Consider the following 55619-nt stretch of genomic DNA (forward strand, 5'->3'; position numbering starts at 1 on the left):
GGCCCGTCTGGGTCATCCTGATACAGGGGCCTCGCGCCTCCAGGTTAACGCAAGGCCAGTATCCCGTACGGGACCTTTTTAGGCCTGAACCGCCGCATCCCCATCGGAAAGTTCCCGTACGGGATACAAGTCATCCCGGATCATCCGAAGGGCGACGGTCAGCCCATCCCGCGGGGCCTCGTCGAACGTCTCATATGATCATCTGTACGCGCTTCGCCTACTAGTACTCCACCACCGAACGCTTTCTGTCCCAAACGCTAGCCCGTCTTATTCATCACGACGGTGGATCTGGGGTGGCGAGCGTAGCGTAAGGCATTGATGTGGCTTAGGGATTGGGTGCTGACGCCAAGCCTTCAACGCGCACCGAGCCTGCCACGCCCGCCATGACCGATCCTACGTGTCTGCCGTTCGCGTTTCCATCCATTAGGGGCAAGAAGCTCACAGCCGCCTTCGATGGCGGACGCTTGACCTCGGACGGTGGCGTCATGCTGCTCGCCCAGGCCGCCCGTCGATTGGGTATCGCCGAGAAGCTTGCTGCGGTGATCCCGGATCGACGCGATCCGAGCCGGATCGTGCACCCGCTGCCCGAGATCCTGCTGGCTCGCATCCTGGCGATTGCCTGCGGGTATGAGGATGCCGACGACCTCGACCATCTGCGCGCCGATCCCGCCTTCAAGCTCGCCTGCGGGCGGCTGCCCGAGAGCGGCGCGGACCTGATGAGCCAGCCCACCGTCTCGCGGATGGAGAACACCCCCGGCCTGCGCGACCTGATCCGGCTCGGGCGGGTGCTGGTCGACGTGTACTGCGCCAGCTACGTCGTACCGCCCGCCGCGGTCACCCTGGACATCGACGACACCTGCGACGTGGTGCACGGCCAGCAGCAGCTGTCGCTGTTCAACGCCCACCACGACGCGCGCTGCTTTCTGCCGATCCACGTCTACGATACCGCCACCAGCCGTCCCGTCGCGATGATCCTCCGGCCGGGCAAGACGCCCTCGGGTCGCGAGGTCCGCGGCCATCTGCGCCGGCTCGTCCGGGCGATCCGCCGTCACTGGCCGACGACCGCGATTACCATCCGCGGCGACGGCCACTACGGGCGGCACGAAGCGATGGACTGGTGCGAGGACAACGGCGTCACCTACGTCTTCGGCTTGACCGGCGCAAAGGCGCTCGCGGCCAAGGTCGAGCCGACCGCCGACCACATCCGGGTGGTGCGGGCCCTCGGCGACAAGGATGCGGTGCGCGGCTTTGCCGAGACCACCCACGCCGCCAAGTCCTGGCGGCAGCAGCGCCGCGTCGCCGCCCGCATCGAGGCCACCCGCCTCGGCCTCGACATCCGCTACGTGGTCACGAACATCGCCACTGGTACGCCGGAATGGCTCTACACCGAACTCTACTGCGCCCGCGGCCAGGCTGAGAACCTAATTAAGCTGCACAAGGGCCAGCTCGCTTCCGACCGCACCTCCTGCCGGCACCCGGCCGCCAACCAGATACGGCTCGTCCTGCACACCGCAGCCTACTGGCTGATGCTCACCGTGCGAGACGCCATCCCGGCGGCCCATCGCCTCGCCAGGGCCGAGTTCGCGACGATCCGCCTCCGGCTGCTCAAGCTCGGCGCTCGGATCCGCGAGACCGCTGCCCGCGTCCGCCTCGCCTTCGCCGCGGCGTGTCCGGAAGCCGACCTACTACGCCACCTTGCGACCGCGCTCGTCACAGCCCCGGCTTGAACGGCGGGGCCGAGACGCCCCGACGAACCCGCTCCTATCCCTCAAGCACCGACGCAACGTTCCGAATCCATACGCGTCACGGTGGACGCGCAATCCCGCGCGCCGTCAGCCCAAAACACGGCGTCAGCCAAGCCCCGGTGAATAAGACGGGCTAGGAACCCGTCCGAGTGATGACTTTACTTTGCTGACTACGGCTCACCCGCGACCGGAATGCGAGATGTGCGCGGGCACCGGGGTCTGGAGTCTCGCCGACGTCGATCCTTTCCCGCATCGCTTCGGGTGACGGCCATGCGCATGATCTTAGCGAGGCTACTGAAAGCGGTCGGCATCGTTCGGTACGACTTGCATGTGCGGCGGGTTACCACCTATCCGCGCAAGGACCACGTGGCGATGGGCGAGATGGTCCACGTCGTGGACGCTTGCATTGAAAAGTGGGCCTGCTTCCGTTGCCCTGGTGGCTGAGGAGCGATGATCCCGCTGAGCCTCTACCCAAACGACGGCCTTGATCATTGGTACGTACGGGCTGGCTGCGCAGACCTTCTCTGAGCCCATCCGTGCATCAACAGAACGACTGCGCTTGCCAATTCTGGGTGAGGCGCCGCCGCGTTGATTGGCGTGCAGGCGGTTGACCAAAGCCTCCCCCTCGGTACCGCCCCTGCATACCGACCTGGATCCCATCCCCGCCGGTGTCGCGACCCTGATGGACAAGCGGGCGGAAAGCGCGAAACCAGAGGACATGCTCGCGGACCTCAGCCTCGTGATCCACGAACTACTAAGAGCGCCTAACAGAACTACCTGATTTGGTTGAGGGTGATGAGGCTGGCGGCGAGGTTGGTGAAGGCTTCGTAGATGTCGGCGCGGCGCTCGTAGCGTACGGGCAAGCGTCGGAAACGGTTGAACCAGGCATGGGTGCGCTCGACGACCCAACGGTGACGCCCAAGCTTCTCGCTGCTGTCGATCCCGCGCCGAGCGATGCGTGGCACGATCCCACGGGCGCGGCACTCCTGGCGACGGGCACGGGCGTCGTAGGCCTTGTCGGCATGAAGCTTGTGGGGACGGTGGCGTGGGCGACCGCGCCGGCCGCTGCCCACGGGCGGGATCGCATCGAGGGTCGGGGCCATCATCACGCTGTCGTGGCGGTTGGCCCCCGTGAAGGTCAGGCCGAGGGGCGTGCCGCGGGCATCGACGACGAGGTGGCGCTTGGTGCCCGGTTTGCCGCGATCCGTCGGGTTCGGGCCTATGGCAGAGCCCCTTTTTTCGCCGGGACAGACGCGCTGTCCAGGCTGGCCCGGCTCCAGTCGAGCTGGCCGGCTTCGTAAAGTCGCCCCAGCAGCACCTGATGCAGGCGGGTCCAGACGCCCGCCGCCTGCCAGTCCCGCAGGCGGCGCCAGCACGTCATGCCCGAGCCACAGCCCATCTCGGCCGGCAGCATCTCCCAGGGTAATCCAGAGCGCAGCACGAACAGGATGCCTGTCAGGGCCGCCCGGTTCTCGATAGGCCGTCGACCGCCCTTCGGACGGGGTCGGGGAGGCGGAAGCAGCGGGGCGATCTCGCTCCAGAGATCGTCGGGAAGAAGTGCGCGGGCCATGAAACACCAACGCACATCAACGCTCAGGGTGCCGTTCTGTTAGGCGCTCTAAGGGACAAAGGCGCACTGGGGGCCGCCGAGATCTACTACCATCTGCTGGAAGCCATCCGGCAACGCGCGGACGAGCTCGAAATGCCGTTGGCCGCGGGATGGCTCCGGCGTTGGCTGCGAGAGTTCACCGGCCCCGCCGGTAGCCTTGTCGAGCACAAGAGCAAGTTCGAACTGGCCTCCCGCACCGCCGACGCAGGCGCCGCATTTCAGGCCCGGGTCATGGCCGATGTCCACGCCCTCTTGCTCGACTACGGCTTCCCGCTGGCCCCGGCGGCCCTCGCCAAGCGGTTGGCCCCGAAGCTAGGGCAGGAGCTACGTCTCTCCGGTAGCCAGATCAGTGACTGGATGGAATCGCGACGTGACAAGTTCAGGAAATAAGGCAAGGGTTGGCTCGCAATTCAATCATGATTAATTACAAAGTTAAACTTCAATATCCCGCTGCGGGGTCGGACTTTAACTTGGCCTAGTCGCGCAGAGGTTATCCCATTGCATCCGAAAGCGGACGTATCGTACAACGTTCACAACGGTCCGAGACCGGAAGCACGGATGCGCGCTTCCGGCTTCGCGTCAAGCAGGTATGGGTCGGTTCTGCAAGGTAGCGCTTGCCAGTCCTTCGGTTCTTGACTCGACGATCGCAAACAGCTCCTCCACCCTCAGTTGCTCCTCGACGGAATGCGGGAGGAGATAGGCGCACACAACGTACACGACGAGATTGATCGCCAGGCCGAAGCATCCCGAGGTCAGTCCGTAGCCGAACGGGAGTTGGCCTCCGAAGGTGAGTTCCAGGCCCACGGCCGTCACGAATCCCACGACCATGCCCGCAATCGCGCCCTGACGATTTCCCCGTCTCCAGAAGATGCCGAGGAACTGCGGAATGCTCAGTTGGATGATCCCTTGGTAGGCCAGAACCGCCAGCGAGAAGAGCGCCGGGAGGGTCAAGGTGGCAAGCCATGAGGCCAGGAGTGTCAGCAGCAGCATGCCGATCTTGGCGATCACAATCATCCGCTTCTGGTCAAGCTCAACGTAATTGCCAACCAGATCGTTGGCGAGCTGCGCCCCGTAGGCCTGGATGTTACCGTCCGTATGGCCCATCGAGGCGGCCAGAAGGACAACGCCCGCAAGCCCTAGGAGGACGAGACCGCCGGCCTGCTCGGAGACGATGAACCATACGTCGTCGGGCTTGGCGACCGCCTCGGGGATCTTAGAGGCGAGCATGCCGAAGAGCAGCAGGGCCACGCCGAAGAAAAGCGTCAGTGGCACGGCGAGCGCCGCTGACTTCTTGAGGCTGTGGACCCCATCGGCGGTGAACAATCGGACGAAGATGTAGGGCCAGCACCACCCTCCCAGAGCGCCAGTGAACATCAGCGCGAACAGGTAGAGTGGACCTTCCCTGGACCCGAAGCTCGGGATCGCGAACATCTTCGGATCGAGGGTGGCGAGCGTGCTCCCCTTCACCACTACCAGCCAGACGATCAGCCCGACGAGCATCAAACCACCACCGATGTAGGCGACGATGCCCTGCAGGTAGTCTGAGATCACCACGCCGCGCATGCCCATGCGGACGGTCCAGATCTGACGGATCGCGATAACGACGACGCCCACGACAACGGAGCTTGAGAAAGACAAGGCTCCAAGCGACATCGCCTGGAACAGGTTGCCGAGGGCCTGCATGCCGAGCACGAGCCAGGGCAGGCCCGAGACAATGCCGATGAGGGCCGCGATCGTTCGGATGTGGCGAGAGTCGTAGCGGAGCGCGAATAGATCGCCCTGGGTACGCAGATCGTAGGTCTTGCCCCAGATCCAGACCGGTCGGGCCAGGACGAAGAGCAGCACGACGGTCAGGAGTGAGTAGGACAGGACGTAGAACGACATCACGCCGGCCGTCACCGAGAGGGCGCCGAAGGCGGTGAACATCGAGCCGGGATACCAGGTGTTGAGGAACGACATTGCCTGGTAGCGCGCTCCGAACGAGCGTCCGCCCACAGCGTAATCAGTGAAGGATTGGTCTACGGTACGGTTGCGGTGAAGCACCCAGACGACGGCGGCGAAGAAGAGGGCCAGTAAACCGAAGGTAACGATCATGCTCCGCTCCCCGCCATGGCATCGTCGAGGAAATAGGCGGCGATGAGGCTCGCCGTGATGCAGAGACTGACGGCCAGGAAGTAGAAGAGCGCTGCAGGGACGCCGGCAATCGGGTTCGTGCGTCCGTCGGCGGCCCAGTAGAGCGGTGGTGCCAGAGCGACGATGGCGTCAAGTAGGAACCACAGCTTGACGATCCGACGCCGGAACGGCGCAGGTGATCCTTTGGTCGGCATGGCGTATCCTCGGGTTCTTGTTTTAGTGAAGAATGGAATCGAGTTTGTCGAAACAGCTCGGCCAGTCCTGCGTGTAGGCCTCTCGAACATCCGCCCGCGTAATCCGCCTGTGCGTCAGGCGCATCTCGGTCGAGCCGGTGTCGAGAGGCGTGAGATCGATCTGGAGGAGGGTCTTCTCGCCTCGCAGCAGATCGAGGGGGCCGTCGTAAATCCAGGTCTGAAGGATGTGTCGGCCTGCCTGAAGGGCTCGATAACGGCCCGTGATGCGATGCTGGGCACCGTCAGGGCCACGGGTTCGCAGCAGGAAGCATCCTCCTACCTGCAGGTCGGTCTCCGCGTGCTCGACTATGTTTGCTCCCGGAACCAGCCAACGCTGAAGCATCGTCGGATCGGTCCAGGCGCGATAGACCTCGGCGCAAGGCGCGTGGAACACTCGCACAAGGACGACGGCAGGCTCAATCTCGTTCATTTAGGTCCTTCCGCGCGGCGCGGGTACTCAAAAGCTCGTCGAGGACGTCGAGGCGCTCGTCCCAGAAATCCGAGTAGGAGCGGAGCCAGGCGAGGGCCTGTGCCAAGGGACGCGGGTCGAGCGAGCAGCGATGGCTTCGCCCCTGGACGATGCGGGTCATGAGGCCCGCGCCTTCAAGCACCTTGAGGTGCTTGGATGCGGCCGCGAGGGACATTTCGTAGGGTCGCGCCAACTCGGTGACGGTCTGCTGGCCGGACGCAAGCTGCCGCACCATCGCCCGGCGGGTGGGGTCCGCCAAGGCGTGAAACACCTGATCCAGATCCTGTTTCTGATATTCAACCATCTGGTTGTTTAAAGCACCGGTGAGGGCGGAGCGCAAGTGGAGATTTCTGTCCGCGACACCGGTCCTGGCCGGGGTGACGCTGTCATACCCGACGGGGGGCCAGCCAAAGGCAGCAAGTCCGCCCCTCAGAGTCCCTTGGTCCGCCAAAGCTCGGTCACACCGCATCTGATCGACTACGGACGGGTTGCTGCGTTTGATTTGCCGAAGGCTTGTGGGTGAATGGATGGCCAGGAACCAACGCGGCCTGGCTCTGAAGCGGACCGACCGCCTTCGCCCTGAACATGCCGGATCAACCCGGTTCGCAGTCAAAGCCTAACGTTGCCGTTTTTTGAGAGCGATGGCTCCGGCGGCTTTCACGGACAGGCCGATGACAATCGAGAGATTACCTACTAATTGATAGGAGGCTACCTTTTTTACGGTGCTGCGCTTCGGTTAGGGCGTTGGGCTGATACGGATGGGAGAGATGACGACAAAGACAGTGCGCCAGCTACGCTTGGCTTTCACCCACACGCTTCTCCTCTCGGGGCGACAGTGGCGGCGGCTCGCCAATGGGTCGACCGAAACGCATGGCATCTCGGAAGCCAAGGCACTGCCGCTCGTGTTGATCGCGCGCATGGGCGGCGAGCCGCGTCAGACTACATTGGCCGAGGCAGTTGGCATCGAAGGGCCGTCGTTGGTCCGCCTTCTGGACCAATTGGAATCGTCGGGTCTCGTTTCACGGAAGGAGGACCCAACCGATCGCCGCGCGAAGGTGCTAGCGCTTACGCCCGCGGGTCAAGAAATTGTCACCCGGATTGAGGCAGACCTAGAACGGCTGCGGGATGCGACCTTCGCAAAGGTAAGCGCTGCCGACCTGGAGGCTAGCCTTCGAGTGTTTCGGGCGATGCAAGACCATATCCGTGGTGTTTCGGAACCGGAGGATGCTCAAGCTAGAGCTCAGCGCGGAGAGGCTGCGGAATGACCCTTCCGGGCTGGCGCGACTGGGTCTTCTCGCTGAAGACCTTCGGGGCCGGCATGCTGGCCCTGTTCCTGGCGTTCTGGATCGACCTGCCGAACCCGTACTGGGCGCTCGGCACCGTCTACATCACCAGCCAAGTGCTCGCCGGCGCGACCCGCTCGAAAGCGCTTTATCGGGTCATCGGCACCCTGCTGGGGGCCGTCGTGACGGTCGTCCTCGTGCCGAATCTCGTGAACTCGCCGGAACTCCTGACCCTGGCCATCGCACTGTGGGTCGCGACCTGCCTGTACTTCTCTCTCCTCGACCGGACCCCGCGCAGCTACCTCATGATGCTCGGCGGCTACACGGCGGCCCTGATCGGCTTTCCGGCCGTCGGCGACCCCGGGACGATGTTCGACACAGCCGTGGCGCGGGCCGAAGAGATCACCCTCGGCATCCTTTGCGCCAGCCTCGTCAACACGGTGGTGCTGCCGCAATCCGTGGTGCCCGTGATCACTGGCCGGCTTGACCTTTGGCTGCGTGATGCGCGCGGCTGGGTCATCGACGTCCTCGGCCGCGCCCGCACCACGAAGGACACCCAGGCGACTCGGTTGAAGCTCGCCTCGGACGCGGTCGCCTTCGACGCCCTGGCGACACCGCTGCGATACGACATGACTGGGGCCGAGCGCTCGGCCGGTGCGATGGCGACGCTGCGCCAACACATGCTGATGTTCCTGCCCATCGCCTCGGCAATCTCGGACCGCATCGAAACGCTGGAGCGCGCGCGGGCTCTGCCGCAGCGTCTGCGCACCCTGCTCGACGAAATGGCTCTTTGGCTCGCCTCGGGCACGACCGAGCGCACCGAGGCCGACCGGCTGAAGGCGGCTGCTGATGCACTCGAACCCGGCCTAGGCACACAACCGTCCTGGGACGGCCTTGTGCTCGCGAGCCTATTAGCGCGCCTGCGGGACTTCATCGACCTGCGCCAGGATGCCCGCATCCTGCAGCGGCATATCGCCGACGGCACCCCGGTCACGGAGAACCTGACATTCCGGTACACTGCCGCCGCCCGTACCATCCGCCACCGCGATCACGGCATGGCGCTGCTGTCGGCCGTGGGCGTGTTCCTGACCATTATGATCACCTGCGCGATCTGGATTGCCACCGGCTGGCCGCACGGTTCGGCCGCCCCGATGATGGCGGCGGTGGGCTGCAGCTTCTTCGCCGCCCAGGACGATCCCGCGCCGTTCATCGTCAGCTTCGCCAACTCGGCGATCCTCGGCGCCCTCGGAGCGGGGACCTATCTGTTCGCGGTCCTGCCGCTCGCCACCACGTTCGAGATGCTTGTCCTAGCTTTGGCTCCTGCCCTGCTGATCTGCGGGGTCTTCATGGCCCAGCCAAAGACCGCGCCCCTGGCGATGGGCGCGGCGGTCAACGGCTCGGCGATGATCGCCATCCAGGGCAGCTACAGCGCCGACTTCGCCGCCTTCGCGAACTCGTCCATCGCCGTCATCGTCGGGATGTGGGTGGCCGCCATCGTCACGCGTCTTGTGCGCTCGGTGGGTGCCGGGTGGTCGGCGCGGCGCCTACGGGCCGTCAACCGCCGCAGCCTGGCCCGGGCAGCCGAGCGCCAGGGGGCGCAGAACGGCCTCGAACTCGCGGCCCTGATGCTGGACCGGGTCGGGCTGATCGCGCCGCGCCTCGCCTCCCTGCCGCCCGACGATGCCGAGTGGACCACCGACCTCCTCGCCGAGGTCCGGGTCGGCATTAACGTGGTCGAGTTGCGGCGTGATCGGCGGGAACTCCCGAAGGAAGGCCGAGAAGCGGTCGAGCTCCTGCTCGGCGCGCTGTCACGGCACTTCGGAGCCAAGCGTGAGGAGCCGCCGTCGGACCTGCTCGACACCATCGATGGTGCGCTTGACGCGGTCTCGGCCGATCCGGCTCGCCAAGCCTCGGGCCGCGTCGCGCTCATGGCCCTCGTCGGCATCCGGCGTGGCCTGTTTCCCGACGCGGTCCCCTACCGTTCGACCCGGAACTCGACCACGCAACCGGAGCTCGCGGCATGACGGGTGAACTCGACCTCTACGGCGTCTTCGTTCCGAGCTTAGCGGCCTGGATGCTGATCGCCTTCGCCGTCAGCCTACCCCTGCGGTGGGTCCTGGCCCGGACCGGGTTCTATCGCCTCGTCTGGCACCGGCCGCTGTTCGACCTCGCCCTCTACGTCGTGCTCCTCGGTCTCGTCGTCTCGGTGGCGGTTCCACTCACCTCTTAAGCGGCCAACACCCTTCGACCGCTCCATCCATGTCCAGACCTTCCGGAATCCCCGATGCCTCGATTCCTCGCCCTTTCGTTCCGCATCCTCATCACCCTCGGGATGGCCGCCGCCGCCGTCGTCGTCGGTTTGGCGCTGTGGGACTACTACATGGAGGCGCCGTGGACCCGGGACGGGCGCGTGCGCGCCGACGTGGTGCAGGTTGCGCCGGACGTCTCTGGCCTCATCACTGAGGTACTCATCGCCGATAACCAGGTGGTGAAGCGGGGCGACGTGCTGTTCCGGATCGACCCCGACCGCTTCGCCCTGTCGCTCCGTCAGGCGGAGGCGATGGTCGAGGGCAAGAAGGCAACCGCCGCACAGGCCGCAGCCGACTACTCCCGCTACCTGAAGTTGAGCGACGCTGCGGCGTCCCAGCAGCGAGTCGAGGCCGCCCAGGCCGCCGACCTGGAGGCCAAGGCCGCCTATGAGCAGGCCATGGCGGACCGAGACACCGCCAAGCTCAACCTCGAACGTTCCGAGGTGAAGGCCTCGGTGAACGGACGCATCACCAACATGGGCCTGCGCCCCGGCACCTACGTCTCCACCGGGCGCGGGGTGATGGCGCTCATCGACAGCGACACCCTGCGGGTCGAGGGCTACTTCGAGGAGACCAAGCTGCCGCGCATCCATGTCGGCGACAGAGCCAGCATCCGCCTTATGGGCGAGGCGGGGACCCTGACGGGCCATGTCGAAAGTTTCGCCGGGGGCATCGAGGATCGCGAGCGCACCGCCGGGTCTAGCCTACTCGCCAGCGTCAACCCGACCTTCGCCTGGGTAAGGCTGGCGCAACGCATCCCGGTGCGGATCAAGCTCGATCGCGTTCCCGACGAGACCCGGCTGGTCTCGGGCCGCACCGCGACGGTCGCGGTCGAACCGAAGGGCGAGACTTCGCACTTCAGCCTGTTCGGCTCCTGGCGGGGGGCCCCGCCCCCGGTCGCCGGGGAGACCACCGCACGCTGAAGCCCCGTGGGCAATCCCACTCCTCTCAAGCTGTTATCCAGACACGGAGATACACCATGACTGATCCGGCATTGAGCCTAGCGAATGACGGGGCGGATGGCGTTCTAGCCAACGCACCCTACCATGTTGGTGCGGTGACCCTTGTCGTGCGCGACCTCGACGCCGTCAGGACCTTTTACCGGGACGTGATCGGCCTTGGCGTCGAGGCGGAGGCCGGCGACACCGTACGGCTCGGGACGGGCGGCACGACGCTCGTCGTCCTACGGGCGGACCCGGATGCCCGGCCGTGGACACAGCAGGAAGCGGGGCTTTTCCACACCGCTTTCCTGTTGCCGACCCGCGGCGATCTTGGCGCTTGGCTCCTGCACGCGGACCGGAACGGCGTCACGCTCACGGGCGCGGCGGATCACCTTGTCAGCGAGGCGGTCTACCTCTCCGACCCGGAGGGCAACGGCATCGAGATCTACGTCGACCGCCCCAGCCAGCAATGGCAACGGGCGCAGGACGGCTCCGTTGTGATGCGCAATGAGCGTCTGGATCGCGCCGGCATCGTCGGTGCCGCCATTCGGCCCTGGGCCGGCATGCCGGCCGGCAGTTGCGTCGGACATGTCCACCTGCAAGTCGGCGATCTCGACGCGACGGAGCGCTTCCATGCGGACCTGCTCGGCTTCGATGTCATGTGCCGCTATCCAGGCGCCCTGTTCCTCGGCTCTGGCGGCTATCATCACCAGCTTGCCGGTAACATCTGGAACAGCCGTGGCGCTCCGGTACGCTTCGAGGGGACGACCGGCCTCGCGGAGGTATCCTTGATCGCGAACGGTGAGACGCTGGCATCGGTACGAAGGCGCTGCAATGTTGCCGGTGCGTCCCTCGTCGAGGACGGGGAAACGCTCGTATTGCGCGATCCGTGGGGAACACACCTACGGCTCACGTCGGAGCATTGAAGCTTCGGAATGGCGCCGGTTTTCTACCCGGCGCCATTCGGTTCAGCGTGCTTGCGATTCCGCGGCGCCAGGGGCCAGCCAATGACCAGCGGCCGCGAGCATCGTCTCCACGCCGGTGCGAAGGGTCGGTGTCAGGACAGGCGCGTACTCAGGGGAGTGGTTCGAGGGAAGCTCGTTCAGGGTCCCGGCCTTCTCCGCCTCGGCGTAGAGCTTCGGGTCAGTCCCTCCGACGAACCAGAACACCGACGGCACGTCCCAGGCGCGGGCGAAGACAGTGAAGTCCTCGCTGGCGTTCGCGCTGCTGGCGGGCCGCACCGTGTCGGCCCCCAGGCGGTGCTTGAGGGCCTCGGTCACCTTGGCGGTCGCTTCCTCGTCGTTCACAGTCAGGGGGAACTGCCCCAGCATCGTCAGAAGAGGCGGCTTCGGAGCACCGGATATGGCGGCCTCCCCGTCGATGACCCGCTTGATTGAGGCCAGCACCTTATCACGCACTCCATCGTCGTAGGTGCGGACGTTGAGCTGCAGCTGCGCCTCGTCCGGGATGATGTTGGCGCTCGACCCAGCCAGCATCGACCCGACCGAGATTACGGCGCTGTCCGACATCGAGACCTCGCGCGAGACGATGGTCTGCAGGCGCATCACCGTTGCGGCGGCCATGACCACCGGATCGATGGTTGATTCCGGCCCGGAGCCGTGCCCGCCGCGTCCGTACAACGTTACCTTCATGCTGTCGCTGCGGGAGAGGACGGGGCCACTGGCGAGGCGAACCTGCCCGGCCGGGAACGGCAGCACGTGCTGCCCCAAGGTGACGACCGGCTTCGGAAAGCGCTTCACCATGCCATCGTCGACCATGGCCTTGGCGCCCTCGCCGATCTCCTCGCCAGGCTGGAACACGGCCATCACGGTCCCGTGCCATTTTTCTTTGTTGGCGGCCAGGATCTGGGTCGCGCCCATCAGCCAGGTCACGTGCAGGTCGTGCCCGCAGGAATGCGCGATGGCCGTCTCACGGCCGGACGCCGGATCCGTCCCTTTTTTCGTGCTGGCATAGGGAAGGCCGGTGTTCTCCTTCATCGGCAGGCCGTCCATGTCGGCGCGCAGAAGCACGGTCGGGCCGTCGCCGTTGCGCAGGAGGCCGACCACGCCCGTGCCGCCCACGCCCTCGGTGACCTCGAAGCCCTGGTCCTTGAGCCATTTCGCGGCGATGCCGGCCGTGCGCTTCTCCTGCATCGAGAGCTCCGGGTTGGCGTGGAGGTCCTCGTAGATGCCCTTCAGCTTCGCGAGTTGCGCCTCCGTCGGTCCGGGCAGAGCCCTCGGGCCGCCTTGAGCGAAAGCCGGATTAGGAATGGTCGAGAGCGATATGAAGGCTGCCAGCGCGAGCCGGCTGCAGCGTTTGCCGATAACCATCTTGGTGTTTCCCTTTGGTCGGACCGCGGCAGCGATGCTGCGACGATGTCCGTCGTTGCGAGGCGTCTCGACGTCGGCGAGCCGCGATGGATCGGCCCTGTCAATTATAGGGGATGCCGGCGCGGGGGCGATATCGCGGAAGCGTCCAACCAAAGCGGAGCGAAGCGGCCCGCACCAGCAGGGCGACGAGGAAGCCGGCGCCCAACGCAAGCTCGCGCGGGACGCCGAGGATGGACAGGGCGACGAAGGCCGCGGCACCGGCCGCGGCTGCCGAAGCGTAGATTTCCCTGCTGAGGATACCCGGACTGTCCCCCCCGAGAAGGTCGCGCAGGAGGCCTCCGAAGGTGGCCGTCACCACTCCCATGACGATGGCTACCGTGGCGCTCGCACCAGCCTGCAAGGCCTTCTCCGCCCCCGCCACGGTGAAAAGCGCCAGCCCGAGGGCATCGAGGCGCACGAGGTATCGGTACCGGGATTGCGGGATGTGCGCGACGAAGAACACGGCGCAGGAAACGAGGACGCAGGCCAGGAGGTAGGCCGGTTGCTGCGTCCAGAACACCGGCTGGCCGAGCAGCAGGTCCCGGAGCGTCCCGCCCCCGACACCCGTCACGGTGCCCAACACGGCGAACCCGACGAAATCCATCTCCTTACGCGATGCAACGAGGGCCCCGGCGACCGTGAAGACGATCACGCCGAGCCAATCCAGGGTGGCGGTCGCAGTCTCGAACATCGGGTTTCATCCTGGCGGTCGGAGGCGGTCTCGTCGCGGTGCCTTCGCACCACGGCATTCATCGGAAGAGCAGTACCTGGTTGTCGGAACGGGGGTGATCATCCCACTCACGCTGCACCATCGCCTCCGGCATCGACGTCTTCACGACGACGGTCGTACCGGTCGGGACGCGACCGTAGAGATCGTAGATGTCCTCGTTCAGCAGGCGGATGCAGCCGGAGGAATCCGTGCCGCCCACCGTCCAAGGCTCGTTGGTGCCGTGGATGCGGTAGAGAGTGTCCTTGTCGCCTTGGTAGAGGTAGAGGGCGCGGCACCCGAGCGGGTTCTCGACGCCAGGCTCGACGTAGCGTGGGATGCCGGGCCGACGCTTCAGCATGGCCTCCGTCGGGCGCCAGCCCGGCCACTTGGCCTTGCGCTTGATCACGGCGGTGCCGGACCAAGTGAAGCCAGCCCGGCCCACCCCGATGCCGTAGCGGATCGCGGTCCGACCCTCGCGCACGAGGTAGAGGAAGCGGGCGTGCGTATCGATGACCAGCGTGCCTGCGCGCTCCGGCTCGTCGTAATTCACCAGCTGCTTGCGAAATTCCGGGGGTACGAGCGTCAGATCGACCGTAGGGACGTCGAAGGGATCGTCTGGGATCGCGCCGGTGAACCAGGCGTCGCGGTTCGACGCGGGATCGATGGGTACTGGTGCCTTCGGCGGTTCGGGCTCCGTGTCCCAGAAGAAGGCTTGCGCCCGACCGGGTGCGAGGACGGCTGCGGCGAGGAGCAGGGATCGGCGGGTAGCCAACATCGTCGTGTATCCTGATTGGACGTTCGAAAGTGGCGCGGCTCTAGGCAGGTTCGAGGGCGCCGCGCGGTCGATGCCGGGCGTGCGTCGTCGTTGCGGCTCGCGGGATGAGCCGGCCGGTCGCGGAGGGTGAGGCGGCAAGCTCATGGGCTCGCGGCGTGTCAGGCTATGGGGACGTCATTGCGCAGGCCTCCAAAGGTTGCTCCGCATGCGTCATGCATGCGGCCCCCTCTGTCATTGGCCTGAGAGTTTCACCCGGGCCTTCGCGAAGGCATGGGCTTACACCGTCGGCGGGAGCTGACGCTCCGCTTTCCAGAGTGTTGAACGACGGGCGGTCCGGGTGCCTGAGAGTTTCCGGGGCGGTTGCTCCTTCGGCGGCCGGTTCACACCGGCTCTCTCCCGCTCGTCGATAGATGACTTGACCACTGATGTATCGCCTAAACGAGCGGCACGCCAGGTAATTCGTTAGCTTGCAATCAATGTGGGTGCGTTGAGGCACATAGGCTGTTCCTGATACGTCGTGGGAATGGGTCGGACGGGCTTCGCTCGGATGGGCGCGGTGTCATTTCCTATCAAGGAAGCAATTCATCAGACCCTCGCCGCACAAGCTTGGCTCGAACTGATAGGGCTGGAAGATGACGTGCAGGATCGTTACGCCCCGAATGCCGCCCGTGGGTGTACGCCACTGTATGGATTGACCTTCGGACAAGCCCAACACAGCTGCGCCGAGAGGTGACAGGACCGAGACACAAGTCTCGTCCCATTGCTCCTCATCGGGATAGACCAGCGTCAGGCGCTCGACATGATCGGTGACGTCGTCCCGATACTCGACGCGCGCATGCATCGTCACAACGTTCCAAGGCAACGCCTCCGGCCTGACGATTTCAGCGCGATCCAACTCGGCAGCGAGAAGATCAGGTGCGGTGGCCTTCGCATCCATTTGAGGATGACCGGATGCGACCCGGCGCAGGTCGAGGAAATCCGTGTCCGGGATCATCAAGTGGGGCGATCCTCCGAGGACGATGTGACCCGTCATTGCGTAAAAGCTCCCTTCTCTGAGGTATGAGGTAAGTTAAGATCGAATGGTTCGGTCCAGTATCGGAGTAAGTCGACCGGCAGGACGCCCCCTACACCGTCTCCGGCACTTTCACGTCGAGGACCGTAAGTCGTTTCACGATGCCCGTGCGGGTTCGCCAATTTATCGACTGGCCGAGACTAAGCCCGATCAAGGCCGCCCCGATGGGCGTCATGACGGACACTCTTCCCTGCTCGATGTCCGCCTCGCCCGGGTAGACCAGAGTCACGGCCTGAACCTTTCCCGTTGCGTCGTCCCTGAATTCGACCATGCACCCCATCTGGACGAGGTCTGCCACGCATGCCCTTTGACCGACGATTCTGGCACGATCCACTTCATCGGCGAGAACGTCGGCAACCTCGGGCGAACGGTCGGTGGCAAATGAAGCCAGCTGCGACAGGCGCTCATGATCGTCCTTCGTCATCTTGATTTGTGGCTTCGTCATCTTTTGCGACATAGTCGTCGATCCTTGCTGTATTTCGACCCCGGACGATCAAGCGGCGCTTGGTCCGGGATCGTCGTCCTTGTCTGAATTGGCCGCGGCGGACCGGTCGTTGCCCTGCCCGGATTGCGGCCTTGGGTAATTCCCACGCGAGAAGGGGATCACGGTGCGCGCCAGCGGAACCACATCATGCGCAGGTGCCGCCCCGCTCCCCCCAGCTTTGTCATCGCGGATCTCGGTCGCGGAAGGCGATGTCGGGGCGGACTTGGAATTTTCCATAGCTGTTACTCCGCAAGTACGGGCCCATCGCCAATAGAAAAGCGAGGACGCGACGCAGGTCAGCCGAGGGGTAAGCCATATAGGCTCCTCCCGCCGGTCAAATATTTGATTATATTGGGTAGCTCTGGCTTGAGCCAGCACGCAATCCCCGAGCGGTCAGTGCACGCTGGCACCTCCGGCTCGGGGCTACTCGCCCGCGATAAGTCTACCTGCCCGGAGCAGGTCCCGATGGGGAGGCCAAGATTTGCGCATGATCTTTCGATCCTCCCGGAAGTCCACCCGCTTGTCAATTCCCGTTTCGCCGCACCTTCCGTCTCGGGAAATCCGGCCTGCTGACAGCGTCGATTGACACCCGTACGGCTTAGCCTATGCTCCGCGCCATCATGTCAAACCTTTCACAAAGCATTCGCCTCCTGGGGCGTGCGGGCAGTCTGCAAGCAGGCTCCTAAGCCCTGGCGCTTGGCCAGCCTTTCCAGGCGGGGCCCGTTCCAGGGGTGGATTTCCAATAGATCTCAGTCCTACCCAAACGCCGTTTTCGGACAGGCATGGCGGAAACGCGTAGCGTAGCCCCAGCTTGCGACGAGATATCGGCGTGGGCGCAAGCCGGTCGATTCCGCCGGTTGCCGCTACCCGTCGACATTATGGTCATCCGGTAGGTCGGAAAACCTCACGCGAGGTGCTTCTCAGCCAGCCTCATCGGACTTCGGCCTCGGGAAAAGCAGCTGGTTTCATTCCGGCTGCTCAGCCTCGACGCCGGAATGGAATGGCGGACTGCCGAGCCATTCAAACAATGATCCAGGAAGGGTCACGGTGATCGGCCTGCTTGGTCCGATCCAGTCACAGATCATCCTGAACTCTTCCGTTCCTTCAGGCGGACGACCTAGCGGTTACTGCTGAAGCCCCACCGAACCTTCCCTGCGTAAAGGAATAAGAACAATGACCGAACCCATTTGGCCACTCCACGGTCGCATCACCGGCCCCATCGTCATGATCGGCTTCGGGTCCATCGGACGCGGCGTCCTTCCGCTGATCGAGCGCCATTTCGAGTACGACAAGGGCCGTTTCACGGTCGTCGAGCCTTCGGATGCGCACCGGCCCCTAGCCGACAGGCATGGCCTGCGCTTCGAGCAGGTCGCGTTGACGAAGGAGAACTTTCGCGACGTCCTCACCCCACTCCTCACCGAGGGCGGCGGTCAGGGCTTCTGCGTGAACGTATCCGTCGATACGTCCTCCCGCGCCATCATGGAGCTCTGCCGCGAACTGGGCGCCTTCTACATCGACACGGTCGCAGAGCCGTGGCCGGGGTTCTACTTCGACAAGGACCGGAGCCAGGGCGACCGCACCAACTACGCGCTGCGCCAGGAAATCCTCGACGCGCGCGCCGCCAACCCCGGCGGCACCACCGCCGTGTCGTGCTGCGGCGCCAATCCCGGCATGGTCTCGTGGTTCGTCAAGCAGGGGCTCCTGAATGTCGCCTGCGATCTCGGCCTTGAGATCCCCGAGCCGAAGGACCGCGCCGGCTGGGCCAGCCTCATGCGCGAGGTCGGCGTCAAGGGCATCCACATCGCCGAGCGCGACACCCAACGCGCCAATACCCCGAAACCGCAGGGGGTGTTCGTCAACACCTGGTCGGTGGAAGGCTTCGTCTCGGAGGGCAACCAGCCGGCCGAGCTCGGATGGGGAACCCACGAGACCTGGCGTCCGGATAACGCCCGCGACCAGGAGAAGGGCTCGCGCTGCGCCATCTACCTGCTCCAGCCCGGCGCCGACACCCGCGTGCGCTCGTGGACACCGACGTCCCAGGCACAGTTCGGCTTCCTCGTGACCCACAGCGAGGCCGTGTCGATCTCCGATTATTACACCGTGCTGGAGGGCGAGCGCGCCGCCTACCGCCCAACCTGCCACTACGCGTACCATCCCTGCAACGACGCGGTGCTCTCGCTCCACGAGATGTTCGGCAAGGCGTCCAAGGTGCAGGAGACGCACCACATCCTCGACGAGACCGAGATCCTCGACGGAATCGACGAACTCGGCGTGCTCCTCTACGGCCACGCCAAGAACGCCTACTGGTTCGGCTCGCAGCTCTCCATCGAGGAGACCCGGCGCATCGCCCCATACCAGAACGCCACCGGCCTTCAGGTGACCTCGGCGGTGCTCGCCGGTATGGTCTGGGCCTTGGAGAACCCGAAGGCCGGCATCGTCGAGGCCGACGAGATGGATTTCCGCCGCTGCCTCGAAGTGCAGAGCCCGTATCTCGGCCCCGTCGTTGGCGTTTACACCGACTGGACCCCACTCGCCGGCCGCCCCGGCCTGTTCCCGGAAGATATCGACGAAACTGATCCCTGGCAGTTCCGCAACGTCCTCGTCCGTTAACGGAAGGGCACGCGATGACGGGCGTCGTTCACGTCGTGGGCGCGGGGCTCTCGGGGCTCTCAGCGGCCGTGCGCCTCGCGGAAGCTGGGCGTACGGTGATCGTCCACGAGGCCGCTGGTCATGCCGGTGGCCGCTGCAGGTCCTATCACGATCCGCAGCTCGGGATGACAATCGACAATGGCAACCACCTTGTCCTGTCGGGCAATAGGGCGACATTCGCTTTCCTTGACCGCATCGGAGGCCGCAACGCGGTCTCCGTGCATGCGCGGGCGGAGTTTCCCTTCGTTGACCTCGCCACGGGTGAGCGCTGGACACTGCGCCTGAACCAGGGCCGCGTGCCGTGGTGGATCCTCGATCCTACCCGGCGCGTCCCGGGCACCCAGGCGATCGATTACGCGGCGATCCTTCGCCTCCTTTCGGCAAGGCCAGGCACGAAGGTATCGGACGTCCTCCCGTGCGAGGGGACACTCTACGAGCGGCTGTGGCGACCCGTTCTCCTGGCTGCGCTGAACATCGACCCGAGGGATGCGGATGCGAACCTTGCAGCACAGGTCCTGCGCGAAACCTTCGGCGAGGGCGGGCACGCCTGCCGGCCCGTCGTCGCCCAGGGCGGGCTCTCGGAGGCCTTCGTCGACCCGGCACTGCGCTTCCTGGAGGAGCGTGGGGCGGTGGTCCGCCATAACAGCCGTCTGCACCGCCTCGCGTATGAAGGGGGGCGCGTCGCCGGCCTCGTCCTCGGCGACGGTCCTGTGCGGCTGCGGCCTCGGGATCAGGTTATCCTCGCGCTTCCCCCAAAGGCGACGGCCGACGCCGTCCCGGGGTTGAAGGTCCCGACGGATCACCGGGGGATCGCGAACGTCCACTTTGGCGTGAATTGCCCTTCCGACATGCCGCGGCTGACGGGTGTGGTGAACGGGTTGTCGGACTGGATCTTTGCCTATCCGGGCCGAATCTCGGTGACTGTCAGCGAAACGGATCTGGACGTCATGAGCCGACAGGAAATCGCCCACCAGATCTGGACCGAGGTCTCCTACGTCACCGGCCGGTACATGACAGGCCTGTCGGACATGCCGCCGCCCTGGCAGGTCATCCGCGAGAAGCGAGCGACCTTTGCGCCGACACCTGAGGCGGCCCGGCTCCGGCCCAGGACGCGAACGGAATTCCGCAACCTCTTCATCGCCGGCGACTGGACGGACACAGGTCTGCCCGCTTGCATCGAGGGAGCCATTCGGTCGGGGGATAAAGCAGCTCAGATGGTGATGGAAGCGACTGGCTGACCCGTTCTTGCATAACGAGCCAAGATCCTTGAAGAAAACTTGCATATTTTTCGATATTGATTATCTAGTAGTTGCTATGTTTATTTCGGATCATCCTCTGAACAAAAGAGCCAGCCGCCTCGTCGCAGGCCGCTAAGCCCCGAAGCTGGAGAGCGGCGAACGCTCTCTGCTCGGGGTCGATGACCATTCATACAGACCAGCCCGATAATCCCTGATGGCTTCTTGGCTGCTTGAAACAGCGGCCGGAGTTCGCTCGATCTCGCGCGAGCGTGGAAACGCACGTCAGGTTGCCGACCAATACAGCTTTTCGTCATCGTCAGCGCTCTCAGGAGAAGGATCCATGCGTATTCTCGTTGCCACCGACTTCTCGCCCCGCTCGCAACGGGCGGTGCGTCGCGCAGGCATCCTCGCCGCACAGAGCCGCGGGACGGTCATTCTGATGCACGTCGTGGACGGCCCGGGTGGACGGGAAACCTCGCGGGATATTCAAGAGGCCCAACGCATGACCGTTGAGCAGGTGGCCGTGGTCCCCGAACTCTACCGTGTCCCATGCGAGCCGCTTGTCGTCCTGGGCTGCCCCTCCGATGAGATCCGGAATGCCGCGGGGGCTCACGATGTCGACCTGATCGTGGTCGGCTCCTCGCATCGGGCGGGCAGTCGCACCGCGGGACGAACCGTCGGAAACCTGGTCCGGAGCGCTCCATGCCCCGTCCTCGTCGCAAGACGCTTCGCCGCGTCCCCCTACGCGAGGATCCTCATCCCGGTCGACCTTTCGCAGGCGTCGGCGCGGGCTCTGCGATACGCGGATTCACTCACGCTCGTGGACCGCGCTCACGTCACCGTCCTGCATGCCTTCCAGGCACCGGGGAAGTCCAAGCTGTCCGGGTTTGGGGTCGAGCGTGATCAGATCGATAGCTACGTCGAGGCTTGCCGTTCGAGGTCCGCGGAGGATGTCGAGACGCTTCTTACTAATGGCGGTCTTGCCAATCGTGAATGGTCCAGACGGATACAGGAGGGCTCCCCCACCGAGGCCATCACCGGCCTTGCCGAACGGATCCCCTCGGATCTGGTGGTGATCGGCACGCATGCTCGAACGGGTCTCAGGAAGGCATTTCTCGGAAGTGTCACAGAGGACGTGCTTTTGACCGCAGGTCCGGACGTCCTGGTTGTCCCCCCGCCTCGTCCCCCTCTTGAGCGACGGTCGCGGCTGCCAACCCGTGCCGGATGGCCCGGGGGCAGGCCACTCACCTCAAGCCTTGCGAATGGGTGGGTATTCGCGACAGGCAGGCCGACAAGTGCGAAGCCGTACCATGCCGCCGGCGCGTCGCCGGACTTACGGTCGGTCACCGCCCATCATCGCGCCCAGCCATGACCGCATCGAAGGATTGCCGCCTCGGTTCTCAGAGAGGGAGGCAGGTGGTCTACGGGGGCGGTGGCGCTGTTCAAGGGGCGGCGGCAAGAGCCGGTGATGCGATCTTGCTAGGAGAGGCTCGATGAGGATCATCGCTGCACGAGCCCTGGCCATTGCGGTCATGCTGCTTGTGCTGGGTGTGGAACGCTGGCTGGATCGCCTGGGTATGCCACTCCTCATCGAAGGTTGCCTTGTCGCGGCGTTCGCGGCGACCGCGGTCGTCGTATTCGCTCGTTGGTGAACTCAATCGCCGTACCATACTCACCCCCGGAACGTCTGGCATCCACGGGTGAATGCATGTCGTAACCCGTCCGAGACTGGGCGCAGAAGCGCGGGCGTGCCCTTCCGGCCGCGGCCACAGAGTCACCGTCTGAAGATCACGATTTGACCGACGACGGTGCGAATTCATCGGAGGCCGCCTCGGCGGCGCGCTCCGTCATGAGACCGTCCTCACTCGACCGGAGGCGGGGATGAGCTCCGGGTGGGCGCCGTCGTCCCTTTCCCCTCCACCTTCGTGATGGATCGCTTGCCATTGCTGTAGTCCCCGGTAGAGACCCACCACATCCTCGACCTTTGCAGCGAAGGCCGGGTCGTGCGAACGCTTGAACGTGCGCACCCGGTGCGGCTGCAGGCGGTGCGCTTCCCAGATCCGTTGCACGGCGCGCAAGGAGATCCCGACGCGCTTGGCCAGGGCGCGCCCGGTCCAGTGGGTGACCTCGTCCGGCGGCTCCGAACAGGTCAGTGCGAGCACCTCCGCCACCGTCCGCGTGGAATGCGGCGGCGTGCCGGGTGGGCGGGTCTTGTCGCGTAGCAGGCCCTCGACGCCCTCCTCGGCAAAGCGCTGCTGCCAGCGCCAGACCGCGGGCCGACTGACGCCGGCTTGCCGAGCCACCTCTTGCACGGTCAGGCGCTTGCCTGAAAGCAGGACGATCCGGGCGCGCAGGATGTGCTTGAGGGGACGGGAGCGGTCACCCGCGATCCCGGCCAACTGGGACATCGTTGCGTCATCGAGGAGTACACAGACAGTCTGAGCCATGGCCCAGACTCGCACGCTTCACGACCCGCGTGAATCATCAGTCCGCGTCACTGCACTAGAGGGACCCGGACCTCGATGCGAAGGCCATCTGGCTCGAAGTCAACGTAGCCGCCCTTGAACTGGATGCCGCGCATCTTGATCACGCGAAGCCGACGGCGCTCCGCCCCGAAGTCGACCGCGTTTTGCTCCAGCAGCACGACGCCGTGCGCGAGGCTGTGCAGGGGAACGTCGCCGCTCTGCGAAGAGAGATCGTCAAGGAGCAACACCGTGCATTTCTGGGCAGAGAAGAAGTGCTTCAGCGCCATGATCTGGCGGCGATAGCGCAGGGGCTCTGTGCGAAGATCCGCATCTCGGAGAGACTGTCGAAGACCACGCGGGACGGCTTGAGGGCCTTGATCCGCTCGATGATCCCCGTCGTGGTCTCGCTGAGTTCGACCGCGGACGGCTGGAAGACCGTAAGCTCATCGTCCGGGTCGAGGCTGGCCTCCGAGGAGGACAGGTCGAACAAATCGATGCCGTCCAGTGACCAGCCGTGGCGCTCGGCGATCAATTGCAGTTCCGGACCGCTTTCCGACAGGGAGATATGTAGCGTCTTCTCGCCCGAGCGCGCGCCCTCAAGCAGGAACTGAAGGGCCAGGGTGGTCTTGCCGCTGCCCGGCTGCCCTTCGACAAGATAGACGCGGTTGGCGTCGAGGCCGCCACCGAGGATCTCGTCAAGTCCCTCAATGCCGGAGGACAGCCGTGGTGGTCCTCCGGTGTTCGGGGCTGATGAGGTCATGTGCGATGTCTCAATGCTGAATCAGCTGTTTTTGGTACGCAAGCTGGGCGGCTTAGGCGGCTTCGAGGCGAATGTCCAAGGTGCAAACCGATGCGGGCCTCTCGTGGTGGATTCGCACTTCGCAGCCGAGTTCGTTGGCCAATCCGCGCACTCATCCCCTGCCGAACCGACGGCGGGTCGGCGACCTGAGCGAAGACTGTCCCGCCCCTGTCTCAGCGCGGTTTGAATGCCCCTTAAAGGACGGCTTCCAGGTCCGAGACGCCGAAAGGCTTCTCCAGGGAAATGGCTGTCTTGACCGCGGCATTCTCTATGGACGCGGTCTCAGAATAACCGGTGGCGAAGGGGCAGAATGCGATGTCCGTCCGGCAAGCGCTCATAGCCTCCGAATTTCGACGAAGGTGAAATCAAAATTAGGATCCCCAAACGCTCCAGCGTTTGTCAAGCTACGCTCCGCAACGCAGGATCTTGGACTGCTGTTCAGCCAGCCAGTCACAATGACTTCGTCCCCGTCATTGTACGATCCGAGATCCTGTCTGGATGTTGGATGGTGATTGGAAAAGGACCCTTTCAAGAATACCTGACGCTCGATCTCGACCCTGAAACCGCGCTTGTCGATCCGCGCCAGGCCAGACCGTGCCATGGGCTCGCGGGCTTGGGACAGCTTGCAAAGTCTGTCGTCTCTTGCCTTGAACAACGCATCCCCATCGGAATAGGGTGCCTTATGGCGCTTTCGAAATTCGTCTACGATCTGTACGAACTCTTTCTGCGTCGGGTTCATAACCAGACCTAGTTTTCGTTCGGCCGTTAAATACCAAACAGCAAGCCCAATTAACAATAACCATATGGCTGAGTTAAGGCATAGTATTACATTGAAGGCTTTGCGTTCGACCGGACCCTGCCCAAAATTAGATTTCGCTACGTGCCAAGCTGCATTCGCGGTTTCATGTTTTAGGAGTGCGCCAAAGACGGTTGCATAAACAATCGCAAACCATCCCAAAAACGGCATAATCCGGCCGGTTAGCGTTATCGCCACCAAGCCAGCCATCGAACCAATGATCGTCGCCGTGACCATCGCCCGTTCCGTTGGCGCAAGGGAATGCCAGCCGCTGGACAGCCCACCGCCCGGTTTTGCTTCAGCGCCACGCAACTCAGGCCCCGTATCCTTCGACATCATGCCGGTGCCCACTCCAAACGAACCCATTCCTCGATAGAATACCGATTCGTGAACACGGATGCCCGGCGAGGCGAATATCGGCGGACCGAAATCCGTGTCTGTGCGTGCACATCGATTTCCGACCTGCGACGCCAGGGGCTCAAGCGTTGGCCAGCACGTAGCAAGTAGGACGTAACGCTACGCGCTACACGCTACCCACCGAGTCGTCCTCCCGCTCCGCATTCGGCGATCCTGGGAAAGCGTTTAAGCCCACCTCGATAATCTTCCCCGGACGGAACCCGGTTCGCTCCTCCATATGTCCCCGCGCGTTACAGACCACCCGTGTCCGGCCCACCCGATAGTCAGAGGCATGGTGGACGTGTCCGTGGACCCAGACGTCCGGGCCCGGGCCAGGATGAGATCGGACAGGTCGGAGGCATCGCACCACCGAAGGTACGCGTCGGCCCTGGGTAGGCTCGCAGGGTGCGGGGCGTGATGGGTCACCACCACCGTGGGACTGGGATGGCTTACGGCCAGGGTGTCCTCGATGAAGGCACGAGTGACCCGGTGCATCGCGAGCACATCCTCGGGCTCGATGCGGTTGCGTGACCTCGGACCCGTGCGGATCCGGCGGTAATCGACCATCCCGCCACGCCCCTGGGCGGTCCGGATACCGTGGTTCAGGCTGAACGACCCCAGGCGGAAGTCCGTCCATAGGATACCACCGGCGAACCGCACGCTGTCGATGATGACCACGTCGTCGAGCAGGAGGTGGATGCCGAATGCACCCGCCCGCTCACGCCCCCGGTCGAGCTGGTCGAAGATCGTGTACCGCTCCTCGCCCCTGTCCCACCAGAAATCGTGGTTGCCGGGCACGTAGACCACCGGCACGCCAGGGAGGCGCTCGCCCAGCCAGTCCAGTGCGCGAACCAGGGGCATATGCACGTCACCCGCCACGACGGCCACGTCGAAACCGCCCGCCGGCACGTGCGCGGCAGGATCCCAGGCATTCTCTCCCCAGTCCTGATGCAGGTCGGAGAAAACCCAAAGGCGAAGGCGATTATACCGTTCACACATACGCGATAGGCATGGCCTGATTTCGATTGCGCGCTAGTTTGTTCATGGTCCCACGAGGGGCGAACAAGAACCTGTTTTGAGGAAGCGCCAAATGTTGAAGATCGTTGCCCCCGTCCTGGCTCTCGCGGTAGTCGCCACGACCCCCGCTTTGGCACTTGAAGTCACCAAGACGGCGACTATTGCAGCGGCGCCGGACGCAGTGTGGAAGACAATCGGCGGCTTCTGCGGCATCGGCGATTGGCACCCCGTCATTGAGAAGTGTGCACTGTCCAAAAACGGCAGCAAGGAGGAGCGTACGCTATCGTTGAAAGGCGGCGGCACCATCGTCGAGCAGGAGCAGGCCCGCGACGACAAGAAGATGAGCTACACCTACACGATCCTCTCGGGACCTCTTCCGGTGGAGGACTACAAGTCCACGATCATGGTCGAGAAGGATGGTGGCGGCTCCAAGGTCACTTGGACTGGCAGCTTCAAGGCCAAGGGCGCGCCCGACGATAAGGCCAAGGAAGCTATTGCCGGCGTCTACGATGGCGGCCTGAAGGGCATCGCCGACAAGTCCAAGTAGGACATCTCATCGGAGCGGGGGCGCTACGATTGCCCCTGCTTCGGCTTCAATATCTGCTTCAACGCACTATCAAAGTCCGCTTCATCCTCACTGCACCCGGCTTCACGGGCGGCTTCGATGAAGCGGCGCTTCTGCTCCTCAGGCGTCAGCTTCTCAGCGCCGAGCTTGCCTTTGGGCATCGAGTGCGTCGCGTCCGGATCATCCAACTTCTTTTTTGAAGAGCGGTCCATCTGTCGTCTCGTCTGGATAGCATATTACAAGGGCATCACCATTTCGACAAAACAAATTGCCGTTTAAAGGCAAGATGTCATCGTTGTCGTAGGTATGCATTAGCGAGATATTCCATTTTTGCGCCGATGCGATATGTACGGCGTCTTGAAACTTGCCTAATCCCACCGTTAATCGCCACAAGGCCCGCGCTTTGTTCGCTACATCGAGATCAAGAGGAGTTGTCATAACAAATTCTTGCTTAAATATTCTAGCGATCTTCTCTTCGTTTTCTGCACTTAACGGTTTTGGATCGTTTTTCTCAACGTTAAGGCGCCGTGCTTCAACGATAGCGAGGGCGGATGTCCATAACTGGTACCTACCCTTGCGGGCGGCATCATAGACAATCTCAAGTTCGCGCTTCTTATCCGGCTCTCCATTTAGGAGCCCAAGCCAAGCGCACGTATCCCAGTAAATTTTGAGCGGCTTTCCCAAGCTACTCCTCCCTGAGTAGCTGAAGGTGCTCGCTTACGGAGCGACCCTGCAAAATATCTAAGGATTGCAGTTCATGCAGATCCACGATTGTGAACGGGAGATCATCTGCGTCTTCCGCGTCAATCCTTTTGAGAGAGCCATCTTGACCGTAGTGTAAGGCGCCAGTCGCAAGTAGACGTCTACCTTGCCAAACTTCTTCCCACTTACGTGAGTTTCCGAGCTTTTCGGCAACATCTTCATTAAGAACGCAGGTTAGCTTATCGCCGGAAAGCCGTTCCAGAACCGAGAGGGCAGGTTTGTTATTCCATCTTGTAATACCAAAAACAATGCACTCTACTGAGCCGTACTCAGTGTGCCTAAGGTCTAGCGCCTCAGCTTCTAAAACAATTTCTGATTTAGCTATGGCTAGCGACGCTAGTTTAGCCGTTGAGGGAACTATTGAAATAATTTCATCATCAATTGTTATTTCTGTTCGCCCGACTGCATTTTGGTTGCGTCTCAAAAAACGCTTAATTGGCGCTATAGAGTCATCGTCAATCCAACTTGGCATGACGCCTTGTATCAGCGTCTGCATTGCAGCAGTAAAATCTTGAACTGTTCGCTGTGCTTCAAAAGATACGGAAACCACAGGATCGACCGGATACGCTTGAGCGGTGATCGTGAAGGGAGGGGAGTTTGTATGTGCGTCGACTAGGCGCCACACGATCTTGCGTGAAGAACCTTCAACAGACTCAAAGCTTGCCAAGGCGTCTACCAAGTCGAGCATCTGACGCATTGCGTCAGACACCGACAGGTAGTCGCCTGACAGTGAGGCTGGATAAACCGTGATGGTAAGGGCCTGTTTCACGCCTTATCCCGAGATGGCCGGCTCACGCGACCGCCCGTGAGCCACGGTAGGTAAGCCGCTTCCCGACGATACCACGGATGGCTCGCTCTGTCCGCTCCGTGTCGCCGCAACCGAGCTTAACCCGATTGTTGTACCGGAAATCGAACTCCGCGAGGTAGCGGTGCAGGTGCTGCTTGCCGCAGTGCTGATAGACGCCCTTCATGCCGCGCTTGAAGACGGAGAACGCGCCCTCAATCGTGTTGGTATGGATCGTGCGGTCCACAAGGTCGACGTACTCGCCCTGACCGTGCCGGGTGAAGCCGTGGCCGCCGGTGAAGGTCGCGGAGAGCTTGCCGTACTGGCCCGCCTCGTCGGTCATCACGCGGGCTTCCTTGGCGATGTTTTCCTTGAGGATAGGGAGCAGGGTCTTCGTGCTGAGGTCATCGACGACCATGGAGCGCTTCTGGCCCGTATCGCGGTCCACTAGGCTCAGCACCTTGTGCTTGTGAGCGTAGCCACGGCCCTTCTTCTCGCCCTTGGGCTTCTTGGTGCGGTCGTTGCCGATGAAGGTCTCGTCGACCTCCACGATGCCGCCACCGCTGCCGAAGGGCACGAACGCACCTTCGCGCATGGCCTCACGCAGACGGTGGGTCATGAACCACGCCGTCTTGTAGGTGACGCCTAGGATGCGGTGAATCTGGTGGCTGCTCATGCCCTTCTTGGAGGAGCAGAGCAGGTGAGCCGCCTGGAGCCAGAGATGCAGCTTCACATGGCTGGACTCGAACACGGTGCCGACGGTGACGGTGAACTGCTTCTTGCAGTCGCCGCAACGACGAAGGCCCATCCGACCGCCCTTAACCGCAGTGATCCGACCCATGCCGCCACAGTGAGGGCACACGGGGCCTTCCGCCCAAAGGAGGCTTTCCAGCTTTTCGAAAGCGGCGGCCTCGTCGTGGAAGAACTTGGCGGAAAGGGCGGACATCGGGCTAACTCCTTGATCCAGAAGCTAGACCGTCAGTCCGTATGTGTCAACGATATAATCGCCAAAGCGAAGGCCGGGAGCGCTCATGTGCCGGGTCCGTTCGTCGCCATGCGCTCCAGGATCCGGTCCAGCGTCACGGGAGCCCAGTCCCAGCAATCCACGCCGACATCTGCTCGCGTCGCCGTGCCCAAGACCGAACCATGGGAATGCCCATGCAAGTGAAGCCCGCCACGATGCGAGCGGGGGTAGCTCACATGGGGGTAATGGCTGAGCCAGATGGATCGCATCACACCCGCCGGATCCGGAAGGGTGATCATCGCCACGTCGCGGACGGGCTCGGCCCAGGGGAGGCGTTCCCCGATCCTCTCGTGATTGCCCCGGATCAGGAGCTTGCATCCGTTCAGGCGCAAAAATATCGACAGCGCGTACGCCTCCGTGCACCGGTAGGCGAAGTCGCCCAGGTGCCAGACTGTGTCCTCCGTGCGGACAACGGCGTTCCAGCGTTCGACCAGGGTCTCGTCGTGCTCTTCGATGGTTGCGAACGGCCGGAACCGCTCCATGGAAGGGCTTATGATATTTCGATGTCCGACATGCGTGTCGGAAACGACGTGTGTTGTGGGCATCACAGCCTCTCGCAATGGCGGAGGCTTGGCACGCGGCATCGCTCTCCGGGATCAGTCGGTCGGGGGCGGTGCCAGGCGTTTCATCGTCGATATCCCTGAAGCGTTCGCGTGATCGCCTGGCCGGCCCGTGAATGCAAGGACGGGCTGAGCTCGAAGCGGCAGGCCAACATCGATACGACCCGATTCACGTGACGGAACCCGTCGCTTGCGTAGGCATTCAACCCTACTGTGCCCACGCTTGCTCTGGGCGCCAACGATCGAGGTGCCATGACGGTGGGTATCGAGGCCGAAACGGCCCGTGTCGTTCAGCGGAACCCCAGGTCATCCTCCGATACCGGGTCGCATCATCGCGACGCCGTCAGGCTCCTGTTCATACTAGCGGCCGGCAGCGAACCGGCCGATCCCTTGGATGCCAGAGGGCGCGCTCATCGCGTGTTCCGCGGGGAGAAGCGGGCGATGGCGATGGATTTCCTCGTCCGCTACCCGGATTATCTCGCGGACGAGCTCCTGAACCGCTACGAGATCGAGCATTCGCCGGAACTGCTGGCACAGGTCGAGGCGATCTTTTCCGCGAATGAGCCCGACGTACGCCTCGTGAAGATGGTCCGCTGGCATCGCGGCGCGTTCCAGAACATCGAGACGTCGCTGTCCATCCTCCGCTACCACGGCCTCGTCAGGGCGTTGCGAAAGGCGGCGGGCCAGCGCCGACATGATTTCGTGGTCGAGGCATCCGCCTTCACGTTCATCGAGGATGCCATCCATCGTCAGCCGACGCTGGCTTGGTACAGGGATCGCGCCGAGCTCGTGATGACCCTCACGGGCCTCAGAAGCGGTTCGAGCCTGAAGGACGACCAGTACCTTCACGAGGAGTACCGGGATGCTCCCCTCGGAACGGAGATCCCGTCGATCCGCGGAAGGGTTCTGGAGAGGCTGAACCGCTTAAGGGGGACCGCATGACGGCGATCGCGGTCACCGTCGGCGACTGGGTCGAGACCATCGCGACGCGCGCGGCGGTGTCTATCGACAAGGTACGGGAAGTCCTGGAGCGGCACGGGATCGAGGCTCAGGCAACGCTCCCCCGTCGGCGCAGGCTGTGTCTGACCGACCTCAGCCTGAAGGGTATGAAACGCGGCACCGAGGACGATCGGCGAATCGATTTTTCGTGGGGGCCCCTATCGCCCGGGCTGTGGGCGGTCCTGTCGGACGACAACTTTCGCGGCAAGTCCAGCATCCTGAATATCGTCCAGGCCTGCCTTCGCGGAAGTTTTCCCTACGAGATCAAGCCAGATATCTGGGGCTGGCTCAGCGCCGTCGAGCTTGGCTTCCGGGTCGATGCGACGCCTTACAGGATCACGCTTGAGAAACCCTCCGGCGAAAAGGATCCCAACCTTGCCAGGGCCACGCTTTCGCGCCTGGACGGAGGTGCCTGGTTCCAGATCCGGTCCGGCCCTGCCGACAAGGGCTTCGAGCAGGCCGTCGCCGACAACATGATGGAGGAATTCGGGTTCGCGAAATTCCATGCCTTCAACAAGGATCATGGCCCGCACACCCATGGCTGGAATTCCATCGCCGCCTCGATGTTCGTCACGGGCCCCGGCAAGGCGGTTTTCGCTGAGGCGCACCACGATGGCGTAAGCCTCAGGCTCCTGCAGCTCTTTATGGGGTTGCCCTGGGTGACGACCTACACCGCCGCATCGACGGCTCTCAAGAAGGTGTCGGCCGAACGCGAGCGGCCCAAGGCTTCGGATCCGGGAACCGAGCGTCTCTTGGCCCGTCTCGCCGCTCTTGAGCTGGAGCTGGAGGAGGCCACGAAGGCGGCGGTTCATACCATCGACCGCGTCGACCTGCGCAGGCGGCTCGTTGCAGGCGACGTCAGCTTGGTCTCGCTCCAAACCCGGGTACAGGAGGGGCGGGACGACGAAACCGCCCTCGCTCGTCAGGTCTCGAATGCGGAGAGAACGCTGGCCGGCCTTCGGCGGACGCTTCAGCAGCTTGCGGACGAGAGAGCGGCCGGGCTCGTTTTCCGGACGCTCCGTCCGGTATGCTGCCCGTCCTGCGACACCGGTCTCGACGTCCGTGCATTCGTGGCGGCGGAGGCAAGCGGGAGCTGCGCGCTTTGCGGCAACGCGCACGTCGACGACGACGATGACGGCGACCAGCGCATCGATGACCTCGGGGCTGACGTGAGGGACGCCGAGGCCTCTCTCGCCTCCCTCAAGGCGCAGCTTGAGGCCAAGTCGAGGAAGCAAAGGTCCCTGGAGAAGGAACGCGACGACGTTCGCCGCGACATCGACGAGATTTCGGACGAGCTCTCCTCGACCGAGGCGGCCGAGGTGGAGCTCCGGGTACGGACCATCGAAGCGCAGGCCGGGCAGCTGCGGGAGATCCTCGCGGATACCCCGGCGATGCATGCCACCGTGCCGGCGGAAGACGACGCGGAAATCCTCAGGCTCGTCGTGAAGGCCACCAAGGACCTGTATGACGACCTTCAGCGGGATCTGCTCCGGGAGGTTTCGGACGAATTGACGAACCTGTGCCGTCGCTTCGGAATGAAGAATGTCGAGAGCATGGACTGGTCGGCCAACAACGTCCTGACGATCAGGCAGGGCGATGCGGACACCACCTTCTCCAGGCTCGCCGCCGGCGAGAAGCTTCGCGTGCGCATCGCCGCCGCATTGGCCGTGATCGAGGTGGCGCGGCGTCGCCACTACGGTCGCCATCCCGGCCTGCTCGTTCTCGACAGCCCGGCCGCCCAGGAGATGACGCCGGAGCACTTCGCCTCCCTGATGCTGAGCGTACGGGACGTCGTCGCACAGGCCGACGACGTCCAGGTCATCATCGGCGCCGTGGCACGGCCGGAGTTGCTCGACGTTGTCGATGGCGCCAGAACCCTGCACCCTAGGGACGATCGATTCCTTTTCTAACGGGGCGGGCCGTGACGTCGGACGTGTTACAGGACCTGCTGGACACGCCTGAGGCCGGCACCGTCGACCTGTCGTCCATAACCGCCGGCGAACTCGAAGACCTCGCCCGCACGCGGTCACGGGACGTGGAGGGCGCCGATCTCTTCATCGCCCTCGTCGGCCATCCGCGGCAGGACATCACCCTGGCTTGCGCCGTCGAGATCGCCCGGCATAACGCGGACGTCACGGCGATGATTGAGATCGCCGCATGGCTCGGGCGCGGGGGCTTCATCGTCGGTCCGGCCCGTTCGCGCATCGGCCGTGCCTTCCTGGATCGGGCCATGGACCGCAGCCAGGATTACGGTGCGCGCTCGCATGCGCTCAAGGCCGCGATGATATTGGGGCAGTCGGACCGGGCTCTTCTTCTTCGGCTCCAGGCCGAATTGATTGAACTCGACGTCGAGGACGATGCGGACTTCCTGCGCCACGCCACGCGGGTGACGGGTGCGGTACTCGCGCAGGAGCCCGGCGACGACCTTCGGAACGCCCTCGAACGGTTGCTCCAAGTCGGGGAAGCCGAGGACGAGGCGTCCATGGAACTCGGGCTCGACGCCCTGCGGGACGGACTGGACGCGTCGGAACCCGAAGCGACCATCCATGCCTTCGAACGGGCCCGGGCATGGTTCGCGAAGGCTCAGGAGACCGGTGGAAACCGCGATGACGCCCGCCTCTACGGTCGATGCCTCGATACGCTCGTGGCCTTCCAATCCGGCCGCACGCCGGCGGATCTCGCGGATCGCATCGAGGGGATCAAGGCGTCGGCCTTCGCCTACACAGCTTACCTCACCTCGTCGGACCGAACGGAGGAAACCCATTCCTGGCTCGGCCTCCGGAACCAGGAACGGGTGCATTGGTCTCTGCTGGGCCACCGGCTCGCGTCCCTCGACCTCAGCTTGTCGAAGCAGGCTTGGCTGAACGCGGCCGCGGTTATCCAGGAGGAGTTGCTGGCCGTCTACGCGGCGAGCCGAACACTTATCAGGCGAAGCGCGGAAGGCGGCCTGGAGGCCGTGCTACGGCCTCGTATCGTGGGTGCCCTCCAGCGGGAAACCCATTCCCTGGCGCTTCTTGACCAATGGATACTGGAGAACGCCTCTTCGGGCCTGCTCCCGACCGCAACCGACCTCAGGGCCCGCGTCGCCGAGGCGAGGGAGGATGCGATCCTTCACCGCCCTACGCCGGCGGCGGTCGGGTGCTCTCCGACCGCCGCCCTCATTGAGCTGATCCCCGAGGATCTCCGAGGATCGGCCTTGGGTCGCGTCGCCGCGGCCATGGCGTACCTGACCGACGCCACGACGGCGACCGTCGTGGGCGACCTCTTCGACACCGTAATCCGGGACCTGAGACGGAACGGCGACTATAGACGGGACCCCGACGGCCGGACCCTCTTCGACATCGTCGTCTGGACGACGGTGCTGTTCGTCGTGATGCGCAGCAACGTCGGCGTGAGCTCGCTCGGTCGAACCCGGTACCTGTTCGAGTGCGACCCGGCGAAGACCCCGTTGGAGGCGGAGCTCCACGCCGACTACTTCGAATTCCTGATGGGCTCGTCCCTCGCGTCGGTCTGCCAAGCCGAGGCGAGGGACATCGGCGGCGGGCGCGTCGACATCCTGTTCTCCTTCCTGCGCACGAGGACGGTGGCTGAGATCAAGCGCACCCGGCAGAAGCTCACCAACGACGGGGTCGTCCGTCGCTTCGGCCTTCAGAAAGCATCGTACGACGTGACGAACGTCCGCTACGGCATCCTCATGGTGCTCGATCTGCGCGAGATCGGCGGCGGGCAGCCCGTCGTCTCGGAGCGCGTCTCGGTCCATCACCTGGTGCCGCGTTGGGGCACCTCCGAGCACGCCATCGTGCTTTTCCGCGTACAGGGCCGGCGCGTGACGCCTTCCAAGGTCTGAGGCGCCTTCGAACCCTTGCGGAAACGGTCGTCGAAGCGGTCATCGCCCTCGGGGACGGTCGCAGCCCCGGGGCTTCGGTTCGAGCTTGCCAAGGAAGTGCTGTAGCTAGGCGGGTCGATCACCCGGAAGAAGCACAAGGCCGGCGTCGTCGTGCCGCTCACCATGCACAATGCGTTCCTCGAATTCCGAGGCACCTGCGGACCCGGACGACGCCGCCGGTCGGGTCCGGTGAAGAACGATATGATGAGACGCGTCGGTACCGTTTCCCGTTCTGCCCCGGACCGGTGCGATGTGCCTGACTACGGCTTCGGGGACGCGTTCCCTGAACCCGTGTTGGCGCCGTTCGTGACGGGCATGGAGCGTGTCTTATCGAGCAGGGTGATGGCCGCGTCCACGCAGTCCTTCAGCGTCTCACGGGGACCGCACCGAACATGGATCTTCGCTTCGCCCATCTTCATGTGGAACGAGGAGCCCCCCCTCGACGCGTCGTCGCCATGTCCGCGCATGTAGCTGCGATCCCGATCCTCGTCGGGGTGGTAACGTCCCTCGCCCCTCCTACCGTCGCTTCGCTCATAGGACCTGTCCCTGTCGTCATCGCGGGACGAGCCCTGGGCGAGCGCCGGGAGAGGCAGCGCAAGGAGGCAAGCGGCGGTGATGAGGATCTTACGCATGTGAGCGCTCCGTGAGGTGGGGATAGGAAGACACGTGAGATTTGTGGGTACGTCTCGCACCGCGAGAGGGGGCGAGTATCCAAGGAGGAGTTCGTCGAGGCACGGAACGGAGGGCCGACGCCAAAGGAAAACGTGCGATCAGCGACGTTCCATCGCATTTGACCATGGTCAGGACGACCATCGTCAGCAGCAGCAATCGGACCCCGATCCGCTCTTCACGAAATCCCCGCCGGGTAGGACCGGTCGCCCGGTCATCTCGCCGTGGAGCTCCCGTTCGGCCTGGAGCCAGAACTCGTCCGCGTGTCCATGCGGACGGTCGCGCCGCTCCCAAAGGTGGAAGGCGCGGTCGCGGATCTGGCCGTCGGTGGGTCTCGTCTCGGGGGGCATGCGCTGTCTTCCATGGATGTCGGGGTCGATGGGTCGGATCGCGGCGGTCACTCAGCCGGCGCCGCCGGCGGGACCTTGTCCGGCAGGGCGCTCCCCGGGGCGATGTCACGCTTACGCACGGCGCCACGGATCAGGGTTGCGATGGCGTAGCCCATGGCACCGACGGCAAGCGCGGTCGTCAACGGCGACGCCCCTCGGAGGCCGCCGCCGTTCGGTTGCCCGGCCCGGGTCGACAGGTCCACCCGCCGGATGTCGTCGCGTCCGCGCTCCAGGGTGTCCTGCGCCAAGTGCGTGGCCCGGTCGGCGACGTCGCTAACCACGTCGTGGGCCCGCGAAAAGATCTCGTCGGCGGCCCCCTCGATACGGCGGTCGGCGTCTTCACCGGTCGTTTCCGGGGCGTCGGGTCGGTCATGGTCGTGATGCGCCTTGGTCATGGTCGGATGGCCTTTCGGGGAAGGAGAATCCCTGCCTGGGTCACGATGCCTGGCGGGGTCGTGCCGCCTGCGTCAGACGACGCTGATGTGGTTCTCGACCGCAGTGGTGCCCGGTGAGGCCCAGGCCGCGCCCACCGCCTCTCGGCGTTCCTGCATCGTGCGCACGGTGCCGCCCAGGGTGACGGTCCCCCCCTCGGCCGTGACGGTCACGGTCTTCGGGTCGAACAGCCACGAACGGTCCAGCGCCTCGCTGATCCTGTCGCTGACGGCCTCGACGTCGACCTGCGGCTTGATGGCGATCCTGTTGTCTACCGCGACGACCCCCGACAACTGCCGGACCTCCCGTTCGGAGACCTCGGCCTCGAAGCGATGGTCGACCTCGCCCGTCAGGGTGACGGTGCCCTTCGAGACCTTCACGAAGACGCGGTCCGGCGGAACGGCCACGTTCCAGGCGAGCCGGGCGATGGCGGTGGCGGCGATGTCCTCGTCGGACCGCTTGCGGGCAGGCTTCACCACGACCTCGATCTCCTGCACGAGGGCCTTCACCCCCCCGACGCGGCAGGCGGCGGCCTCGGCGGCGAGCTTCTCGTCGTAGGTCCCGACCTCGCCCGAGAGCGCCACCACGCCGTCCTTGGCGGTGACGCCGATCTCCGATGAGGTCACCGCCGGGTCCCAGATGAGCTCGGCCGTGACCCGGTGCTGCAGGGTGGTGTTGTGGGACATGATGGTCTCCTGGGACGTGCCGGGTCGGACGATGCCGGGGAGGGCTTGCGACCTACCCAAAGGAAGGCTGTCCGGCGTCCACGTCGAGGCGTGTCCCGGCATCCGGCCAACGTAGGCGGTGAGGCGGACGCGATCCTTGATCCAGCGCAAGGATCGGTCGGGACGATGCGGCCATCATCGCGTCGGGATCGGTCGAACCAGGGCACGACCGGCAATCAGGGGCTTGTCCCGTCATGAACACGCACGTCGCACCGTGGACCAACGCCGCCGACGACCGGGTCAGGCCGATCTCTGCACCGCTCGATCCGTTGGCCGAGAGCCTCCGCATGATGGGCCTGGCCATCGTCGGATCGGCGACCGTCGTAAGCCTGATGTGGCTCGTATCCTGAGGGCCGTCGCGGACGTCGCCGTACCGACGAGGCAGCTCGACGCCTGGATCCTCGACGTCGACGGGGTCCTGCTCGCATCGCCCCACGAACGCGCATGGCGGGAGGCGCTCCACGGCATCGCCGACCCCGCGGGCCTCACCACCGCCCTTTATCAGGCCCTCGTCGCGGGCCGCCCGCGGCTGGACGGGGCCCTCGCCGCCCTGACAGCGCTGGGCGTGCCGGACGTCGGGCGCGTCGGTCCGGCCTACGCCGCCGCCAAGCAGCGCCGCCTTGAGGAAATTTTCGCGATGGAAGGGGTCGTCGCCTTCCCAGACGCGCTCCGCCTCGTGCGCAGGCTCAGGGCGGCCGGCTGGCCCATCGCCGCGGCCTCGTCCTCCAGGAATGCGGAATCGATGATGCGCACGGTCGCCCTCGACCCCGGTGGGACGCTGTTCGACGCATTTCCCGTCACCGTCTGCGGCCGAGACCTCTCGCACGGAAAGCCCGATCCCGAGATCTTCCTCCTCGCGGCCGCGGAACTCGGCGTCGACCGGACACGGTGCATCGTGGTCGAGGACGCGCCGGCCGGCATCGCTGCCGCGCTTGCCGGCGGCATGGCCACCCTCGGCGTCGCCAGGGTGGATGACGCCGATGGACTGCGCGCTGCCGGCGCCGAGCGCGTGGTGGCAAGCCTCGACGGGGTCATCATCCCCGAGCGGGCGACATCCACCACGCACCGGCCCGCCGCATGACAGGACCACGCCCGATGGGCCAGGCACTTCGTCCGACCGCCGACCCGGCCTGGCTTCTGAGCGAGGTCGGGTACGACCCGCTGCGCGAGAGCAGCTTCGAGACGCGCTTCGCGATCAGCAACGGCTTCCTCGGGCTCCGGGGGGCTCTCGCGACGGATCTCGGCGCGTGCCGGACGCTTCCCCCACGCACCTACGTCGCCGGGCTGTTCGACACGGCCCTCGTGGGCGCCCCGATCCCCGAACGCCTTCCGGCCCCCGACTGGCTCAAGCTTCGCATCGGCCTGCCGGACGGCCCCTACCTCGCCTGCCCCGACCCGTCGTCCCGCGACGTGACCCTCGACATGCGACGCGGCCTCCTGCTGACCCAGGTGCGGCAGCCCCCGGGGGCGGCCCTCGACATCCGCCTTTCCACGCTTCGCCTCGTCTCGCTGGATATGCGCGGCATCGTCCTGCAACTGGTCGAGCTCGCCGTCGAGCGGGGCATGGGCGAGATCACCCTCGACGTGACGTCCGGGGAGGCGTCACCCCTCCTCACCCCGGTCACGGCGGAACCCGACCTCGGCGTCTGGCGCACGCGGCAATCCGGAAAGGCCCTCGCCATCGCCATGGACGCGGCGGTGGTCATCGATGGACGGACGTATCCTCCCACCGTCCGAACCGCCGGCAAATGGTCCTGGAGCCTGCGCGTCCAGGCCGGCCAGACCGTCGTGCTCCAACGCATCCTCGCCGTGACGCGCGGCGACGAACCCGTAATTGATCCGGGCGGACGCGCCCACTCTGACCTCGCCCTGGCGACCGGGCTCGGGTGGCGCGGTCTCCTCGAACGCCACGAGACCGCATGGCGCCAGCGATGGGACCGCAGCGACGTCGTGGTCATCGGCGACCCGGAGGCGCAGAGGGCGTTGCGGTTCGCCGTCTTCCATCTCAACGGCGCGGCCGACCCAGGGGACGAGCGCGTGTCCATCGGCGCCCGCGCCCTGACGGGGGACGACTATCTCGGTCACGTCTTCTGGGACACCGAGATCTTCCTGCTGCCCTTCTACGCGATGACGTGGCCGCAAGCCGCCCGCGCCCTGCTGACGTACCGCTTCCGCACCCTCGACGCGGCACGGGCGAAGGCCGCCAGGATGGGGTGGCGCGGTGCGCTCTATGCCTGGGAGTCCGCCGACACCGGTGACGAGGCGACCCCGGCCCAGGTGGTCGGTCCCGACCGCAAGGTCGTGGACATCCTCTGCGGCACCCAGGAGCAGCACGTCAGCGCCGACGTCACCTACGCCGTCTGGCAGTATTGGCAGGCGACCGACGACACCGCGTTCCTACTGGAGGCCGGCGCCGAGATCCTCTTGGAGACGGCCCGGTTCTGGTGGAGCCGCGCGGGCCTCGAAGCCGATGGCCTCCACCACATCAGAGGGGTCATCGGACCGGACGAATACCACGAGACCGTCGACGACAACGTCTTCACCAACGTCATGGCGCGCTGGAACCTCTCTCGCGGTCTGGATGTGGCGGCGCTGATGGTCGAGCGTTGGCCGGAACGGTGGGTGACGCTCTCGACACGCCTCGACCTGTCCGCCGACGAACTGGAAGGCTGGCGCGCGACCGTCGCGACGATGGCGACCGGGCTCGATCCGGAGACCGGCCTGTTCGAGCAGTTCGAGGGCTACCACGACCTGGAGGCCATCGACCTCTGGGCCTATGCCGGGCGCTCCGTACCGATGGACGTCGTCCTCGGGCGCGAGCGCACCCAGGCCTCGCAGGTGGTCAAACAGGCCGATGTCGTTGCCCTCCTCGCCCTGCTCCCCGAGGAGTTCCCGGGCGACGCGGGGACGGTCAACTTCGACCACTACGCCCCGCGGTGCGGCCATGGCAGCTCCCTCAGCCGCGCCCTGCACGGTGTCGCCGCCGCCCGGTTGGGACGGTCGGAGGTGGCGCTCGGCTACCTTCGCGAGACCTCGGCCATCGATCTCGGCGACAGCCACGTGGCCATCGCCGGCGGCGTCCATATCGCGGCCCTGGGCGGCATATGGCTGGTGGCGATCTTCGGGTTCGCCGGTCTGGTCGTCCGGTCCGACGGCCTCTCGTTCGAGCCCCGGCTGCCGGCCGGTTGGACCAGGCTCTCGTTCCCGGTGCAGTGGCGGGGCCGGGACCTCGTCGTCACGGTCGATCCCGTGAGGAACGTCCTCGACGCGACCTTGAGGGGCGGAGACGCGATGGTCGTTTCGGTTGGGCCCACCCGGCGAACCCTCGGCGTCGAAGCCTCGATCAGCATCCCGCTTCCTCCATCGACGTACCCGGTCACGGCTTGAGCGGTCGCCCCGATTTGATCCTGCTCAAAGACCGCGGGCGCCATCGCGTTCACGAAGGTCCCCGGTCGGCGCGGCATGCGCCCGACCCGGGAGCACCACAATGGACGACACCCTGCTTCGACAGCACATCCTCGACGAGCTCGACTTCGACCCGAGCGTCGGCTCCGCGCATATCGGCGTCGCCGTCGACGACGGCGTCGTCAGCCTCTCCGGATGCGTCGGGACCTATGCCGAGAGGATCGCGGCCGAGAAGGTCGTCCAGAGGGTGCGCGGCGTGCGCGCCATCACCGAGGCGCTCGAAGTGCGCGGGCCGGACACGGAAAGGACCGGCGACGTCGAGATCGCCGGACGCGTCCTGAACGTCCTCGCCTGGGACTCGCGCATCCAGGCGCACGGCATCCAGGTCAAGGTCGAGAAGGGCGCCGTCACGCTCAACGGGTCGGTCCCGTACTACTTCCAGAGCGTCGCCGCCGCTTCCGATATCCGGAGACTGTCGGGCGTGACCGACGTGCTCAACCTGCTCGCCGTACGTCCCCCGGCAGAGGCGGTCGACGTGAAGGCCAAGATCCTCGCGGCCCTGAAGCGGAACGCCAAGCTGGACGGCGACGCGATCCAGGTCACCGTCGTCGATGACGAGGTCACCCTGGAAGGTTTCGTCAACGCCTGGCACGAGCGTGAGGTCGCCGAACGGGCGGCCTGGTCCGCACCCGGCGTGCGCGCGGTCGTCGACCGCCTGATGCTGGCATGACCGCGCAGGCGATACCGAGCGCCATTGGTACCGGCCTGCCGTCGACGCCGGTGCCCTTCCCGTCGCGCTCGGCCGCCGAGACGGCAAGGGACCTTCACACCGACATCCTCGACGGGTTGAGCGGCGCCGACGTGGCCGAGCGCCTAGCCCGTGACGGCCCCAACACGCTGGCGAAGGCCGCGTCGGCTTCCGCGCTGAAGATCCTCCTGCATCAGTTCCAGAGCCTGATGGTGGTGCTGCTCATCGCCGCCTGCGGCGTCGCCCTGGCGCTCGGGGAACGCATCGAGGCCGGGGCCATCCTCGTCGTGATCCTCCTCAACGCCGCCATCGGCTTCGTCACGGAATGGAAGGCCGCCGCGGCCCTCGACGGGCTTCGCAAGCAAGCCGTCTCGCTCGCCCGCGTCGTCCGGGACGGCAGGGACCATCAGGTCGAGACGGCCGACCTCGTCGCCGGCGACGTCGTGCTCCTCTCGGAGGGGGACCGCGTGCATGCCGACGGGCGGGTGGTCGAGCAGGCGCGCCTCCAGGTCGACGAGGCCGCGCTCACGGGAGAGTCCCTGCCCGTCGCCAAGTCCGCGGATCCCGTCCTCGACGCCGGGGCGGCCCTGGGCGACAGGACGAGCATGGTTCACAGGAGCACGGCGGTCACCGCCGGGCGCGGGCGCTTCATCGTCACCGCCACCGGCCCGCGCACGGAGATCGGTCGGATCGGGGCGCTGATCGCGGGGGTCGCCGCGCACGGCACGCCTCTGGAAGCAAAGCTCGCCCAGCTCAGCCGCGCCCTCCTCGTCATCGTCCTCGCCCTCTGCCTCGTCATCATCCTGGTCGGGTGGCTCAGGGGCAACGCGCTCCTCTACATGGTCGAGGTCGGCATCTCGCTCGCCGTCGCGGCCGTGCCCGAGGGCCTGCTCGCGGTGACGACGATGACGCTCGCCATCGGCATGCAGCGCATGGCCCGCATGAACGCGCTGGTCCGGCGGCTCCCCGCGGTCGAGTCCCTCGGGTCGACCACGGTGATCTGCACCGACAAGACCGGCACGCTCACCCGCAACGAGATGACGGTGCGGGCCTACGATGTCGCCGCTCGGCGGTACGAGGTCACCGGGGCGGGATACGCGGCGGCGGGTGGGTTCAGCCTCAACGGGGAAGCCTTCGAGATCGGGCATGACGAGCCCCTCGAACTCGCCCTGCGCATCGGCGCCCTGTGCAACGACGCAAGGGTGGATCGGTCGGGAGAGACTGCCACGGCCCTCGGCGACCCCACCGAGGCCGCGCTCATCGTGGCGGCGGAGAAGGCCGGGCTGGAACTCGCCGACCTCGCAAGGGCCTACCCGCGGATCGCCGAGATCCCGTTCGACAGCGACACCAAGCTGATGGTGACGGTGCACGCTACACCGGAGGGCACCCACGTCGCCTACGTGAAGGGGGCCCCGGCGGAGGTCCTGAAGGCCAGCGTGTCGGTCCTGGGAGCGGACGGCACGGCGTCCTCGTCACCGACCGAGCGAACGCACATCGAAAACACGAACGAGGCGCTCGCGGCCTCGGCGCTGCGCGTCCTCGGGCTGGCCCATCGCGTGCTGCCCCAAGGGTTCGTCGAGGCGGATCTCACGCGCGACCTGACCTTCGTCGGGCTCGTCGGGATGGGCGACCCGCTGCGGGAGGGCGTCAGGGCCACCATCGCCACCTGCCGCGCCGCCGGCATCCGCACGGTCATGATCACCGGCGACCAGGAGGCGACGGCGGCCGAGATCGCACGCCAGCTCGACCTGGACGTCGCCCCGGACGGAACCGCCCTGAAGACCGTCCACGCCAGGGACCTGGCCGGCCTCGACGATGCCGGCTGGCTCGCCGTCGTGGCCGACGCGGCCGTGTTCGCCCGGGTCTCGCCAGAGCACAAGCTGCGGATCGTCGACGCCCTGCAGCGCCGCGGGAACGTGGTCGCCATGACGGGCGACGGGGTCAACGACGCGCCGGCGCTTCGGAAGGCCGACATCGGCATCGCCATGGGGATCAGGGGCACCGAGGTGGCCAAGGACGCCGCCGACATGGTCATCACCGACGACGACTTCTCGACCATCGTAAGCGCGGTCGAGCAGGGGCGGGTCATCGTCAGCAACATCCTTCGCTTCATCCACTACCTGTTCTCGTGCAACCTCGCCGAGATCGTCACGGTGTTCGCCGCCGTCATGATCGGATGGCCCATGCCGCTCGGCGTGATGCAGATCCTGTGGCTCAACCTCGTCACGGACATCTTCCCGGCGATGGCGCTCGCGCTGGAGCCGTCCGATCCCGACGTGATGGCGCGACCGCCACGCGACCCGGAGGAGCCCCTGATGACGCCGGCCTTCGGTTGGCTGATCGTCTGGCAGGGCCTGCTCCTCGGGGGATGCACGCTCGCCGCCTTCGCCGTCGGGATGGAATGGTACGGCGTCGGCGAGGAGGGCCTTCGGCATGCGGTCACCATCGCCTTCATGACCCTCGCCATGACCCAGGTCGTCCATGCCTTCAGCGCCCGCTCGCGGCGTCGGTCCGCCTTCACCGCGAACCTATTCACGAACGCCTGGCTGTGGGGGGCGACGGCGGCATGCGTCGGCTTACAGCTCGCCGCCGTGTACGTCCCGCTCCTAAGGCAGGTGCTGCATACGGTGCCCTTGACGATGGCCGACTGGGGCGTCGTCGGGCTGGGTGCCCTCACGCCGTTCGTGGTGATCGAGCTCGTGAAATTCGGTCAGGCATGGGTTCGACCTGCAGGATAGGGGCCGAACCGCGACTCCTGCGCAACGGATACTCAGGCCTTCGAACGAGCGTCGCCGAGACATGGTTCTTGACGTTCCCCGCGAACAACCGTCAGTGGCTCAGGAGGCAACAGATGGGAACGTGCTCCAGCAGGTTGCGGGTGACGCTCCCGAAGATCACTTCCCGCATGCGGGCGTGGCCGTAGGCCCCGGCGATGATCAGGTCGGCACCTTCCTGCTGCGCGATCAGGAGCAGCTCGGCGGCCACGCCGAGTTTGGATGGCGACCGGAGGATGGTCGTGGCGGTGACGCCATGCTGGGAAAGATAGCCTTGAGTCTCGCCCGCGCCCTTCCAATCGGCTTCGTCGCCCAGAGCGACGATGAGCACCTCCTCGGCCAATCTCATGAACGGCAGTCCGTCGGAGACGGCGCGACGGGCCTCGCGGGTATCCTTCCAGGCGACGACGATCCGCCTCGCGGCGAGCGTCTCTACGGAAGGCGGGGCGATGAGGACCGGCCGGCCAAGGCGCAGCACCAATTCGCCGGGCTCGATGGACGAGCACCAGTCCTCAACGCCTGCGCTCCGGTATCGACTGACCACGACGAGGTCGGCGGACCTAGCCTGCTGAACCAGGAATGCCATGGGATCGGCCTTCGCGGAATGCCATTCGGCCTCTCCGGTATCGGCCGTAACCTCGTGGAACCGTGCCTCGACCTGCGAGAGCTCGTCGGTCGCACGGGCGGTGGCCAGATCTACGAACTGGCTGTTGATGTAGGCGCCCCTGCCATACAGGTTCTGCGGCAGGGCCTGTCGGGCCGCGACGCCGATCAGCCGGGCCCCGAAGCGCTTGGCCAAGGTGCCGGCGAGCCTCAGGCGCGCGGATGAAGACGCCCCCAGGTCCAACGGTACCATCACACTCGTGAACGTCATGACCGACCCTTCATAGCCCCCCATCGACCAGCGGGTGCGCCGAACGATCAGCCAGGGGCAGAACCTACTCCGAGATGGATCGCCCGGCGAGGGAGCCCGTGGACGGGCTTCCTCCAGGGTATCAAGCTCCGACGAGACATCCCGCCTCGTGGGCGATCTCGCGCTCCTCATCGGCCGGGATGATGAGGATCGGAACGGTCGAGCCGTTCCGGTTGATGCGGGAACGGCCGTCGGCGTTGCGTTCCGGATCGAGGTTTATGCCTAGGAAGGCGAGCCTCGCGCAGACGGACGCCCGGATAGCCGCAGCGTTCTCGCCGATGCCGCCGGTGAAAACGAGGGCATCCAGGCCGCCCAGGGCAACGGCAAGGGAGCCAGTCTCGCGCGCGATCCGGTAGGCGAACAGGTTGAGGGCTTCACGCGCCTCCGGGGCCTCGCTGGCCTCCAGAACACGGACGTCGTCGCTAATGCCCGAGACGCCAAGCAGGCCCGATTGTCGGTTGAGGAGGTCGGCGACCTCGGATGCTGCCATGCCACGCGCCTGGATGAGGTGGAGCACGAGCCCTGGATCGACCGTGCCGGACCGGGTCCCCATCATCAGGCCGCCCAGGGTCGTGAGCCCCATCGTGGTCGCCACGCTGCGTCCCCCGGCTAGGGCGCAGAGGCTGGCGCCGTGGCCGAGGTGGGCGACGACGATCCGTCCCCTCGCCGTATCCGCGATCAACCGGGGCAGTTCCCTAGCCATGTGGGCGTACGATAGGCCGTGGAAACCGAAGCGCAGGAGCCCGTCCTCGGTCAGGCCGCGCGGAATCGGCTCGATTTGCGCGAGGCGGTCCTGGGTCCGGTGGAAGGCGGTGTCGAAGCAGGCAACCTGCGGCAGGTCGGGCCACGCCCCGCCGACGGCGGCGATGCAGGCCAGTCCTTGCGGCTGGTGCCCCGGGGCGAACGGCACCAACGCTTCCAACTCGGCGATCAGGTCGTCGTCGACGCGAGCGGGGCCGACATGCCGGGTGCCACCATGAACGATCCGATGTCCGACCGCCCGCAGGCGGAGGTCCGGCAAGCGCAGCAGGCGCACCAGGAGCCAGCCAACGACCGCACCATGGTCGCCATCGGGCGGTGGATCGTCTTCGAGGTCGAGCCTACCCCTGACCGTCAGTTTCAAGGCACTGCCGATCCCGGCCACGTGAACGCGCCATACGGCAGCGTCCTGGCCGTCCCGGAACAGGGCGCAGCGCAGGCTGGACGAACCGGCGTTGAGGACGAGGATCATGCGCTTCTCCGGGCAAGCACCCGAGTGGCACGTCTGGCATCCGGGCGGCGTGATCCAGATCAAAGAAACGGCGACCGAGGGATGCGACGACATTCATCGAAGACGCCCTGCGTCGTCCTGCAAAGCCCGGGAATCCAGAATGCCTGTCGCGAGCGATCCGAAGCCTGACGTCGTCCAGGATCACGGAGGGAAGCCGTACCGCCTCGATTTCGTGCCCGGCCCTCTGGGACCGACCGGCCTCGCTGCCATCGACGCGTACTGGCGGGCGGCGAACTACCTCTCGGTCGGCCAGATCTACCTGCTCGACAACCCGCTGCTGCGCGAGCCCCTAACCCTCGGGCACGTCAAACCGCGCCTGCTCGGCCACTGGGGCACGACGCCGGGCCTCAACTTCATCTACGCCCACCTCAACCGGACCATCGGCCTGCGCGACCTCGACATGATGGCCGTCTGGGGGCCGGGCCACGGCGCGCCCGGGCTGGTGGCCAACGCCTGGCTCGAAGGGACCTACGGCGAGGTCTACCCGGATGTCGGGTCCGACACGGACGGGATGCGCCGCCTGTTCCGGCAGTTCTCGTTCCCCGGCGGCATCCCGAGCCATGCCTCGCCCGAACTCCCTGGCTCCATCCACGAGGGCGGCGAACTCGGCTACTCGCTCATCCACGCCTTCGGTGCCGCCCTCGACAATCCGGGCCTCATCGTCGCCTGCGTGATCGGGGACGGCGAGGCCGAGACCGGGCCGCTCGCCGCGTCCTGGCACGCTTCGAAATTCCTCGACCCCGTCGGCGACGGCACCGTCCTGCCGATCCTCCACCTCAATGGCTACAAGATCGCCAACCCGACGATCCTCGCGCGGATGCCGCCGGCGGAGTTGCGTAGCCTCCTCGTCGGCTACGGCTACGAGCCGCTCTTCGTCGAGGGCGACGAGCCCGGCCCGATGCACCAGGCCATGGCCACGGCCCTCGACTACGCCCTCGACCGGATCGCCGAGATCCGCGAGGCCGCCCCGCACCGTGACGTCGGGCGGCCGGCTTGGCCGATGATCGTGCTGCGCAGCCCGAAGGGATGGACCGGACCGAAGATGGTCGATGGTAAGCCGGTGGAGGGGACTTGGCGGTCGCATCAGGTTCCGGTTGCGGCCCTGCGCGAGAACCCGGAGCACCTCGCGATACTGGACCGCTGGATGCGGTCATACCGCCCGGAGGAGCTTTTCGATGATGCCGGCCGTCTCGTGCCGGCGCTAGCGGCGCTGCATCCCCACGGCGACCGCAGGCTGAGCGCCAACCCGCATGCCAATGGCGGACGCGATCCAAAGCCGCTGCGCCTGCCGGACCTTGCCGACTACGCCATCGCGATGCCGTCCCACGGCACAGCTGTCGCCGAGGGCACCCGCGTGCTCGGCCGCTACCTTCGCGACGTGCTCGACCTCAACGCCGAGGCCTGCAACTTCCGCCTGATGGGTCCGGACGAGACCCTGTCGAACCGGCTCGACGCCGTGTTCGACGTCACCGACCGCGTCTGGCGCGACGCCATCCTGCCCACCGACGAACACCAGGCGCGCCAAGGTCGGGTGATGGAGGTGCTCTCGGAGCACCTCTGCGAGGGCTGGCTCGAAGGCTATCTGCTCACCGGCCGCCACGGCGTCTTCGCCTGCTACGAGGCCTTCATCCACATCGTCGATTCGATGGTGAACCAACACGCGAAGTGGCTGAAGGCGTCCCGCGCCCTGGCTTGGCGGAAGCCCGTGCCCTCGCTCAACATCCTGCTGACCTCGCACGTCTGGCGCCAGGACCAGAACGGGTTCAGCCACCAGGACCCGGGCTTCATTGACTTCGTCGCCAATAAGAAGGGGGACACGGCGCGGGTGTACCTGCCGCCGGACGCCAACTGCCTGCTCTGGGTGATGGACCACTGCCTGCGCACGCACGACCGCATCAACGTCGTCGTCGCCGGGAAGCAGCCCGCCCTGCAGTGGCTCGGCGTGGACGAGGCGGCCCGGCACTGCGCGGCCGGCATCGGCGTCTGGGAATGGGCCTCGAACGACGGCGAGGCCGAGCCCGACGTGGTCATGGCCTGCGCCGGGGACGTGCCGACCATGGAGACCCTGGCCGCCGTCGAATGGCTTCGCCTCCGCATCCCGGAGATCCGGATCAGGGTCGTGAACGTCGTCGACCTGATGACGCTGCCGTCGCCCGACATGCATCCGCACGGGCTCGACGACGCCACCTTCGACAGCCTGTTCACACGCGACCGGCCGGTGGTGTTCGCCTACCACGGCTATCCGTGGCTGATCCATCGCCTGACCTACCGGCGCACCAACCACGGACACATCCACGTCCACGGCTTCGTCGAGGAGGGGACGACCACGACCCCCTTCGACATGGCGGTGCTCAATGGTCTCGACCGCTACCACCTCGCGCTCGCTGCCCTGAAGTGGTCGTCCGGGCTCGACCCGGCGGTGCAGCATGCCGAGGAGGAACTCCGCGACCTGCTGGCGCTGCACCGCGAGCAGGTCTGCCGCACCGGAGAGGACCTGCCGCAGGTGCGCGACTGGGCCTGGACGGACCATCCACCCATGGCAGGCCCGGAAAGGACGACCATTGCCCGGGTCGACTTGAGGCTGACGAACGAGGTCGTGGAATACGAGAACGGCCCCGAGATCCAAAGGTCATAGGCCTTGCGACACGGTTCGGTGGCGCATGCGTCTCGGCCTGTCGTGCCGATGGCCCTCACCGTATCCCACGACCCACCGAATCTGGAGCCTTCCCGTGTCCCTGCGCCTTGCTTTATCGATGCTTCTCCTCACCGGCCTCGTGGCGACCGAGGCGGCCGCCACGGAAGGGCAGGTCCAACGCGGCAAGACATTCGTCGGCGCAAATTGTGCCGGTTGCCATGCTGTCGGACGGGTCGGGGCGAGCCCTCTCGGCGAAGCGCCCGCGTTCCGGGACCTTCATACGAAGTATCCCGTCGAGGACCTCGGCGAAGCATTGGCGGAGGGCATAACCACCGGGCATCCGACCATGCTGGAGTTCCAGCTTGAACCGGACCAGATTACGGACGTCTTGGCCTACCTGAAGTCGCTTGAGCGATGACTGCCCTGGGCCGCCAGGGCCCTTTCACCGCGTATCCGCGCCGGGCTTTCGGCAACGAAACGGCAGGTCGCTTCGGGTGGTGTTGCCGGCCTTCCTGGGCCCGGAAGGCGACCGGTTAGATCCAACGTCGCACCGAACGTCTGTAGCTCAGATATGCGGCCCCGAACTTCCCTTCGAGATACCGCTCCTCGCGAAGGATCACGCCGAACCGCACCACGATGACGAGCGGGACGACGAGGGCCAAGGTGATGACGCCGTCCATGGCGATGGCGACCATCACGTAAGCGAGCATCATCGCCAGGTACATCGGGTTGCGGGTCCAGGCATACACGCCATCGGTGACGATGGCCGTCGTGGGCTGCCAAGGCCTTCCAGGGGTGCCGGCTCGACGGAAGCGACGGGAGGCACCCACGAGCAGAGCGGCGGCGGTCGCCCCGAGAAGGACGGCCAAGCCGTACCGCAGCGGTCCCGGTATGCCCGTCCCGACACCAAGGAACAGGAAGTCCAGCCCGAGTCCCGCTGCCAGCGTTCCGGCATACAGCAGGGGAGGTGGCGCGATCACGCCCGCTATATTGTCGGAGGCGCTCATGCTCGGTCCCCCGATGCGTGCCGACGAAGGGCGCGGACGATCATCGATAGCCGACGCCCATCACGTAGTCACGGAGGAGCTCCTCCTCGCTGCCTACCTCTTCGAGGAGGGCTTGGACCGTCTGTCGCGCATCCAGCACGCCGATGGGCCTGAGATCCTCGTCCAGGACGGGGATGTGCTTGAGGCCAAGTTTCCTCATCTGCGCCCAGACGTCCCTAAGCGATACGTCTGGCTGACACGAGGTGACGTCCCGCGTCATCACGGCCGGTGCGGCGACCGTGCAGCGGGCCCCTTGGCAACGGCCGATCTGGCCGACGACGTCGGTCTTCGTGATGACGCCGACCATCACACCGTCCAAGCCGCAGACGACGACGAGGTTGGTATTGGTGCCGTGCAGGTGCCGGGCGGCCTAGGTGAGCGGGGCGTCATCCCTGATCGTGACGAGGCGCTCTCGGGTTGCCGCCAATAACTGCTCCACGAGCATCGCTGTCCCCATTTCCACGGTGGCGTTGGATCGAGGGCAATACGCTCCGATGTCCGAACCACGCCGAGACTATCCGAGCGATCCGGCATGTCTTTGATCCAGGCCAAAGCAGCCGCATCGGTTGGCGTGCTTATGAAGACCGCGATGGAGCGATCCTCCGCTCACGGCCTCGGACAGGCAAGCCGACCCTGTGAAGCCTTCCGACATGAACGTGGCGCGCCCCGGAGACCCGAAGATGGAAGAGACGTCCCACGATGTGCCGGCCGACCTGCCGGAGTTGACCAACACCGAACTCGTGCAGCTTCGCGTTCGTGTCATCGCGCTGGAGAACCTGGTCATCTCCTTGCTCGCCGGGGCGTCCGATGAGCAACTCGACCGTGCCCGCGAGATGGCGGCCTATATTTCCCCGAGGCCCGGCCATACGCAACACCCTCTGACGACCCATGCCGCCGACCACATGGTCGATCTGGTCTCGCGGGCCGTGCACTTTCGGACGCCTCCCTCGGAGCCCTACAAACGGACCGCGGTGTTCGACGAGAAAACCCTTCCGGCCGCACTCCGCAGGGAACACCGAACCAAGCCCGGCGTGTGGGGCCTCATTCGCGTGCTCGAAGGCCGCCTGCGCTATCGGGTGTTCGAGCCGGCCTCCGAGACCGTCCTCACACCTGGACTTGCCGGCCTCCTGCTGCCGGACCAGCCTCACCTCGTCGAGCCCTTGGGACCCGTTCGGATGCAGATTGAATTCTACGACCGCCCTCCCGGCGACAACTCAGCAATTTCCCGGTGAGCGACGCCTCCGGGGACGGGGACATCCTTGAAGCCCCCTCGAATCGACGGGTCCGAGCACATCGGAGGCGAAGGACGGGCCCTCGGTCCCTGAGACGCCAATTCCGGATGGCGACGTGGGGCTCCTGACATTGGAAAGGTGCCCATGATGGACCATCCCGTCCTGTCCGCCCTCAGGGACTCCCGCCAGATGAGCGACCGCGATCTGAGGTCCCTTCTACGTCTCGGCAGGGCCTTCAAGGCCGGTGCACTTCCGAGCGGCATCGGCATGAGAGAGCCAGGGGAGTGTTTCGCGGTCGCCCGCGAGCTGGCCCATGCCGGCTGGGGCGTCTACGTCCGGGGCTTCGCCCTCCGCCCCGACAGCACGGAGCCGCTGGCCCATGCCTGGGTTTCCGAGGGCGATACCGCCCTCGACGCCTCATGGACCGAAGCCACCTCGTGCTCGTATTGGGGGATTTCCGGGATGGCGTACGAGGACGAGCTCAAGAGGATGTCAAAGCCGTTCCTGCAACGTGGACTGGCAACCGAATTCGCCCTTTCTTCCTGACCGTCGAGGGCGTTCCGGGACTTTGCGGTCCCACCCCCACCCGGCGCCGGGTCCAGACGGACAACGCGCGGGCAAGCCTGCGTCCAGGGCTCATATCTGGATAGCGGGTCCGCGAAATCGCTTGGCGTCCCAGCGGTCTTCCGAGGGGGGATGACCGCCGCAGGACCCTACATCCCGTCACGACGGCATCACGCCATCTGACGGAGACGAGACCTGAGACATACCCCGACCACGGCTGCTTTCCTGGCCTGCACGATGCTGGTCGCGACCCCGGCGTTCGCGATCACGGTGACCAACCAGGACAAGGGCGAACACACCCTTACGGTGGACAAGGGCGAGGCCCAGGCGACCCAGAAACTGGCGGCGGGGGCCTCGGCCGTGATCGAGTGCAAGGAAGGCTGCGAGCTTCGCGTCGCGGGTTCCGGATACGGCCGCTCGGTGGAGAAGGGCGACAAGCTCGTGATCGCCGGGGGAATGATCCGCTTCTCCGACGAGGACATCGTCACCGGGTCCACCAAATCCGCGAAATGACGAGACGAGGCATCAGCCTACCCTGAGCGGGTCGAGGCACCACCGCCTCGACCCGTTGGCGATACCGGAGAATCGACCATGCCAAGCCACGCCTGCATCGACCCTCAGGACCAGTACGCCCAGGCCGAGGTCCTGGTCACGTTCGAGACGATGGCCGACGGGGTCCGGCTGGTCTCGGCGCACGACGCCTCCGGTGACGACATCCTCCTGGGACTTGAGGACCGCCAGCGCCAGGCGCTCGAAAGCGAGATCCTCGACGATTACCGGCATCCCCGCGGGTCCGGGCTGACAACGGGCTCGTAACGTCGCATCGGCGTCCGCTGGGGATCGTGGGGCCGGTTTTGGTCGAGATGACGAGGCACTGCGCCTCCCCATAAGGATGCGACCCGTCAGTCCGGAACGGACTTTGCCGGGCAGATGCCGACCGCCACGGCGATAGCCTCGATCCTCGTCGACTGCGCGGCCAGCATGCCTTCGAGCCCTTCCATCCGGATGCGGTCGAGCTTGTCGTGCAAGGCCATGATCTCGACCTCGGCCTTCAGGTTGATCTCGTAGTCGAGACCGGCCGCCAGCCGGTCCCGGGCCGCCTGGCGGTTCTGGGACATCAGGATCACGGGCGCCTGGAGCGCGGCGACCATCGACAGGATCAGGTTGAGGAAGATGTAGGGGTAGGGGTCGAACCCGCCGGCTCTACCGAGGATGACGGTGTTCACCACGACCCAGGCGCCGAGCATCCCCGTGAACACGAGGATGAAGCCCCACGAGCCGCCGAGTTGGGCCACGCGATCCGCGAGACGCTCGCCGAACGTCTGGTGCTCGACGAGAACACGGTTCACGTCCCGGGACACGTGGCACCGCTTGGCGATGTGGAGGATCACCCGCCGCTCGCGCTCGGACAATCCCTCCAATCCGGCCTCCATCAACTGGCGGGCAAGGTGGGTGACCGCGCCGTCGACGGGCGATTTCCCGGAGGCGACGGGCATTGCCGGGACGGATGGGGGGATCGTGACGGTCGCGGGGGCGCGGTCGCTCATCAGTGGCTCAGGAAGCTGCAGACGGGGGAGTACCGCAGGACATCCCGGGTGACGCCGCCGAGAATCATTTCCCGCACTCGGCCGTGCCCGTAGGCCCCCATGACGATCAGGTCCGACGCATGCTCGGACGCGAGGTCGAGCAGGGTCTCCGCGTCGCTCGTCCCCTCGGACAGGTGCTCGGATGCGGTTGCGTGGATGTTGTGGGTCGAGAGGTATGCGGCCACGTCCGCGGCTCCGGTGGCCTGGTCCGTGGGCGTGACCGCGACGACGTCGACCCGGCCCGCCAGACGCAGGATCGGCAAGGCGTCCATGACCGCGCGACGGGCCTCCCGCGTGTCCTTCCACGCCACCATTGGGCGTCGGAGTTCGAGATGGTCGATCCCGGGCGGCACGACGAGCACCGGCCGTCCCGCGGCGAGGACGACGGAGGCGGGGTCGAGCGGGCGGATGCACTCGGTCGCCCCGTCCTCGTCTCCCCGTCCGACGACGATGAGGTTGGCCGCCCGGGCCTGGCCTACCAGGAAGGCCAAGCCGGGCTCGACGGCGGAGCGCCACGAGACCCTGCTCCGGCTTCCGACCGCAACCCGGAACAGGTCGTGCGCCCGGGCGAGCCCGTCGAGGACGGCCTCTTCGGTCAAGCCCGGTAGGAACGCCGAGGCGCCCATCGGTCCGACCTGAGCCGTGACATGGTGGGGCATCTGCGCGGCGATGCCTATCGTCCTGGCATCGAAGGCGTCCGCGAGATGGGCCGCGATGGATGCCCGGGCGTCGGCGTCGCCGGCAAGGTCGATGGACACCATGATGCTGGCGAATGTCATGGATGGCGCGCCTCGATTTGATGCGGGGCGTTCGGAATGCCCGCTCCGGACGGTGGCGTCTTTGACCCAGCGCAAATCCCGGCGTCGCCGACCCGCTTCGCCGCGAAACCGGTCCCGCCCGGCGCAGATCACGGTCTCATCGAGCGACGCATGGAAACGGGAGGCACCATCCGCGTGCGCCACCTCGGTGTCACGGCTTCTCGCTCCGTGAGGCGACGGGTTTGCGCTGGATCAACGATGGGCCGCCGGCACTCGGGCACGATCCCACTATCGTCGTCGGAGGCCCCCATGTCCTATGCCAGCATCATTGTCGCCGTGGACCCCGGAAAAAGGGCGGCCTCGCGGATCACAATGGCCGCCCATCTTGCCAGACGGTTTGATGCACGCCTCATCGGAGTTGCGGCTTGGGGACCGGACTATCCGAGGGGATATGGCGAAACCTCCGTGCCGGCCGGGTATGGTGTTGAGGATATCCGGCAGAAGGCCCTGGCGGAGCTGGTCCACGCGGAAAGGGCCTTCCGGGACGTGGCCAAACCAGCCGAGCGAATAGAGTGGCGTTCCCAGCTTCGGGAGCCGGTCGGTTTCCTGGTCGAGCAATCGCGGGCGGCCGACCTCGTCGTCGTCGGGCGCCGGGGCGAGAACGACCGACCGCATCTTGTGGGCGCCGTCGGCCCGGGCGATGCCCTGATGGCGACGGGTCGGCCTGTGCTCGTCGTGCCCCCCGGCGTGGAGGAAATGTCGGCGGCCCGCGTGGTCGTGGCGTGGAAGAACACCTCCCAGGGCCGTCGGGCGATCTCGGATGCGATGCCGCTCCTGAGACGGGCCGACATGGTCAAGGTCGTCCAGGTCTCCGATGATGTTGATCGTACGGAACTGGACGACGTCGTGGCCTATCTCGGCCTTCATGGCATCGACGCAACTGGGGCGATCAAGGTCGAGAACGTCGCAGGGACGGCCAATGCAATCCTCAAGGCCGCCCAGACGTTCGAGGCGGATCTGATCGTCAGTGGTGCCTTTGGCTATAGCCGCTTGCGGGAGTGGTTCTTCGGAGGCGTCACGCGGGAGTTGCTGGATCACAGCCCCGTCTGTTGCCTTATGTCACATTGAGCGTGAGGGTATCCGGCGCCCGCCGACGTGATTGATCCAGCGCAAGGACGACGGCGCCTCGGCATCTACGATGACCTCTACGCCTGCACGGTCGACGCCGCGCGTTCGGCCAAAGGCGAAATGGAACCCAAGATGACCTGTCCCCGCGCCGTCGAGGCCCTGATGAAGCAACAAGACCGTCTCACCGGTCTGCTCCGCCTGATCGATGACGGGCGCTGGTGGACCGGGGACGGCGCCTGCCTGATCGACCAGGACGAGGTCTGCCTACAATCCGAAAGGATCAGTGCCGCCCTTGACGTCGTCGAACGTCTCGCGAACGAGATGGCCGCCGAGAACGGCACCGGCACCGGGTCGCAACTCGCTCCGAAGGCCAGGCATGACGTTCCGGTCCTTCGCGCTTCCGAGGACCTCGTGATCCCGGATGACCTCGGCCCGTTCTCCCCCGGTCCGGTCGATCCCCATCCCGAGGCGATCCATGCATCCGGGGGGTACGAGCGGCGGGCCTGGAGTCTGTCCGGCGGCACCTCGAAGCTGGCCTAACGGTTTGGGCGCCCCCGACGGGAGCGCCCAACTCGCCTTCGGACGTCAGGCATCCTGCAGGTCGTGCAGCGCCCGGTAAGCCTTGAACAGGACGCGGGGATCGAACTTGCCCTGGTAGACGGCGGGCGGCTCGCGTTCGAGGCCGAGGAGGCCGTAGACGGCGGCCTGGGCGGAGCGGATCGAGTATTCGACCGTGAACACCACGTCGTCGGGCAACTCGCAGAACTGGCCCATGAGGCCGAGGTTCGTCGTGCCCTTCGGGATCACCTGCGGCCGGTCGCCGGGCTCGCGCGGCAGGAACTGGCTGGTGATGAACGGCATCATGCAGGGGATGCAGATCGCCTTGTCGAGGATGCCGGCCGCCTCCGCCCCGATGCGCAGGTGGCCGAGGATCTCGGTCATGATCTCCCGCCCGGTGCAGGCCGACATCGGCTTCCTCACGAAGTTGCCGGGTTCGTCGACGGCGAGGCCATAGCCCCAGAACACCCCGACGTCCTTCGGCTGTCCGATGAAGTGCGGCTGGAACGGGATGACGATGGAAGCCAGCCAGTTCGACCGTGGGAAGGTGACGAGGCCGCCCTCGCCGGGGACGTTGCCGGTGAAGTCGCGGACCATGCGCAGGAACGTCGGGTCGTGCAGGGTGGTGGTGAAGGACACCCACTTGGATTGGTCGATGTGGTCGGTGAAGACCTTGGGTCGTCCGAACGCGGGGCGGTCCCTCGCGAGGTTCTCCC

The 55619-nt window shown here is 65.6% G+C and carries 57 protein-coding genes, 1 pseudogene and 1 riboswitch (1 of these 59 running past the window's edge); of the genes and pseudogenes, 28 read left to right on the forward strand and 30 right to left on the reverse strand.

The window, feature by feature from the left end; all coding sequences use genetic code 11:
* Positions 1-383 precede the first annotated feature (383 nt).
* Positions 384-1727 (forward strand): IS1380 family transposase, encoded by a 1344-nt coding sequence (locus IPV08_RS18010; protein ID WP_207412884.1) that lies wholly within the window; start codon positions 384-386, stop codon positions 1725-1727.
* Between the two features lie 791 nt (positions 1728-2518).
* Here IPV08_RS18010 and IPV08_RS18015 read toward each other — a convergent pair.
* Positions 2519-3315, reverse strand: a protein-coding gene (locus IPV08_RS18015; RefSeq protein ID WP_207412885.1) for an IS5 family transposase whose coding sequence is annotated in 2 segments (ribosomal slippage) — positions 2519-2985 and positions 2985-3315 — 798 coding nt in all. Because the reading frame shifts where the segments join, the coding sequence is not laid out codon by codon here.
* A 132-nt stretch (positions 3316-3447) separates the two neighbouring features.
* On the opposite strand from IPV08_RS18015, the gene IPV08_RS18020 reads away from it, so the two are divergent.
* Complete coding sequence (locus IPV08_RS18020) at positions 3448-3744, forward strand: hypothetical protein (protein WP_207412886.1); 297 nt, start codon at positions 3448-3450, stop codon at positions 3742-3744.
* 189 nt (positions 3745-3933) lie between these two features.
* Here the strand turns inward: IPV08_RS18020 and IPV08_RS18025 are convergent, their stop codons facing one another.
* Genes IPV08_RS18025 through IPV08_RS18040 form a run of 4 tightly spaced genes read right to left on the reverse strand, consistent with a single transcriptional unit; the run spans position 3934 to position 6460 of the window.
* The gene (locus IPV08_RS18025; protein WP_207412887.1) at positions 3934-5448 is read right to left on the reverse strand and encodes a sodium:solute symporter family protein; all 1515 of its coding nucleotides are present in this window, start codon (positions 5446-5448) and stop codon (positions 3934-3936) included.
* Positions 5445-5681, reverse strand: a complete 237-nt coding sequence (locus IPV08_RS18030; RefSeq protein ID WP_207412888.1) for a hypothetical protein — start codon at positions 5679-5681, stop codon at positions 5445-5447. The genes IPV08_RS18025 and IPV08_RS18030 overlap by 4 nt, the downstream gene beginning before the upstream one ends.
* A gap of 22 nt (positions 5682-5703) precedes the next feature.
* Positions 5704-6150, reverse strand: a complete 447-nt coding sequence (locus IPV08_RS18035) for an SRPBCC domain-containing protein (protein ID WP_207412889.1) — start codon at positions 6148-6150, stop codon at positions 5704-5706.
* Positions 6137-6460, reverse strand: coding sequence for a metalloregulator ArsR/SmtB family transcription factor (locus IPV08_RS18040; RefSeq protein ID WP_348646152.1), 324 nt, complete (start codon positions 6458-6460; stop codon positions 6137-6139). Before IPV08_RS18040 ends, IPV08_RS18035 begins: the two co-directional genes overlap by 14 nt.
* 496 nt (positions 6461-6956) lie before the next feature.
* On the opposite strand from IPV08_RS18040, the gene IPV08_RS18045 reads away from it, so the two are divergent.
* From IPV08_RS18045 to IPV08_RS18065, 5 genes are read left to right on the forward strand one after another with little or no spacing between them, the layout of a single operon-like run.
* Positions 6957-7454: a MarR family transcriptional regulator gene (locus IPV08_RS18045; protein ID WP_207412890.1), complete on the forward strand. Its 498-nt coding sequence runs from the start codon at positions 6957-6959 to the stop codon at positions 7452-7454.
* Positions 7451-9496 carry an FUSC family protein gene (locus IPV08_RS18050; protein WP_207412891.1) on the forward strand — a complete coding sequence of 682 codons (2046 nt, stop codon included), beginning with the start codon at positions 7451-7453 and terminating at the stop codon, positions 9494-9496. Before IPV08_RS18045 ends, IPV08_RS18050 begins: the two co-directional genes overlap by 4 nt.
* Positions 9493-9702 carry a DUF1656 domain-containing protein gene (locus IPV08_RS18055; RefSeq protein ID WP_018042864.1) on the forward strand — a complete coding sequence of 70 codons (210 nt, stop codon included), beginning with the start codon at positions 9493-9495 and terminating at the stop codon, positions 9700-9702. The genes IPV08_RS18050 and IPV08_RS18055 overlap by 4 nt, the downstream gene beginning before the upstream one ends.
* A 54-nt stretch (positions 9703-9756) precedes the next feature.
* The gene (locus tag IPV08_RS18060; RefSeq protein WP_207412892.1) at positions 9757-10704 is read left to right on the forward strand and encodes an HlyD family secretion protein; all 948 of its coding nucleotides are present in this window, start codon (positions 9757-9759) and stop codon (positions 10702-10704) included.
* 56 nt (positions 10705-10760) lie between these two features.
* Positions 10761-11648 (forward strand): VOC family protein, encoded by an 888-nt coding sequence (locus IPV08_RS18065; RefSeq protein ID WP_207412893.1) that lies wholly within the window; start codon positions 10761-10763, stop codon positions 11646-11648.
* Between the two features lie 42 nt (positions 11649-11690).
* Here the strand turns inward: IPV08_RS18065 and IPV08_RS18070 are convergent, their stop codons facing one another.
* From IPV08_RS18070 to rnk (IPV08_RS18090), 5 genes are all read right to left on the reverse strand, one after another.
* The gene (locus IPV08_RS18070; protein ID WP_246748019.1) at positions 11691-13052 is read right to left on the reverse strand and encodes an amidohydrolase; all 1362 of its coding nucleotides are present in this window, start codon (positions 13050-13052) and stop codon (positions 11691-11693) included.
* A 100-nt stretch (positions 13053-13152) separates the two neighbouring features.
* Positions 13153-13782 (reverse strand): trimeric intracellular cation channel family protein, encoded by a 630-nt coding sequence (locus IPV08_RS18075; protein ID WP_207412894.1) that lies wholly within the window; start codon positions 13780-13782, stop codon positions 13153-13155.
* A 58-nt stretch (positions 13783-13840) separates the two neighbouring features.
* A complete protein-coding gene (locus tag IPV08_RS18080) occupies positions 13841-14575 on the reverse strand; it encodes a L,D-transpeptidase (RefSeq protein WP_207412895.1) in 735 nt (244 codons plus the stop codon).
* A 319-nt stretch (positions 14576-14894) separates the two neighbouring features.
* Positions 14895-14984: riboswitch (glycine riboswitch) on the reverse strand.
* 150 nt (positions 14985-15134) lie between these two features.
* Complete coding sequence (gene rnk / locus IPV08_RS18085) at positions 15135-15569, reverse strand: nucleoside diphosphate kinase regulator (protein ID WP_207412896.1); 435 nt, start codon at positions 15567-15569, stop codon at positions 15135-15137.
* A gap of 130 nt (positions 15570-15699) precedes the next feature.
* Entirely contained in the window at positions 15700-16104 is a 405-nt protein-coding gene (gene rnk, locus IPV08_RS18090; protein WP_207412897.1) for a nucleoside diphosphate kinase regulator, read from the reverse strand.
* Between the two features lie 1200 nt (positions 16105-17304).
* Here rnk (IPV08_RS18090) and IPV08_RS18095 point away from each other — a divergent pair.
* The 4 genes from IPV08_RS18095 to IPV08_RS18110 all read left to right on the forward strand — a co-directional run bounded on the left by IPV08_RS18095 (position 17305) and on the right by IPV08_RS18110 (position 21670).
* Positions 17305-18741: a saccharopine dehydrogenase NADP-binding domain-containing protein gene (locus tag IPV08_RS18095; RefSeq protein ID WP_207412898.1), complete on the forward strand. Its 1437-nt coding sequence runs from the start codon at positions 17305-17307 to the stop codon at positions 18739-18741.
* Between the two features lie 14 nt (positions 18742-18755).
* Positions 18756-20018, forward strand: a complete 1263-nt coding sequence (hpnE, locus tag IPV08_RS18100; RefSeq protein ID WP_207412899.1) for a hydroxysqualene dehydroxylase HpnE — start codon at positions 18756-18758, stop codon at positions 20016-20018.
* Positions 20019-20358: 340 nt separating this feature from the next.
* Positions 20359-21390, forward strand: a complete 1032-nt coding sequence (locus IPV08_RS18105; RefSeq protein WP_207412900.1) for a universal stress protein — start codon at positions 20359-20361, stop codon at positions 21388-21390.
* Between the two features lie 121 nt (positions 21391-21511).
* Complete coding sequence (locus tag IPV08_RS18110; protein WP_207412901.1) at positions 21512-21670, forward strand: hypothetical protein; 159 nt, start codon at positions 21512-21514, stop codon at positions 21668-21670.
* A 195-nt stretch (positions 21671-21865) separates the two neighbouring features.
* Here IPV08_RS18110 and IPV08_RS18115 read toward each other — a convergent pair whose 3' ends face one another.
* From IPV08_RS18115 to IPV08_RS18130, 4 genes and pseudogenes are all read right to left on the reverse strand, one after another.
* Positions 21866-22465, reverse strand: a complete 600-nt coding sequence (locus tag IPV08_RS18115; RefSeq protein ID WP_281435352.1) for an IS630 family transposase — start codon at positions 22463-22465, stop codon at positions 21866-21868.
* 95 nt (positions 22466-22560) lie between these two features.
* Positions 22561-23243 (reverse strand): annotated as a pseudogene (locus IPV08_RS18120) (ATPase domain-containing protein); the annotation flags it as partial.
* A 373-nt stretch (positions 23244-23616) separates the two neighbouring features.
* Positions 23617-24417: a hypothetical protein gene (locus IPV08_RS18125; RefSeq protein ID WP_207412902.1), complete on the reverse strand. Its 801-nt coding sequence runs from the start codon at positions 24415-24417 to the stop codon at positions 23617-23619.
* A gap of 243 nt (positions 24418-24660) precedes the next feature.
* Entirely contained in the window at positions 24661-25473 is an 813-nt protein-coding gene (locus IPV08_RS18130; protein WP_246748020.1) for a metallophosphoesterase, read from the reverse strand.
* A gap of 91 nt (positions 25474-25564) precedes the next feature.
* Here IPV08_RS18130 and IPV08_RS18135 point away from each other — a divergent pair, with 91 nt between their 5' ends.
* Entirely contained in the window at positions 25565-26038 is a 474-nt protein-coding gene (locus IPV08_RS18135) for an SRPBCC family protein (RefSeq protein WP_207412903.1), read from the forward strand.
* 23 nt (positions 26039-26061) lie between these two features.
* Here IPV08_RS18135 and IPV08_RS18140 read toward each other — a convergent pair whose 3' ends face one another.
* The 5 genes from IPV08_RS18140 to IPV08_RS18160 form a co-directional block, all read right to left on the reverse strand.
* Positions 26062-26268 (reverse strand): hypothetical protein, encoded by a 207-nt coding sequence (locus IPV08_RS18140; protein WP_207412904.1) that lies wholly within the window; start codon positions 26266-26268, stop codon positions 26062-26064.
* Positions 26237-26740, reverse strand: coding sequence for a PIN domain-containing protein (locus tag IPV08_RS18145; protein ID WP_207412905.1), 504 nt, complete (start codon positions 26738-26740; stop codon positions 26237-26239). The genes IPV08_RS18140 and IPV08_RS18145 overlap by 32 nt, the downstream gene beginning before the upstream one ends.
* A gap of 1 nt (position 26741) precedes the next feature.
* Positions 26742-27587: a hypothetical protein gene (locus IPV08_RS18150; RefSeq protein ID WP_207412906.1), complete on the reverse strand. Its 846-nt coding sequence runs from the start codon at positions 27585-27587 to the stop codon at positions 26742-26744.
* A 22-nt stretch (positions 27588-27609) separates the two neighbouring features.
* Complete coding sequence (locus IPV08_RS18155) at positions 27610-28548, reverse strand: IS1595 family transposase (RefSeq protein WP_207412907.1); 939 nt, start codon at positions 28546-28548, stop codon at positions 27610-27612.
* Between the two features lie 83 nt (positions 28549-28631).
* Positions 28632-29171, reverse strand: a complete 540-nt coding sequence (locus IPV08_RS18160) for a metallophosphoesterase (RefSeq protein WP_207412960.1) — start codon at positions 29169-29171, stop codon at positions 28632-28634.
* A gap of 456 nt (positions 29172-29627) precedes the next feature.
* On the opposite strand from IPV08_RS18160, the gene IPV08_RS18165 reads away from it, so the two are divergent.
* From IPV08_RS18165 to IPV08_RS18175, 3 genes are read left to right on the forward strand one after another with little or no spacing between them, the layout of a single operon-like run.
* Positions 29628-30128, forward strand: a complete 501-nt coding sequence (locus tag IPV08_RS18165; RefSeq protein ID WP_246748022.1) for a hypothetical protein — start codon at positions 29628-29630, stop codon at positions 30126-30128.
* The gene (locus tag IPV08_RS18170) at positions 30125-32095 is read left to right on the forward strand and encodes a hypothetical protein (RefSeq protein WP_207412909.1); all 1971 of its coding nucleotides are present in this window, start codon (positions 30125-30127) and stop codon (positions 32093-32095) included. The genes IPV08_RS18165 and IPV08_RS18170 overlap by 4 nt, the downstream gene beginning before the upstream one ends.
* 11 nt (positions 32096-32106) lie before the next feature.
* A complete protein-coding gene (locus tag IPV08_RS18175; RefSeq protein ID WP_207412910.1) occupies positions 32107-34032 on the forward strand; it encodes a hypothetical protein in 1926 nt (641 codons plus the stop codon).
* 299 nt (positions 34033-34331) lie between these two features.
* Here the strand turns inward: IPV08_RS18175 and IPV08_RS18180 are convergent, their stop codons facing one another.
* The 4 genes from IPV08_RS18180 to IPV08_RS18195 all read right to left on the reverse strand — a co-directional run bounded on the left by IPV08_RS18180 (position 34332) and on the right by IPV08_RS18195 (position 36247).
* Entirely contained in the window at positions 34332-34703 is a 372-nt protein-coding gene (locus IPV08_RS18180; RefSeq protein ID WP_207412911.1) for a hypothetical protein, read from the reverse strand.
* 183 nt (positions 34704-34886) lie between these two features.
* Positions 34887-35090 (reverse strand): DUF2934 domain-containing protein, encoded by a 204-nt coding sequence (locus IPV08_RS18185; RefSeq protein WP_207412912.1) that lies wholly within the window; start codon positions 35088-35090, stop codon positions 34887-34889.
* Positions 35091-35137: 47 nt separating this feature from the next.
* The gene (locus IPV08_RS18190) at positions 35138-35524 is read right to left on the reverse strand and encodes a hypothetical protein (protein WP_207412913.1); all 387 of its coding nucleotides are present in this window, start codon (positions 35522-35524) and stop codon (positions 35138-35140) included.
* 72 nt (positions 35525-35596) lie between these two features.
* On the reverse strand, positions 35597-36247 hold the full coding sequence (locus IPV08_RS18195) for a BON domain-containing protein (RefSeq protein WP_207412914.1): 651 nt from the start codon (positions 36245-36247) through the stop codon (positions 35597-35599).
* 233 nt (positions 36248-36480) lie between these two features.
* Here IPV08_RS18195 and IPV08_RS18200 point away from each other — a divergent pair, with 233 nt between their 5' ends.
* The 5 genes from IPV08_RS18200 to IPV08_RS18220 all read left to right on the forward strand — a co-directional run bounded on the left by IPV08_RS18200 (position 36481) and on the right by IPV08_RS18220 (position 43177).
* Positions 36481-36636 (forward strand): hypothetical protein, encoded by a 156-nt coding sequence (locus tag IPV08_RS18200; protein ID WP_207412915.1) that lies wholly within the window; start codon positions 36481-36483, stop codon positions 36634-36636.
* Complete coding sequence (locus IPV08_RS18205; RefSeq protein WP_348646154.1) at positions 36621-37367, forward strand: HAD-IA family hydrolase; 747 nt, start codon at positions 36621-36623, stop codon at positions 37365-37367. Before IPV08_RS18200 ends, IPV08_RS18205 begins: the two co-directional genes overlap by 16 nt.
* A 14-nt stretch (positions 37368-37381) precedes the next feature.
* Positions 37382-39673, forward strand: coding sequence for a glycosyl hydrolase family 65 protein (locus tag IPV08_RS18210; RefSeq protein WP_207412916.1), 2292 nt, complete (start codon positions 37382-37384; stop codon positions 39671-39673).
* A 100-nt stretch (positions 39674-39773) separates the two neighbouring features.
* A complete protein-coding gene (locus IPV08_RS18215; RefSeq protein ID WP_207412917.1) occupies positions 39774-40421 on the forward strand; it encodes a BON domain-containing protein in 648 nt (215 codons plus the stop codon).
* Positions 40418-43177 (forward strand): HAD-IC family P-type ATPase, encoded by a 2760-nt coding sequence (locus IPV08_RS18220; RefSeq protein ID WP_207412918.1) that lies wholly within the window; start codon positions 40418-40420, stop codon positions 43175-43177. The genes IPV08_RS18215 and IPV08_RS18220 overlap by 4 nt, the downstream gene beginning before the upstream one ends.
* Positions 43178-43268: 91 nt before the next feature.
* Here the strand turns inward: IPV08_RS18220 and IPV08_RS18225 are convergent, their stop codons facing one another.
* The gene (locus IPV08_RS18225) at positions 43269-44087 is read right to left on the reverse strand and encodes a universal stress protein (protein ID WP_207412919.1); all 819 of its coding nucleotides are present in this window, start codon (positions 44085-44087) and stop codon (positions 43269-43271) included.
* A gap of 121 nt (positions 44088-44208) precedes the next feature.
* Positions 44209-45357 (reverse strand): acetate/propionate family kinase, encoded by a 1149-nt coding sequence (locus IPV08_RS18230; RefSeq protein WP_207412920.1) that lies wholly within the window; start codon positions 45355-45357, stop codon positions 44209-44211.
* 139 nt (positions 45358-45496) lie between these two features.
* On the opposite strand from IPV08_RS18230, the gene IPV08_RS18235 reads away from it, so the two are divergent.
* Both IPV08_RS18235 and IPV08_RS18240 read left to right on the forward strand, forming a co-directional pair.
* A complete protein-coding gene (locus IPV08_RS18235; RefSeq protein ID WP_207412921.1) occupies positions 45497-48031 on the forward strand; it encodes a phosphoketolase family protein in 2535 nt (844 codons plus the stop codon).
* A 118-nt stretch (positions 48032-48149) separates the two neighbouring features.
* A complete protein-coding gene (locus IPV08_RS18240; RefSeq protein WP_207412962.1) occupies positions 48150-48449 on the forward strand; it encodes a cytochrome c in 300 nt (99 codons plus the stop codon).
* A gap of 115 nt (positions 48450-48564) precedes the next feature.
* On the opposite strand, the gene IPV08_RS18245 is transcribed toward IPV08_RS18240, so the two are convergent.
* A complete protein-coding gene (locus IPV08_RS18245) occupies positions 48565-49038 on the reverse strand; it encodes an isoprenylcysteine carboxylmethyltransferase family protein (protein ID WP_207412922.1) in 474 nt (157 codons plus the stop codon).
* A gap of 40 nt (positions 49039-49078) precedes the next feature.
* Positions 49079-49384 (reverse strand): CBS domain-containing protein, encoded by a 306-nt coding sequence (locus IPV08_RS18250; RefSeq protein ID WP_246748023.1) that lies wholly within the window; start codon positions 49382-49384, stop codon positions 49079-49081.
* A gap of 373 nt (positions 49385-49757) precedes the next feature.
* Between IPV08_RS18250 and IPV08_RS24735 the strand changes: the two genes are divergently transcribed.
* The 4 genes from IPV08_RS24735 (at position 49758) to IPV08_RS18270 (ending at position 51689) form a co-directional block, all read left to right on the forward strand.
* Positions 49758-50309: a DUF1971 domain-containing protein gene (locus IPV08_RS24735; RefSeq protein ID WP_246748024.1), complete on the forward strand. Its 552-nt coding sequence runs from the start codon at positions 49758-49760 to the stop codon at positions 50307-50309.
* A gap of 144 nt (positions 50310-50453) precedes the next feature.
* Entirely contained in the window at positions 50454-50855 is a 402-nt protein-coding gene (locus IPV08_RS18260; protein WP_207412923.1) for a hypothetical protein, read from the forward strand.
* A 255-nt stretch (positions 50856-51110) separates the two neighbouring features.
* A complete protein-coding gene (locus IPV08_RS18265) occupies positions 51111-51386 on the forward strand; it encodes a hypothetical protein (protein ID WP_207412924.1) in 276 nt (91 codons plus the stop codon).
* A 78-nt stretch (positions 51387-51464) separates the two neighbouring features.
* On the forward strand, positions 51465-51689 hold the full coding sequence (locus tag IPV08_RS18270) for a hypothetical protein (RefSeq protein ID WP_207412925.1): 225 nt from the start codon (positions 51465-51467) through the stop codon (positions 51687-51689).
* 86 nt (positions 51690-51775) lie between these two features.
* Here IPV08_RS18270 and IPV08_RS18275 read toward each other — a convergent pair whose 3' ends face one another.
* Entirely contained in the window at positions 51776-52420 is a 645-nt protein-coding gene (locus tag IPV08_RS18275; RefSeq protein WP_348646155.1) for a DUF1003 domain-containing protein, read from the reverse strand.
* Positions 52420-53238 (reverse strand): universal stress protein, encoded by an 819-nt coding sequence (locus IPV08_RS18280; protein WP_207412926.1) that lies wholly within the window; start codon positions 53236-53238, stop codon positions 52420-52422. The genes IPV08_RS18275 and IPV08_RS18280 overlap by 1 nt, the downstream gene beginning before the upstream one ends.
* Positions 53239-53526: 288 nt before the next feature.
* Here IPV08_RS18280 and IPV08_RS18285 point away from each other — a divergent pair, with 288 nt between their 5' ends.
* Both IPV08_RS18285 and IPV08_RS18290 read left to right on the forward strand, forming a co-directional pair.
* Positions 53527-54345, forward strand: a complete 819-nt coding sequence (locus tag IPV08_RS18285; protein WP_207412927.1) for a universal stress protein — start codon at positions 53527-53529, stop codon at positions 54343-54345.
* Between the two features lie 27 nt (positions 54346-54372).
* A complete protein-coding gene (locus tag IPV08_RS18290) occupies positions 54373-54885 on the forward strand; it encodes a hypothetical protein (RefSeq protein WP_207412928.1) in 513 nt (170 codons plus the stop codon).
* Positions 54886-54930: 45 nt separating this feature from the next.
* On the opposite strand, the gene IPV08_RS18295 is transcribed toward IPV08_RS18290, so the two are convergent.
* Positions 54931-55619, reverse strand: partial view of an oleate hydratase gene (locus tag IPV08_RS18295; RefSeq protein WP_207412929.1) — the 3' end only. The gene runs 916 nt beyond the window's last position; the window shows 689 of its 1605 coding nt (coding positions 917-1605); its start codon lies beyond the right edge, outside the window; the stop codon is at positions 54931-54933.

Origin of the sequence: Methylobacterium sp. SD274 (assembly GCF_017355285.1) — a bacterium.
Classification (GTDB): domain Bacteria; phylum Pseudomonadota; class Alphaproteobacteria; order Rhizobiales; family Beijerinckiaceae; genus Methylobacterium.

Coding starts and splice junctions, on each gene's coding strand:
- IPV08_RS18210 (WP_207412916.1), top strand. CDS start 37,382: ATGGGCCAGGCACTTCGTCCGACCGCCGACCCGGCCTGGCTTCTGAGC.
- IPV08_RS18270 (WP_207412925.1), top strand. CDS start 51,465: ATGCCAAGCCACGCCTGCATCGACCCTCAGGACCAGTACGCCCAGGCC.
- IPV08_RS18130 (WP_246748020.1), bottom strand. CDS start 25,473: ATGTGTGAACGGTATAATCGCCTTCGCCTTTGGGTTTTCTCCGACCTG.
- IPV08_RS18115 (WP_281435352.1), bottom strand. CDS start 22,465: ATGGCTCAGACTGTCTGTGTACTCCTCGATGACGCAACGATGTCCCAG.
- IPV08_RS18245 (WP_207412922.1), bottom strand. CDS start 49,038: ATGAGCGCCTCCGACAATATAGCGGGCGTGATCGCGCCACCTCCCCTG.
- IPV08_RS18280 (WP_207412926.1), bottom strand. CDS start 53,238: ATGACATTCGCCAGCATCATGGTGTCCATCGACCTTGCCGGCGACGCC.
- IPV08_RS18225 (WP_207412919.1), bottom strand. CDS start 44,087: ATGACGTTCACGAGTGTGATGGTACCGTTGGACCTGGGGGCGTCTTCA.
- IPV08_RS18170 (WP_207412909.1), top strand. CDS start 30,125: ATGACGGCGATCGCGGTCACCGTCGGCGACTGGGTCGAGACCATCGCG.
- IPV08_RS18045 (WP_207412890.1), top strand. CDS start 6,957: ATGACGACAAAGACAGTGCGCCAGCTACGCTTGGCTTTCACCCACACG.
- IPV08_RS18275 (WP_348646155.1), bottom strand. CDS start 52,420: ATGAGCGACCGCGCCCCCGCGACCGTCACGATCCCCCCATCCGTCCCG.
- IPV08_RS18105 (WP_207412900.1), top strand. CDS start 20,359: ATGCGTATTCTCGTTGCCACCGACTTCTCGCCCCGCTCGCAACGGGCG.
- hpnE (WP_207412899.1), top strand. CDS start 18,756: ATGACGGGCGTCGTTCACGTCGTGGGCGCGGGGCTCTCGGGGCTCTCA.
- IPV08_RS18285 (WP_207412927.1), top strand. CDS start 53,527: ATGTCCTATGCCAGCATCATTGTCGCCGTGGACCCCGGAAAAAGGGCG.
- IPV08_RS18265 (WP_207412924.1), top strand. CDS start 51,111: ATGCTGGTCGCGACCCCGGCGTTCGCGATCACGGTGACCAACCAGGAC.
- IPV08_RS18110 (WP_207412901.1), top strand. CDS start 21,512: ATGAGGATCATCGCTGCACGAGCCCTGGCCATTGCGGTCATGCTGCTT.
- IPV08_RS18050 (WP_207412891.1), top strand. CDS start 7,451: ATGACCCTTCCGGGCTGGCGCGACTGGGTCTTCTCGCTGAAGACCTTC.
- IPV08_RS18180 (WP_207412911.1), bottom strand. CDS start 34,703: ATGCGTAAGATCCTCATCACCGCCGCTTGCCTCCTTGCGCTGCCTCTC.
- IPV08_RS18010 (WP_207412884.1), top strand. CDS start 384: ATGACCGATCCTACGTGTCTGCCGTTCGCGTTTCCATCCATTAGGGGC.
- rnk (WP_207412897.1), bottom strand. CDS start 16,104: ATGTCGCAAAAGATGACGAAGCCACAAATCAAGATGACGAAGGACGAT.
- IPV08_RS18075 (WP_207412894.1), bottom strand. CDS start 13,782: ATGTTCGAGACTGCGACCGCCACCCTGGATTGGCTCGGCGTGATCGTC.
- IPV08_RS18195 (WP_207412914.1), bottom strand. CDS start 36,247: ATGTCCCACAACACCACCCTGCAGCACCGGGTCACGGCCGAGCTCATC.
- rnk (WP_207412896.1), bottom strand. CDS start 15,569: ATGATCCCGGACACGGATTTCCTCGACCTGCGCCGGGTCGCATCCGGT.
- IPV08_RS18095 (WP_207412898.1), top strand. CDS start 17,305: ATGACCGAACCCATTTGGCCACTCCACGGTCGCATCACCGGCCCCATC.
- IPV08_RS18235 (WP_207412921.1), top strand. CDS start 45,497: ATGCCTGTCGCGAGCGATCCGAAGCCTGACGTCGTCCAGGATCACGGA.
- IPV08_RS18030 (WP_207412888.1), bottom strand. CDS start 5,681: ATGCCGACCAAAGGATCACCTGCGCCGTTCCGGCGTCGGATCGTCAAG.
- IPV08_RS18220 (WP_207412918.1), top strand. CDS start 40,418: ATGACCGCGCAGGCGATACCGAGCGCCATTGGTACCGGCCTGCCGTCG.
- IPV08_RS18125 (WP_207412902.1), bottom strand. CDS start 24,417: ATGATGTCGAAGGATACGGGGCCTGAGTTGCGTGGCGCTGAAGCAAAA.
- IPV08_RS18160 (WP_207412960.1), bottom strand. CDS start 29,171: ATGCCCACAACACACGTCGTTTCCGACACGCATGTCGGACATCGAAAT.
- IPV08_RS18060 (WP_207412892.1), top strand. CDS start 9,757: ATGCCTCGATTCCTCGCCCTTTCGTTCCGCATCCTCATCACCCTCGGG.
- IPV08_RS18020 (WP_207412886.1), top strand. CDS start 3,448: ATGCCGTTGGCCGCGGGATGGCTCCGGCGTTGGCTGCGAGAGTTCACC.
- IPV08_RS18215 (WP_207412917.1), top strand. CDS start 39,774: ATGGACGACACCCTGCTTCGACAGCACATCCTCGACGAGCTCGACTTC.
- IPV08_RS18080 (WP_207412895.1), bottom strand. CDS start 14,575: ATGTTGGCTACCCGCCGATCCCTGCTCCTCGCCGCAGCCGTCCTCGCA.
- IPV08_RS18240 (WP_207412962.1), top strand. CDS start 48,150: ATGCTTCTCCTCACCGGCCTCGTGGCGACCGAGGCGGCCGCCACGGAA.
- IPV08_RS18230 (WP_207412920.1), bottom strand. CDS start 45,357: ATGATCCTCGTCCTCAACGCCGGTTCGTCCAGCCTGCGCTGCGCCCTG.
- IPV08_RS18035 (WP_207412889.1), bottom strand. CDS start 6,150: ATGAACGAGATTGAGCCTGCCGTCGTCCTTGTGCGAGTGTTCCACGCG.
- IPV08_RS18250 (WP_246748023.1), bottom strand. CDS start 49,384: ATGGTCGGCGTCATCACGAAGACCGACGTCGTCGGCCAGATCGGCCGT.
- IPV08_RS18260 (WP_207412923.1), top strand. CDS start 50,454: ATGATGGACCATCCCGTCCTGTCCGCCCTCAGGGACTCCCGCCAGATG.
- IPV08_RS18025 (WP_207412887.1), bottom strand. CDS start 5,448: ATGATCGTTACCTTCGGTTTACTGGCCCTCTTCTTCGCCGCCGTCGTC.
- IPV08_RS18135 (WP_207412903.1), top strand. CDS start 25,565: ATGTTGAAGATCGTTGCCCCCGTCCTGGCTCTCGCGGTAGTCGCCACG.
- IPV08_RS18065 (WP_207412893.1), top strand. CDS start 10,761: ATGACTGATCCGGCATTGAGCCTAGCGAATGACGGGGCGGATGGCGTT.
- IPV08_RS18190 (WP_207412913.1), bottom strand. CDS start 35,524: ATGACCAAGGCGCATCACGACCATGACCGACCCGACGCCCCGGAAACG.
- IPV08_RS24735 (WP_246748024.1), top strand. CDS start 49,758: ATGGAAGAGACGTCCCACGATGTGCCGGCCGACCTGCCGGAGTTGACC.
- IPV08_RS18155 (WP_207412907.1), bottom strand. CDS start 28,548: ATGTCCGCCCTTTCCGCCAAGTTCTTCCACGACGAGGCCGCCGCTTTC.
- IPV08_RS18165 (WP_246748022.1), top strand. CDS start 29,628: ATGGCGATGGATTTCCTCGTCCGCTACCCGGATTATCTCGCGGACGAG.
- IPV08_RS18055 (WP_018042864.1), top strand. CDS start 9,493: ATGACGGGTGAACTCGACCTCTACGGCGTCTTCGTTCCGAGCTTAGCG.
- IPV08_RS18070 (WP_246748019.1), bottom strand. CDS start 13,052: ATGGTTATCGGCAAACGCTGCAGCCGGCTCGCGCTGGCAGCCTTCATA.
- IPV08_RS18185 (WP_207412912.1), bottom strand. CDS start 35,090: ATGCCCCCCGAGACGAGACCCACCGACGGCCAGATCCGCGACCGCGCC.
- IPV08_RS18140 (WP_207412904.1), bottom strand. CDS start 26,268: ATGGACCGCTCTTCAAAAAAGAAGTTGGATGATCCGGACGCGACGCAC.
- IPV08_RS18200 (WP_207412915.1), top strand. CDS start 36,481: ATGAACACGCACGTCGCACCGTGGACCAACGCCGCCGACGACCGGGTC.